Origin of the sequence: Rhodanobacter soli (assembly GCF_039523495.1) — a bacterium.
GTDB lineage: Bacteria > Pseudomonadota > Gammaproteobacteria > Xanthomonadales > Rhodanobacteraceae > Rhodanobacter > Rhodanobacter soli.
On the sequence record NZ_BAAAFK010000001.1, the window covers coordinates 1,896,711 to 1,954,381 of the forward strand.

Annotated in this window: 46 protein-coding genes, 1 tRNA gene and 1 pseudogene (1 of these 48 only partly in view); 27 read left to right on the forward strand and 21 right to left on the reverse strand. The window is 65.0% G+C overall.

The window, feature by feature from the left end:
- The 4 genes in view from brxC to ABD024_RS08620 are tightly spaced (at most 21 nt apart) and all read right to left on the reverse strand, a layout consistent with a single transcriptional unit that may run on beyond the window.
- Window positions 1-3,382, reverse strand: partial view of a BREX system P-loop protein BrxC gene (gene brxC, locus ABD024_RS08605; RefSeq protein ID WP_343851623.1) — the 5' portion only. 266 nt of this gene lie to the left of the window's left edge; 3,382 of the gene's 3,648 nt are visible here — the first part of the coding sequence; its start codon is at window positions 3,380-3,382; its stop codon lies off the left edge, out of view.
- Window positions 3,383-3,403: 21 nt separating this feature from the next.
- Window positions 3,404-3,982, reverse strand: a complete 579-nt coding sequence (locus ABD024_RS08610; protein WP_343851625.1) for a DUF1788 domain-containing protein — start codon at window positions 3,980-3,982, stop codon at window positions 3,404-3,406.
- The gene (locus ABD024_RS08615; RefSeq protein WP_343851627.1) at window positions 3,979-4,632 is read right to left on the reverse strand and encodes a DUF1819 family protein; all 654 of its coding nucleotides are present in this window, start codon (window positions 4,630-4,632) and stop codon (window positions 3,979-3,981) included. The genes ABD024_RS08610 and ABD024_RS08615 overlap by 4 nt, the downstream gene beginning before the upstream one ends.
- Window positions 4,633-4,636: 4 nt before the next feature.
- Window positions 4,637-5,479, reverse strand: a complete 843-nt coding sequence (locus ABD024_RS08620; RefSeq protein ID WP_343851629.1) for a WYL domain-containing transcriptional regulator — start codon at window positions 5,477-5,479, stop codon at window positions 4,637-4,639.
- 567 nt (window positions 5,480-6,046) lie between these two features.
- Here ABD024_RS08620 and ABD024_RS08625 point away from each other — a divergent pair.
- The 11 genes and pseudogenes from ABD024_RS08625 to ABD024_RS08675 all read left to right on the forward strand — a co-directional run bounded on the left by ABD024_RS08625 (window position 6,047) and on the right by ABD024_RS08675 (window position 19,198).
- On the forward strand, window positions 6,047-7,282 hold the full coding sequence (locus tag ABD024_RS08625) for an exonuclease SbcCD subunit D C-terminal domain-containing protein (protein WP_343851631.1): 1,236 nt from the start codon (window positions 6,047-6,049) through the stop codon (window positions 7,280-7,282).
- Entirely contained in the window at window positions 7,282-11,013 is a 3,732-nt protein-coding gene (locus ABD024_RS08630; protein WP_343851633.1) for an AAA family ATPase, read from the forward strand. Before ABD024_RS08625 ends, ABD024_RS08630 begins: the two co-directional genes overlap by 1 nt.
- A gap of 123 nt (window positions 11,014-11,136) precedes the next feature.
- The gene (locus tag ABD024_RS08635) at window positions 11,137-11,955 is read left to right on the forward strand and encodes an HNH endonuclease (RefSeq protein ID WP_343851635.1); all 819 of its coding nucleotides are present in this window, start codon (window positions 11,137-11,139) and stop codon (window positions 11,953-11,955) included.
- A gap of 932 nt (window positions 11,956-12,887) precedes the next feature.
- Window positions 12,888-13,373 carry a JAB domain-containing protein gene (locus ABD024_RS08640; protein WP_343851637.1) on the forward strand — a complete coding sequence of 162 codons (486 nt, stop codon included), beginning with the start codon at window positions 12,888-12,890 and terminating at the stop codon, window positions 13,371-13,373.
- Window positions 13,373-13,999, forward strand: a complete 627-nt coding sequence (locus tag ABD024_RS08645) for a hypothetical protein (protein WP_343851639.1) — start codon at window positions 13,373-13,375, stop codon at window positions 13,997-13,999. Before ABD024_RS08640 ends, ABD024_RS08645 begins: the two co-directional genes overlap by 1 nt.
- The gene (locus ABD024_RS08650; protein WP_343851641.1) at window positions 13,996-14,460 is read left to right on the forward strand and encodes a hypothetical protein; all 465 of its coding nucleotides are present in this window, start codon (window positions 13,996-13,998) and stop codon (window positions 14,458-14,460) included. The genes ABD024_RS08645 and ABD024_RS08650 overlap by 4 nt, the downstream gene beginning before the upstream one ends.
- 177 nt (window positions 14,461-14,637) lie before the next feature.
- Window positions 14,638-15,603, forward strand: a complete 966-nt coding sequence (locus ABD024_RS08655; protein ID WP_343851643.1) for a DUF932 domain-containing protein — start codon at window positions 14,638-14,640, stop codon at window positions 15,601-15,603.
- 349 nt (window positions 15,604-15,952) lie between these two features.
- Entirely contained in the window at window positions 15,953-17,752 is a 1,800-nt protein-coding gene (locus ABD024_RS08660) for a hypothetical protein (RefSeq protein ID WP_343851645.1), read from the forward strand.
- Window positions 17,753-17,759: 7 nt separating this feature from the next.
- Window positions 17,760-18,022, forward strand: a pseudogene (locus ABD024_RS08665) (IS5/IS1182 family transposase); the annotation flags it as partial.
- 254 nt (window positions 18,023-18,276) lie between these two features.
- The gene (locus tag ABD024_RS08670; protein ID WP_343851647.1) at window positions 18,277-18,624 is read left to right on the forward strand and encodes a DUF805 domain-containing protein; all 348 of its coding nucleotides are present in this window, start codon (window positions 18,277-18,279) and stop codon (window positions 18,622-18,624) included.
- Between the two features lie 253 nt (window positions 18,625-18,877).
- Window positions 18,878-19,198: a hypothetical protein gene (locus tag ABD024_RS08675; RefSeq protein WP_343851649.1), complete on the forward strand. Its 321-nt coding sequence runs from the start codon at window positions 18,878-18,880 to the stop codon at window positions 19,196-19,198.
- Window positions 19,199-19,560: 362 nt separating this feature from the next.
- Here the strand turns inward: ABD024_RS08675 and ABD024_RS08680 are convergent.
- The 6 genes from ABD024_RS08680 to ABD024_RS08705 all read right to left on the reverse strand — a co-directional run bounded on the left by ABD024_RS08680 (window position 19,561) and on the right by ABD024_RS08705 (window position 23,778).
- Window positions 19,561-19,650 (reverse strand) — tRNA-Ser (locus ABD024_RS08680).
- Window positions 19,651-19,697: 47 nt separating this feature from the next.
- Window positions 19,698-20,081 carry an LrgA gene (locus ABD024_RS08685; protein ID WP_343851651.1) on the reverse strand — a complete coding sequence of 128 codons (384 nt, stop codon included), beginning with the start codon at window positions 20,079-20,081 and terminating at the stop codon, window positions 19,698-19,700.
- The gene (gene serS / locus ABD024_RS08690; RefSeq protein ID WP_343851653.1) at window positions 20,078-21,358 is read right to left on the reverse strand and encodes a serine--tRNA ligase; all 1,281 of its coding nucleotides are present in this window, start codon (window positions 21,356-21,358) and stop codon (window positions 20,078-20,080) included. Before serS ends, ABD024_RS08685 begins: the two co-directional genes overlap by 4 nt.
- Before the next feature lie 226 nt (window positions 21,359-21,584).
- Entirely contained in the window at window positions 21,585-22,163 is a 579-nt protein-coding gene (locus ABD024_RS08695; protein WP_343851655.1) for a hypothetical protein, read from the reverse strand.
- A gap of 78 nt (window positions 22,164-22,241) precedes the next feature.
- Complete coding sequence (locus tag ABD024_RS08700) at window positions 22,242-23,579, reverse strand: replication-associated recombination protein A (protein ID WP_343851657.1); 1,338 nt, start codon at window positions 23,577-23,579, stop codon at window positions 22,242-22,244.
- A gap of 28 nt (window positions 23,580-23,607) precedes the next feature.
- Entirely contained in the window at window positions 23,608-23,778 is a 171-nt protein-coding gene (locus ABD024_RS08705) for a hypothetical protein (RefSeq protein ID WP_343851659.1), read from the reverse strand.
- On the opposite strand from ABD024_RS08705, the gene ABD024_RS08710 reads away from it, so the two are divergent.
- Window positions 23,777-26,818, forward strand: a complete 3,042-nt coding sequence (locus ABD024_RS08710; protein ID WP_343851661.1) for a diguanylate cyclase — start codon at window positions 23,777-23,779, stop codon at window positions 26,816-26,818. The two genes, ABD024_RS08705 and ABD024_RS08710, sit on opposite strands and share 2 nt — an antisense overlap.
- Before the next feature lie 13 nt (window positions 26,819-26,831).
- On the opposite strand, the gene ABD024_RS08715 is transcribed toward ABD024_RS08710, so the two are convergent.
- From ABD024_RS08715 to ald, 4 genes are all read right to left on the reverse strand, one after another.
- On the reverse strand, window positions 26,832-27,521 hold the full coding sequence (locus ABD024_RS08715; protein WP_343851663.1) for a YoaK family protein: 690 nt from the start codon (window positions 27,519-27,521) through the stop codon (window positions 26,832-26,834).
- Window positions 27,522-27,528: 7 nt separating this feature from the next.
- Window positions 27,529-28,194, reverse strand: a complete 666-nt coding sequence (gene lolA / locus ABD024_RS08720; RefSeq protein WP_343851665.1) for an outer membrane lipoprotein periplasmic chaperone LolA — start codon at window positions 28,192-28,194, stop codon at window positions 27,529-27,531.
- A gap of 121 nt (window positions 28,195-28,315) precedes the next feature.
- Window positions 28,316-30,640 (reverse strand): DNA translocase FtsK, encoded by a 2,325-nt coding sequence (locus tag ABD024_RS08725; RefSeq protein ID WP_425543136.1) that lies wholly within the window; start codon window positions 30,638-30,640, stop codon window positions 28,316-28,318.
- A 26-nt stretch (window positions 30,641-30,666) separates the two neighbouring features.
- Entirely contained in the window at window positions 30,667-31,731 is a 1,065-nt protein-coding gene (ald, locus tag ABD024_RS08730; RefSeq protein ID WP_343851667.1) for an alanine dehydrogenase, read from the reverse strand.
- 212 nt (window positions 31,732-31,943) lie between these two features.
- On the opposite strand from ald, the gene trxB reads away from it, so the two are divergent.
- The 3 genes from trxB to aat are packed head-to-tail and all read left to right on the forward strand — an operon-like array spanning window position 31,944 to window position 34,851.
- Entirely contained in the window at window positions 31,944-32,909 is a 966-nt protein-coding gene (gene trxB, locus ABD024_RS08735; RefSeq protein WP_343851668.1) for a thioredoxin-disulfide reductase, read from the forward strand.
- Window positions 32,910-32,959: 50 nt separating this feature from the next.
- A complete protein-coding gene (locus tag ABD024_RS08740) occupies window positions 32,960-34,117 on the forward strand; it encodes a GNAT family N-acetyltransferase (RefSeq protein ID WP_343851669.1) in 1,158 nt (385 codons plus the stop codon).
- The gene (gene aat, locus ABD024_RS08745; RefSeq protein ID WP_343851671.1) at window positions 34,114-34,851 is read left to right on the forward strand and encodes a leucyl/phenylalanyl-tRNA--protein transferase; all 738 of its coding nucleotides are present in this window, start codon (window positions 34,114-34,116) and stop codon (window positions 34,849-34,851) included. Before ABD024_RS08740 ends, aat begins: the two co-directional genes overlap by 4 nt.
- Here aat and ABD024_RS08750 read toward each other — a convergent pair.
- Complete coding sequence (locus ABD024_RS08750) at window positions 34,805-35,632, reverse strand: HD-GYP domain-containing protein (RefSeq protein WP_343851673.1); 828 nt, start codon at window positions 35,630-35,632, stop codon at window positions 34,805-34,807. The genes aat and ABD024_RS08750 overlap by 47 nt on opposite strands.
- A 105-nt stretch (window positions 35,633-35,737) precedes the next feature.
- Window positions 35,738-36,997 (reverse strand): flavodoxin-dependent (E)-4-hydroxy-3-methylbut-2-enyl-diphosphate synthase, encoded by a 1,260-nt coding sequence (ispG, locus tag ABD024_RS08755; protein WP_343851675.1) that lies wholly within the window; start codon window positions 36,995-36,997, stop codon window positions 35,738-35,740.
- A gap of 228 nt (window positions 36,998-37,225) precedes the next feature.
- On the opposite strand from ispG, the gene ccoN reads away from it, so the two are divergent.
- From ccoN to ccoS, 7 genes are read left to right on the forward strand one after another with little or no spacing between them, the layout of a single operon-like run.
- Window positions 37,226-38,692, forward strand: a complete 1,467-nt coding sequence (gene ccoN / locus ABD024_RS08760) for a cytochrome-c oxidase, cbb3-type subunit I (protein WP_343851677.1) — start codon at window positions 37,226-37,228, stop codon at window positions 38,690-38,692.
- Between the two features lie 13 nt (window positions 38,693-38,705).
- Entirely contained in the window at window positions 38,706-39,356 is a 651-nt protein-coding gene (gene ccoO / locus ABD024_RS08765; RefSeq protein WP_343851680.1) for a cytochrome-c oxidase, cbb3-type subunit II, read from the forward strand.
- Window positions 39,353-39,544, forward strand: a complete 192-nt coding sequence (locus tag ABD024_RS08770; RefSeq protein ID WP_343851682.1) for a cbb3-type cytochrome oxidase subunit 3 — start codon at window positions 39,353-39,355, stop codon at window positions 39,542-39,544. The genes ccoO and ABD024_RS08770 overlap by 4 nt, the downstream gene beginning before the upstream one ends.
- On the forward strand, window positions 39,541-40,449 hold the full coding sequence (ccoP, locus tag ABD024_RS08775) for a cytochrome-c oxidase, cbb3-type subunit III (RefSeq protein WP_343851684.1): 909 nt from the start codon (window positions 39,541-39,543) through the stop codon (window positions 40,447-40,449). Before ABD024_RS08770 ends, ccoP begins: the two co-directional genes overlap by 4 nt.
- Window positions 40,433-40,672 carry a hypothetical protein gene (locus tag ABD024_RS08780; RefSeq protein ID WP_343851686.1) on the forward strand — a complete coding sequence of 80 codons (240 nt, stop codon included), beginning with the start codon at window positions 40,433-40,435 and terminating at the stop codon, window positions 40,670-40,672. The genes ccoP and ABD024_RS08780 overlap by 17 nt, the downstream gene beginning before the upstream one ends.
- Entirely contained in the window at window positions 40,669-42,930 is a 2,262-nt protein-coding gene (locus ABD024_RS08785; protein ID WP_343851689.1) for a heavy metal translocating P-type ATPase, read from the forward strand. The genes ABD024_RS08780 and ABD024_RS08785 overlap by 4 nt, the downstream gene beginning before the upstream one ends.
- Window positions 42,927-43,172: a cbb3-type cytochrome oxidase assembly protein CcoS gene (gene ccoS, locus ABD024_RS08790; protein ID WP_343851691.1), complete on the forward strand. Its 246-nt coding sequence runs from the start codon at window positions 42,927-42,929 to the stop codon at window positions 43,170-43,172. The genes ABD024_RS08785 and ccoS overlap by 4 nt, the downstream gene beginning before the upstream one ends.
- Here the strand turns inward: ccoS and ABD024_RS08795 are convergent.
- A complete protein-coding gene (locus ABD024_RS08795) occupies window positions 43,066-45,054 on the reverse strand; it encodes an acetyl-CoA hydrolase/transferase C-terminal domain-containing protein (protein WP_343851693.1) in 1,989 nt (662 codons plus the stop codon). The two genes, ccoS and ABD024_RS08795, sit on opposite strands and share 107 nt — an antisense overlap.
- A gap of 66 nt (window positions 45,055-45,120) precedes the next feature.
- On the opposite strand from ABD024_RS08795, the gene ABD024_RS08800 reads away from it, so the two are divergent.
- From ABD024_RS08800 to ABD024_RS08810, 3 genes are all read left to right on the forward strand, one after another.
- Window positions 45,121-46,587: a phospholipase D-like domain-containing protein gene (locus ABD024_RS08800; protein ID WP_425543160.1), complete on the forward strand. Its 1,467-nt coding sequence runs from the start codon at window positions 45,121-45,123 to the stop codon at window positions 46,585-46,587.
- A 109-nt stretch (window positions 46,588-46,696) separates the two neighbouring features.
- Window positions 46,697-48,049 carry an exodeoxyribonuclease VII large subunit gene (gene xseA / locus ABD024_RS08805; protein ID WP_343851697.1) on the forward strand — a complete coding sequence of 451 codons (1,353 nt, stop codon included), beginning with the start codon at window positions 46,697-46,699 and terminating at the stop codon, window positions 48,047-48,049.
- Between the two features lie 65 nt (window positions 48,050-48,114).
- Window positions 48,115-49,545, forward strand: coding sequence for an aldehyde dehydrogenase family protein (locus ABD024_RS08810; RefSeq protein ID WP_343851699.1), 1,431 nt, complete (start codon window positions 48,115-48,117; stop codon window positions 49,543-49,545).
- On the opposite strand, the gene ABD024_RS08815 is transcribed toward ABD024_RS08810, so the two are convergent.
- Window positions 49,546-50,307, reverse strand: a complete 762-nt coding sequence (locus ABD024_RS08815) for a YdcF family protein (protein ID WP_343851700.1) — start codon at window positions 50,305-50,307, stop codon at window positions 49,546-49,548. It abuts the gene before it with no gap.
- 133 nt (window positions 50,308-50,440) lie between these two features.
- On the opposite strand from ABD024_RS08815, the gene ABD024_RS08820 reads away from it, so the two are divergent.
- Together ABD024_RS08820 and ABD024_RS08825 are read left to right on the forward strand one after the other, a co-directional pair.
- The gene (locus ABD024_RS08820; RefSeq protein ID WP_343851702.1) at window positions 50,441-51,880 is read left to right on the forward strand and encodes a lipase family protein; all 1,440 of its coding nucleotides are present in this window, start codon (window positions 50,441-50,443) and stop codon (window positions 51,878-51,880) included.
- Between the two features lie 74 nt (window positions 51,881-51,954).
- The gene (locus tag ABD024_RS08825; RefSeq protein ID WP_343851704.1) at window positions 51,955-55,380 is read left to right on the forward strand and encodes a trifunctional glycoside hydrolase family 18/polysaccharide deacetylase/glycosyltransferase family 2 protein; all 3,426 of its coding nucleotides are present in this window, start codon (window positions 51,955-51,957) and stop codon (window positions 55,378-55,380) included.
- 16 nt (window positions 55,381-55,396) lie between these two features.
- Here ABD024_RS08825 and ABD024_RS08830 read toward each other — a convergent pair whose 3' ends face one another.
- The 3 genes from ABD024_RS08830 to ABD024_RS08840 form a co-directional block, all read right to left on the reverse strand.
- Entirely contained in the window at window positions 55,397-56,281 is an 885-nt protein-coding gene (locus ABD024_RS08830) for an EamA family transporter (protein ID WP_343851706.1), read from the reverse strand.
- Window positions 56,282-56,611: 330 nt separating this feature from the next.
- Window positions 56,612-57,049 carry a hypothetical protein gene (locus ABD024_RS08835; protein ID WP_343851708.1) on the reverse strand — a complete coding sequence of 146 codons (438 nt, stop codon included), beginning with the start codon at window positions 57,047-57,049 and terminating at the stop codon, window positions 56,612-56,614.
- 135 nt (window positions 57,050-57,184) lie between these two features.
- The gene (locus tag ABD024_RS08840) at window positions 57,185-57,658 is read right to left on the reverse strand and encodes a YehS family protein (protein ID WP_343851710.1); all 474 of its coding nucleotides are present in this window, start codon (window positions 57,656-57,658) and stop codon (window positions 57,185-57,187) included.
- Window positions 57,659-57,671 lie beyond the last annotated feature (13 nt).

Below are 57,671 nucleotides of genomic sequence, written 5' to 3' on the forward strand. Positions count from 1 at the left end.
TCTCGCGGATCCGATCCATCGCCTCTTCGAGCTTGTCGCCGGCGCCGTTGGACAGAAACTGGATCTCCGGGATGCTGACCGCAGCGGCAATCTTCAGCTTCAACTGTTGCAGCGGATGCAGAGCCGCATTGCTGAGATCAGCATTCGCGGCTGCCTGCACCAACGCCTTGTTGGCCTCGTCGATGCGCTGTTCGACGATGCGCAGCGCCGCTTCGCGCTGGGCCTGCACCAGGGCCTGGTTGCTGGTTTCCAGGGTGGCCAGCAGCGGCTCGATCTTGCTGATGCTGGCGTACGGGGCCGGCTCTTCGCGGATGCGCTGCAGGTCCTTCAGCGCAACGCTGGCCTTGGGGTCGGTGGCCAGCACGTCCCGGTTGGGCTCGAAGCGATTGAGGGTGGCCAGGAAGCGCTGCCAGGTCGGCAGCTGGTTGGTGTAGAAGCCGCGGACGTCGTTGAGATCCTCACCGGCATCCAGCCATTCGTCGCGTGACTTGTTGAGCGCCTCGATGAACTCGAATGGATCGCGGATGGCAAGCTGCCGCTCGCAGCGTGCCAGCAAGGCGTCGATGATGGCCTTGCCGGGATAGTGCAATTGCCCTGCGGTGAGCTGCCAGCGCTTCAGGTCATCCTTCCACTCGACCAGCTTGCTGCGGAAATCGGCGACCACGCCGTCTTCCTCTTTGCGCGGCAAGGAGGAGAACAGCTGCCGGTACAGATCCGATGCGCGCGCAATGCTGCCGGCATCGGCGGTCTTGCGCTTGAGGATCGAGATCTGCTTGTGCTGCACCGCCTTGGTCAGCGGATCGAACGCGCTGCGCGGATCCAGATCGGAGCCGCCCATGGTGAGCTTGATCTCACCAGCCATGAACAGGCGGGTGATCAGCAGCACCACCTCCCACTCCGGCTTCCAGCCATAGGGGATGTCGGTGAAGCGATCGACCACGTCGGACAGCAGCACGCGATTCTGCGACGCGGCGAGCTGCAGGTATTGGCGCACCTCCTCTATGGCTTGCGGATTGCCATCTTCGCCGCCGAGCGCCAGCTCCTGCTGGCCGACGTTGTCGGCGCTGAGCAGGGCGCGGATCTCGGCAATGGGATCGGGCTTGCGGATCTTCAGGTACGGCAGTTTGTTGTAGGTATTGGTGATCAGGTAATTGATCAGCTCATCCAGCAGCGTGGGCGCCGTGGCAGTTTTGGAGCGCACCTGCTGACCCTTGGCGTAGCAGTCGCCCTGCACGATCAGCTCGCCGATTTGCGCGACCAGGCGCTGCCGGCGTTCGCGATTTTCGTCTTTGCGCTCCAGCAGAATCTTGCGCAGGGACGGCGGTGCCGCGCTGGCCTTGGGGCTGTCGACGTACTTCTCGATCTGCCGATAGAGGGTCAGCTCGATATCCAGACGGGTTCCCTCGCCCATGCGGATCAGCGCTTTGCCGTTGCCTTCGGCACTGAGCATGATGCAGCGATCGGGTTTGAGGGACTCGTAGTCGTCACCGAGCGGCGAGCGGATATCCAGGCTGAGCGCGTGGTTGGCCTGGCGGAAAGGTGCCCCGTCGAGCAATCGGTTGAATTCGTAATCGGCCTTGGTATCGCGATGACGCACTTTGGTTTGTTGGCTGAGGATTTCCTCGAAGACGATCTCGGCCAATAGCTTGGACTTCTCGGCTGCGGAAACCTCGACGTGACCGATCTCGCGGGCGATGTCGCGCTCTTCATTGGTCAAGAAGAACCACAGGTCGCCGTTGCGGTTGACCAGCTTCTGTTGCTCCAGTCGCTCCAGACTCTGCTGGATCTGCCGCTTGAGCTGCAGCTTGTCAGCGTCGATCTGATCGAGGCAAAGCGCGGCCAGGTTGTCGATGGTGGGCTTGATCACCTCGGCGATGTGACGGATCAGGAAGAGTGCCTTCAGCAGGCGAATATCCTGCGTCTCGAGAGCGGGGTTTTGCTCAGCCTGGTCGATCGCCCGCTTCACCGTTGTATCGAGAAAACTCTCGATCGACGGATAGAAGTCGTACAGTGGCACCAGAGACTGGATGCTGCGATCGGCATTGATCTTGGCGGCGGACTGGAAGGCATCCAGCAGGGAGCGTTCGCCGCGCGAAAGATGCTGACCGGTGGCGCCGACCTTGCGGATTGCCTCGAAAATCTTCTGCAGCAGCTCGAACTGATACGGGGCGAACGGATAGTTGGCCACGTAGTCCACGGAATCGCGATAGCCGCGCATGGTCACTGCGTTGCCGTTGAACGAGATCTGATTGTTGATGATGTCGCCCTGCTGCTCAAAGACGTTGCGCAGCGCTTCGTGGGCGGCTTCGGTTTTCGCCAACAGGCGTACGCCGATGACTTCATCGGTATTGGAGCTGGCCAGCGACAAGCGGGTATGGAACCGACCCTGGATCTTGGAGAAGTCTTGGGAACGGGCCTTGTTGGCTTCGCCGATGGCCGCTTCGATGTCTTCCTGGCTCGTGACGATGACCCAGGCGCGGCCGTTGCACTGCGTGCCCAACTGCTCGGCAATGGTCTGTAGGTTGAGCATCAGGTGCGTGTTGTTTCCGATGAATTGACCGACCTCGTCGACCAGGAAGACGATGCGATGATCCCTGCCCTTGGTGTCGAGATACTCACGCAGCAACTTTGCAAAGTTCTCGATGTTGATCTTGTAGTTGTCGCGGGATTCGTCGAACCAGCGCTGGGCAGATTCCACCGACATCTTCAACGCGACAGCCAAAGCCTGGGCGATTTCGTCGCGCAGGAAGTCGAACGCGTCGCGCTCTGCCGTCCACGAGCCGCCAAGGAGGCGCGCGAACTCCTGCTGGAAGGTGTCGTAGGCGCCCTTGCTGACGAGGTAGCGCTCCATCTCGGCGATATGCGGCGCATCGCCGGAGAAGCCGAGCTTTTCGTTGAACACGCGCAGAAACACTTGCAGAACCACATCGCGATCGGATTTGCTGTCCGCCTTGGCGTCGATGTTGAACAGGATGACGTCCGCGCTGCCGCGTGTGGCGCGCTGGATGTCGGCAAGCAGCAAGGGATCCCCGATCTTGGTTTCATCGAAGAACGCGGCGGCACGCTTCGTACGGCCAGAGACTGGGTCGGTCGCCGCCTGGTTTTCGAGCAAATAGGACAGGATCTTGATGAAGTGCGACTTGCCGGACCCGAAGAAGCCCGACACCCACACGCCCATGCGGTCGGTGATGGCCGAGTTGTTTGGATTGTCGCCCGCGGCCAGGTACGCGTCGAAGAAGCGGCGAAAGTAGTCGGCCAATTGCTTGGTGACCACGTATTCGTCGAGCTCCTGCCAGATGCTTTCGGCGTCGCGCTGGTCAGCCTTGATCACGCCATTGATTGGGCGATCAATGGGTTTGCGGAAAAGCTCCCTGATGTTCATTTTTCGGTCATCCCCTGTGAATCATTCCGCCAGCCGGAAGGCGCGGTAATAGTGGTCATCGGCCAATGTGTTGAACAGGCGCAACGAGAAGCCGTCGTAGCGCCCTGGGTAGAACATCACCACGGGTGTGGCCTTCATGGTCGGCTGCAACGCGGTCAACAACGTGTGTGAGCGCAGCATCGGGTAGGCTGCACCCACCCCGGTCAGCAGCAGCATATCCACCTGATCGAAGTCGATCTGGCTGGCGATGCGCTGTGCGAGCTTGTCTTCTTTCAGCACCGGCCGAAGCGCTGCCAGGGCGGCGTCATTGCCCTTATCGGTCTGGATCGACAAGACGCGATCGTAGAGCTTGCGGTCTTCCAGCAACTCGACAATAAGCTCGAAGAGATTGACGACTGCAGGGCGCAATACCGGCTGCTGCCTAGCCAGACCGGGAATCAGGATGTCGGCAATGAAGCCTCGCATCGCCATTTCCTGCGCTGGCAGGTAATCGAAGACCCAGAACCCGATCTCATTGCCCAGCCCTTTGTTGGCGAGGAAGTCTGCCGAGCTGATCTTCGGCAGGATGCGATTGAGGCGCTCGCGAAATTGGTCGCTCATGCGTGCAACTCCATCATCTGCACGAGCCGCCCTTCGCCGGCAGCCAGCAGGGTCTTCCGGACGGCGGGATGGATATGCGGAGGCAACAGCCGAAGCGAGCGGGTGCTTTCCAGATACCGGGCCTCGGCCAGGATGCGAATGATCACCTGCAACAACTTCTTTCTTGTCGAGGTACTCCACGTGCCAACGGCGGGATCGCGTGCCGCGCAATCGTGCAGGAAAGGCTCCCACGCGTTGACTGAAAGGGAATGCTCCAACCGCCGGACGTGATCCGCCACGACCTCGCGCAGGAAGTCCTTGAGCAGCTCGCTGTGCTTGACTGCGGCAGCAAACAACAGCTGGGTGGCGGTTTCCTTTTCGCCATCTTTGATCGACTTCCACACTGACGAGTCGATGGACTCCAGCCGGAAACGGATCAATCGTGCCTGTCGTATCGCAGTGGCCGGCGATGACTTCTGCAGCACGTTATCCACGCGCAGCGCTTGCTCCCAGGCGGAATCGTCGGGATGTTGGAGCAACAGCCCAGCGATGACCCTGCTCTCAGGGAGCATCAATGAACCGGCGGACAAATCGGCTTGGTACTGCTTCAAAACATGCATCCAGTGGGAATCGGTTGGGGGCGTTTGTGGATGGAATGAGTCGATCAACATGGTTTCAGCAGGCCTGCTCGACGGGCAACAACCATTGGGCCAAAGCCGATGGATCGGCTACGGCCAGCTGAAATGATGGTGGCTGCTCTTTGGAGACATCCAAGGACGCGCGCAAATCGTGAATCAGGTAAGGCAGCAAGGCTCCACGTTCGGTAATACCGCGCGTGGAAGCTCCCTTGAAATACTCATCCTGCACGAGGCGTTGCTGCTCTCTGGATAGCTCAGGATGCGCGACAAGTCGAAGATCCACGAAGGTTTGCCAGGCGATATCTAGCGCCGGATCGGCTTGCGCTGGCCTCTCCGCATTCAGCGGGCGCACGTCATGAATGCGACCGAGACTGAAATCCCGAAACGCCATAGCTTGTGTGCACCAGGCGCGCACGTGCCAGCGGCGACCGGCTTGTACCAATGCATGTGGCCAAATTTCGCGACTGCTTCGACCGGGGCTTCGCATGGAGCCATGGGTGATGTGCACGCCACTGTTGTCCTTACAGGCTCGGTGCAGCAGCGAGAACAGCGCCGACTCGATGTCACCGAGATCCATATGCACACGGACGACAGGGTCGGTGCCGGCACGGGTGCGGTCAACGAGGGCGAGATACTCCTCGACCGTGCCATCTGTGAGCACGGCCTTGATGGAAGGCGTGGCCAAATAGCTCTTGGTGGACGCCCCATACTCGGTCGCCGCGGGGTTGAGTTCCCGATAGGCTGCGACCAGCCGGCTGGCCGTGGTGAAGTGAATGCCCAACATGGCGCGAAGCCGGGCATTGCGCACCCGCCCCTCCCAGAGCAGCAACAGCTCCACGACGCGCAAACCCGCATCGGTATTGAGTCGGGACTCCCCCAAGGCATTCCTCCTGTCGATCATTAGATCATAGCGTATAAGCTATGACCGACAAGTCGATGAATTGAGCTGCGCCGCGAGGCGGCGGCCTCCTACTGGGGTGGTGCCAGCGGCAGCTGGCAGCCCATCGCCGTGCGGTATTAGCGCCTAGACGCACTACAAGGGGCATCACCCGCAGAAGGCGCTTGGTCACACTAGACCCCGCCGCGAGTCATCCGCGTATGGCGCAATAAGCGAACGACACCGCTTGCCACCCGGCCCATCTTCGCTTTTGCTACTTCGCCACGGAGGTCGACCGACCTCACTCAACGGATTGCTGCCAGCTCAGAAAGCAATATGACAGCAGGGATCTCGTCCTGACCATCCGGTTGCCAACGACGCTCAGGCCAAACGTCCCACGATGTGAGACGCGATCGGCGCAACCTGTGGGAAAGTCACGATGAGAGCTGATGCAACGATAGGTTGGTCCAGCAGGCCTGTACCCGACCCCGCCCCTTTCCGGCAGTAAGGCACGGGAGCTTCATTAATTGTGCTGTTGGCTAAACTGGCCGACGACATTAGGGGAATTCCATGCGTTTGCTGCACACATCGGATTGGCACCTGGGGCAGAATTTCAAGGGCTACGACCGGCACGCCGAGCACCGCGCTTTCATGGATTGGCTGCTCGACCTGCTGGCGCAACGCCAGATCGACGCGCTGCTGATCTCAGGGGATATCTTCGATCAGGCCAATCCCAGCGCCGAGGCCCAGCGCCTGTTTTATGGGTTTCTTGCCCAAGCGCGGGCGCGCTGCACGGCGCTGGATATCGTGGTCATCGCAGGCAATCACGATTCGGCCGCGCGCATCGAGGCACCGCATCCAATCCTGCTGGGATTAGGGGTGCATGTCGTGGGACAGTTCAACGCGCGCTTGCCGCTTGACGAAGAAATGCTGCAGCGCCTGTGCATTCCGCTACATCGCGCCGATGGTGGGGTGGGCGCGTGGGCGCTGGCAGTGCCATTTCTGCGTGCCGGCGATCTGGCGAGCGCACAAGGTGATAGCTACGGTGCGGGTATTGCCGAAACCTATCGGCGCATAGTCGACGCCGCGGCCGAGCGACGCCAACCGGACCAGGCGCTGGTTGGCATGGGCCATCTGCACGTGCAAGGCGCCAGCGTATCAAGCGACTCCGAACGGCGGCTGGTGATTGGCGGGGAGGAGGCGCTGGATGCCGGCATTTTCCCGGCGGAGCTCACCTATGTCGCACTGGGCCACCTGCACAAGCCGCAAACGCTGGGCGAGGGGCGCCTGCGCTACTGCGGCAGTCCGTTGCCGCTGTCGTATTCCGAAATCGATTACCTGCATCAAGTGGTTGAAATTGAACTGGGCGGTGCCACGGTGATTTCCACCAAGGCGCACCTCATTCCGCGGCCTGCGTTGATCCTGCGCGTGCCGGCGAAGCCGCTTCCGCTGGATGAAGCGCTGGCGGAATTACGTGAGCTGACGGTTGACGATGCACCTGAGGGCCTGGAACCCTTGATCGAGGTGCAGATTTTGGCTTCGCTTGCACCAACCGACATGCGCGCACGAGTGGATGAGGCGCTGGCCGGCAAGAAGATCCGGCTGACAGGCATCACCCGCACCTCGCCGCAGCCCGCGACCGCGTCGGCGGACGAAACCACCAGCCCGCGACTAGCGATGGAGGACTTGCAACCCGAGCGCCTTTTCCAGCGCCTGCTGGACGAGCACCCCGGCATCGACAATCCCGACGAGTTGCATGCCGCGTTCGCCGAGTTGTTGCAGGGCGCCTATGAGGAGGACGCCTGATGCGCATTCTCGCCATCCGCGGCAAAAACCTCGCATCACTGGCCGGCGAATTCGCCGTCGATTTCCAGCAGCCACCGCTCGAAAGCGCGGGCGTGTTCGCCATCAGTGGCCCTACCGGTGCGGGCAAGAGTACGTTGCTCGATGCGTTGTGCCTGGCGCTGTACCACGACACACCACGCCTGCTCGGCGCGCGCGAGAACAACGTCAGCGTTCCCGACGTCGGCGATCACACGCTGCCACCACAGGATCCACGCAACCTGTTGCGTCGTGGCTGCGTCGAAGGATATGCCGAGGTCGATTTCATTGGCCATGACGGCCACCCACGGCGCGCCACGTGGCAGGTACGCCGCGCCCGCGGCAAGCCCGATGGTAGGACGCAGAACGCCTGTGCCAGTCTGCGCCGGATCGATATTGACGTCGCTGAGAGCACTAGCACACGTGAGACCCGCGAGAAGATCGAAGCGTGCATAGGACTCAGCTTCGAACAGTTCCGCCGCGCCGTGCTGCTCGCCCAGAACGACTTTGCGACCCTGCTCAAGGCGAGAAACAACGAGCGCGCCGACCTGTTGGAGGCGTTGACCAATACCAGCATTTTTTCGCGCCTTTCGAAGCTCGCCTACACCCGCCACCAAAGCGAACAGCAAGCCGTGGATCAGCTGCGGCAGCAACTGAGCGTGCTGTCCACGCTGCCTGCTGATGAGCGCGAACAACTCGACGCGGAGGTCGTCGCCAGCAATACATTGTGCCAACAGCTTGCACTCGCATCGGAAGCTTTGCTCAACGAACAGCATTGGCACGAGCGCGGCAAACAACTGCAAGAGCGGTGCGCGAACGCCGAACAAGAGCGAGAACGACAACAACAAGCAATCGACGCCGATCGCCCACAATACAACCAACTGCAGGGCTGGAACGCAATCGCCCCGCTACGCCCTTTGTGGGACAACCGCCTCGGCCTCATCCTCAAGCTGCAGGCTTTGCAAACCAGCCTGCCCGGTCTCGACGAAACCATCGGCCAAAGACTGCAAGCCGAAGAGATCGCGGCTGCCGCGCTTGTCGCCGCACGGCAGCTATTCACCGAGGCGCAGCAACGCCACCGCGATGCCCAGCCAATCGTGCTGGCCGCCCGGCAGATGGATGAGGCGATCCGCCAGCAGCAGGTGCAGTGGGAGAGCCAGCAGCAGTTGCTGACGAACACCAGGGGCGAGCATCGCGCACTGGGGACGGTGATCGACGATACGCGCCGGCAGCAAGGCAAATTCCAGGTCGCCGTCGACGCATGGCCGCAGTGGCGAGCAGCCCATCCGCCCCTAGGTACGGACGACGCCACGTGGCCTGCCATTGGCGAGGGCCTGCGCAAGGCACACGAACAGCAACAACAAGCCGCGCAGGCCCACGCCGATATCGCCGAACTGGAAGCACGGCAGGACTCCAGCCAAGTCGAACTGGGCGTCACCACGGAAACTTTGGACAACGCCTCGGCCGCGTTGATCGCTGCGCAAGCCACTCTCCAAACGTGCGTTGATGCCCTCCGTGCGCTTGATCCGGCATCGCTGGCCACCCGCCAGAAAATCCTGCACAGCCGAACGCAGCAAGTCGATAAATGGGTCGCCGCGTTAGCCGCGCTCAACGCCGCACAAGCACAGCATGTCGCAGCGTCAACCCATCTGACGGAACAGCAGGAGAAACTCGCCAACGACGAACTGGCCATGCTACGTACACGCGATGACGTCAAGGCTGCCGACGCGACGGCATCCGAAACACACACGGCATTCGAGCACGCCAGTCTCGCTGCCGATCAGGTCACCGAGCGCCTGCGCGACGAGCTGAAACCCGGTGAGCCCTGCCTGGTCTGCGGTGCGCTGGAGCACCCGCTGGCCGCCGCGCCACATACCGGCATGGACGACCTGCTGGCTAGGCTCAGGCAGCAGCGCGATGAAACCCAGCTGGCACGCGACCATGCGCGTGCGCTTCACGAGCGTGCTGCCACCGAGTTCGCCGCCACCCAACGGGCTGTCAGCGCGGCAGTCAAGGCACTAGAAACCGGCACTACACGATTGCAGCAGGCACACAGCGCGTGTCATCAGGCTGCCACAGCGGTCGATGGCATCGACCCGGCGCTTGCGATATCCGACGACACCACCCAGGCAGATCTGCTGCGCACCACGCAGGAGGATCTGGAGCGACAGGCGACGCAACTGGATCAGGCTGGCGCGCAAATCCAGAGTGCACAGCGTGCACTCGAAGATGCCCGCACGGCGGTCGAACAACAGCGCGGTTACATCGACCGGTGCCGCCTGCAAAAGCAGGCTGCGCAGGATCAACTGGCCCCGATTGCAGCCACACTGCTTGCCCAGAAGTCCCTGCTCAGCAAGAGCGGAGAGGCGCTGCAACAAACCATGCAACGTCTACAGCAGCATGCCGGCAATCCGACACTCGGCCAGTCGCATATCGATCAGCTGCTCGCCGACTGGGCTGCCGGCGACGTCAGACGCGCCGCTGCCGAGCGTGCGCGTGCACCTCTTGCCGCCAGCACCAGCACGTTGCAGGCGCAGGAAAGTCGGCTGCAGGTGCTTGCTGGGCAAATCGCCGACCTCGAACAGACAGTTACAGCGTTTGATACCGATCTCGTCCAGGCTAGGACGCTGCGTCAGCAAACATTGGCCGAACCGGATGTGGAGGTCTACGCACAGCACATGCAGCAAGCCGAAGCCACGGCCGTCGTTGCCGCTAACAAGCAGCGTGAAGCGCACGCCCAAACGGTCGAACGTCACCGCGAGGCCGTCGCCGCTCGCCAAACCGCCACCGAAAACCACGACCTATGGCGGGCGGATCTCGAACGCGCCGAGAAGCAATTGCGCGATCAACTAGCCAAGTCAGCCCAAACCTCGCAGGAAAGTCCACTTAGCCTCGACGGCCTTGCCGCCCTCATCAGCTCATTGCCGGACGACCTGGATCAACGCAACGCGACTTGGCAACAGCGCGAGCAAACCCTACGCGATGCCAAGGCCACCTCGCACGCCCTAACCCGACAGCTCGACGAGTGGACAGCCGAAGCCCGCTCCACACGCAGTGCTGACGAAGTGGCCGTCGATCAAACGAACACTTTGCAGCAGCATGCTGCCGCTACCGAAGCACAGGCGGATCTGCGCGCGCGACAACGCGAGGATCAGCGCCGGCACGAACAGGCCGCCGAACACCTGACCCGCATCGAGACTCTCGCCGCCCAAGTACGCCGGTGGCAACAGCTCAGTGCGCTGATCGGTTCGGCCGGTGGCGACAAGTTCAAGACCTACGCCCAGCAATTCACCCTGGATGTGCTACTCGACTACGCCAATCAGCACTTGGCCAGGCTGGCCCCGCGCTACCAGCTGCGTCGTGGCAATGAACTGCTGACCTTGCTCATCGTCGACGGCGACTTCGCCGACGAAGTACGCAGCGTGCACTCGCTCTCCGGCGGCGAAAGCTTTCTCGTCTCCCTCGCCCTCGCGCTCGGCTTGGCTTCGCTGTCCTCCGAACGCGTGCGGGTCGAGTCCCTCTTCATCGACGAAGGCTTCGGCAGCCTCGATGCCGACACCCTTAACATGGCGATGGAAGCTCTCGACCGGCTGCAATCCGAAGGTCGGCGCGTCGGCGTGATCTCGCACGTGCACGACATGGCCGAACGCATCGGCGTGCAGATCAAGGTGCGTCCGGTCGCACCGGGCCGAAGCGTGGTCGAGACTGTCGGATAACATCCGTGCGCGTCGGACTTGTCGCGACCATGGCAGGTATTGAGCATTCAGCGTTCGGTTGACAACTATCACCCAATGGCCCGCGCGAAACGTCGCGCGTCTCCCAATCAACAGTCAGACATCATGAACACATTTCAAACCCTCTCGATTCGAACAATCCGTGATATGGCCGCGGAACTGCAGCTGGACGCCTACGCCATTGTTTCTTCCGGCAACGGGACTGAATACAAAAACTTCCTAAATAGAACCGTATTCACGGTCTACCACGACCGCTTGGATAGCGCGAACTTCGGTTTCGTCGAAGTTGCTCTGGGTAGCGAAAACATTGCTAACGAGCTCGGCGTTAGTGAATCCTGGACGCAGCAATGGGTGAAAAGTATTCAAACTCGGCACGCGAAGGCTGCTCGCAAACCAATACCTAATTGGGAACGCGTCGCTCTTAAATCACCGACGGAAGTGAAGTCATTCTGTGATGAGTTCAGACATCTTTACAAAGAACACCCAGCAGAAGCCGTCGGCATCCCTTCAACGCCTGCACAGAAAGCAGCATCGCCACCCATCGACGAGCGGATTATCCGCGAAATATCTGCACGAAGAGGCCAGCCAGCGTTTCGTGACGCGCTTATCGCAGCTTATGGAGTGTGCGCAATTTCCGGATGCGAAGACATACAAGCGCTTGAGGCCGCCCACATCCGGCCTCACTCCGAGGGGTCCGATTACCGTACAAATAATGGCATCCTTCTCAGAGCCGACATTCATACGTTGTTCGACTTGCGGCTAGTTTCAATTGAGCCACAAAGCGGAATCGTCGTCGTCGCCGCTGGACTTGGAGCAACCTACCAGAAGTACTCGGGCAACCCCACCCGCCTTCCATTGAGCCCGGCCGACCACCCCGATCCGAGCGCGCTTAAGGAACACTATAGAGCCTGGATTGACGCCTAACATGACTCCGCAACTTCCTGTAAAAACACGACGCACGTTCGGTAGAAACACAGCGATGCACACTAGCACCGCCGACAGATAAATCATGCCTCCGCCAATCCGTCGTGAGTTACGAATTCCCGAGTAGGCAACGTGTGACTGGTCGGCCATCACGTGGACGGAATATCACTTGGCATCGGATCCGTATCCAGAAGGGATGGCGACTAATTTGAGCCCTTACTGATGCGCACGGTATCGAAACGAGCTGTCAAACGATCGAAAATATTTTCAGATCTATATCACCCCATGGAGAGCCGGGAAGGCGTTTCGAAATAGCCTTTTTTCAAGCTCTCAACAATCTCATGGGAGAATCGTGATGTACAGTTATCCAGTATTCGAGTGTCTTGTGGCCTTCGTCATCGTGTTTCTGATCGGTTTTATGGTCGCCAAGAACAAGCACAGCGGTAGCGCTGGCGCCCCGAAGCAAGACGAGGCACTCGCATGACCGTATCGTGCCCACGCTGCCATACCGCGTTTGTCGTCACCCGACGTCGCGCTCAAACCGCAGCTGCTGCCCTCGGTGGTGTTGCTGGTGCGATCAAGGGAGCCTCAACCGCCGTGGCCAAGGCCGGAGAGCGTCCCAGCCACCCGCTAGGGGTCATTGCAGGCGCCATCCTCGGCGGCTTGCTCGGTGGCGCTGCCGGTTGTACGGCTGGTTCGGCCATTGGTGCACCGATCGACAAGGCCCTGCCTGGCAACTTCAGTTGCCAGGCTTGCGGTCATATTTTCGACGTCGACCAAACCGATCCACCTGTGACGTAAAGCCGTTCGGACCAACTGCGCTTAACCACTGGTTCGGATTCGCTCGTTTCTCTCATCTTTCCACGCGACTACGCATAGAGCCCGGCGAACGCCGGGCTCTATGCGTTTGTGCCGCTCATTTGGAGTTCGTCATGCATCTCGTTCAAACATTGGCTTACACGCGCTACAAGGTCACTGGCGACACAACGGAGCAAGACGTGCTCGCCGCAGCCGAAGGTATCTTGAGGAATAGGCTCGAACGGCAGGGCATCATCGGCAGTCCGACCGATGCCACCGACTTCCTGCGGATGCGGTTGGGTGCGCTGTTGCACGAAGAGTTTCACGTTCTGTGGCTCGATAACCGCCATCGTATTCTCGACTGTCAGAAACTCTTCACCGGCACCGTCGATGGCGCCAGCGTCTATCCCAGGGAAGTGGTGCGCGCCGCGTTGAGCATCAATGCCAGCGCGGCCATTCTCGCGCACAACCATCCCAGCGGGGTCGCAGAACCCAGTGCGGCAGACCGGGCCATCACCAACGAGCTCCGCGACGCACTGCGGCTGATTGGGGTGCGGATTCTGGACCACATCGTGGTGGGCGATGAATGCGTCAGCATGGCAGGCATAGGGTTGATGTGATGCACATGCTCCTTGCTGCCCTACCCTTCACGGGGTTCTACGGGTCCCAGCATGACGCCGAACTGGACTACGCCATGGAGGCGATGTTCTCCAATGACCGAGGTGAGCCGAATCCGGGCTTGACCGATCGGGTGAGCAGCACCTGCCAGTGGTCAGCAGTGCGCCGCGCCTACGCCAGGGAGTTCGTGGAAACCTTCTGCGAGGAGGTCGGGATCCACCACGCGCGATTCGAGTCGATGGATTCCCCGAAGTTCTATAACTTCGAGACCGACCGCGTGTTCATCGAACTGCCGCTGGAGGAGGTACAGCGGATCATGCGCGAGACATCGACTGACTCACTCGATCAGGTAGCCGGTGAGCGTCACACGTCCCGCAGCGGCTTTATCTCCTTCTACTCACCCGACTGGGGAACCTGGGGCGACGTGACGACCTGGGACCACAACCAGCTCCAGACCTTGGTGGAAGCGCATGTGCGCGACACACAAGGCGAGCTGGAAGAAGCCCGCCTCATGGAGAACGCCCGCGGCAACGGACGGCTGGAGGATTGGATCGCTGACAACACACCGGGAATTGATCGTCTCTGCCGCATTCAGGACTATCTACGCGCACGGGAGGCACGCGCATGAAGGACACACAGAAAACCTACCGCGTCACCTGGTCCATCGACGTTGACGCGACGTCGCCCGAAACAGCGGTGGAGGTCGCATTGAAAATTCGCCTCAACAGAGGGACCCAGGTCACCGTACCTGATGAAGTGATCGGTACCGAAAGAAAGATCCAGACCTACAGTGAGCGGCTGGCGGAGAACACCGCCAAGCTCTCGACGAACGGCAAGCTCATCGAGACGGTTGTAGAGATTGCGTGGAACATGGCCTTAGCTCGCTTCCGGCCTAATGACAGTTACGAGTTCCACAATCTCGCGAAGGATTGGGCGGCTGAGTTCGAGGCGCTCTATGACGATCGCGTCGCGTCGTATGAGTGGGACGAAGACGCCTGGCGCGAACGCTGCGAGCATTTCACACGGGAGAAGGTTGATGAAGTGGTGCTCGCCGGGCTCGGCCGAATCGTGGCTGAGGGCAAGTCATGAGCACCGCTGTTATCTCCGCATGTGCTGCGCACTGACACCCATCATTCGCTGAAGGGCTATTCCTGAGCTGGCCGACACATCGGCCCCGCTCTCTTCTCTCCATGTTCTTCCTGATCACGCATAGAGCCCGGCTTTGGCCGGGCTCTATGCGTTCACCTATCCGAAAGGAGTTTTGTCATGCATCTCGTTCAAACCATGGCGTACGTCAACGAGGTCCCTTGGCACGGCCTGGGTCAACAGCTTGCTCACGATCAGCCTCTGGAAGTTTGGGCTGAGCAGGCAGGCATGAACTGGCGTATTGAAACGGCGGATGTACGCTTCGCCGCGTGCAGTACTGATGTCGATGTCAACCGCGCATTTTCTGAGAAAAAGGTGCTCTACCGTTCTGATACGAAGGCACCGCTGGCGGTTGTGTCCAACAGGTTCCAGGTAGTGCAACCGTCCGAGATTCTGGAGTTCTACCGAGACCTCACCGATGTCGGTGGCTTCGAACTGGAAACCGCCGGCGTCCTGAAGGAGGGCCGAAAGTTCTGGGCGCTCGCGCGCACGGGCCAAACCGTATCACTCAAAGGCCGTGATCAGGTCAATGGCTACCTCCTCCTCGCCACGGCCTGCGACGGGACCTTGGCAACGACCGCCCAATTCACTTCGGTAAGAGTGGTGTGTAACAACACCCTGGCCATCGCATTGTCCAAAGGCGCGGGTGTCGTGAAGGTGTCCCATCGTAGTCAGTTCGATGCTCAAGCGATCAAGGGTCAGCTCGGCATCGCGGTTTCGTCGTGGGACGATTTCATTCAACGCATGAAGGCGCTGTCCGAGTGCAGGGTCAACGCACAAACTACTGAAGCTTTCCTGCAGCGCGTGCTGACCTACCCGATAGCAGGCGCCACAGAGGGTCGTGCGACGGTGTTCAATGACCGGGCGGCGAAGTCGGTGCACGAGCTTCTCGCGGGACGTGGAAAAGGCTCGACCCTAGTCTCCGCCAACGGCACGGCGTGGGGGCTGGTAAACGGCGTCACGGAGTTCGTCGATCACCATCGCCGAGCACGAAGCAACGATCACCGCCTCGACGCGGCATGGTTCGGCCAAGGCGCTACCCTCAAGCAAAGGGCATGGGAAGAGGCATTGAGACTGGTCGTCTGAGAGGAGGGTCGACCCAGCTGGTCGCCGTGACTTGGCGCGAAACGTTGGCCAAGTCGCGGGAGATGGGGAGGTGCAGGAGGCGATGTGTACTTGGAATTGGTACTTGGGACATTCAGGCCAGAGGTTGCGATGAATTCAAACGTGTTGTGGCGAGTGTTGTGCCGAGCTTTGGCGACCGCTGGTGGCAGAAATGGACCTTCAAGGTCAGCAACTTTCGAACACAAAGCGCACGAGCCATACACCGCAAAGATTGTCAAAAATGGCACCGTTCGTGCTTGCGGAGACTCAGGCTCACGCAATGCGGTCGAGTGTGGGGAAACAGCATGGAATCAACAAATCAAGGAACGCCGTGAACGCATTTACAGCTTTTGCAGGTCATAACTCGGCCCAGAAGAAGGGCTTCTTCATCACTGCTGCGATCGCAGCGGCCGTGGCAGCAATAGGTTCCATCATCGTCAGCAATGTGGCCGACATGGAATCGACCATTGCGATGGCCATCTTAGTATTTACTGGTCTGGCCACCGGCATCACGGCTCGTCGCTGCGCAATTGCGGCATGGGGCTACGCCACCACCAACGCTCTCACCTGGACCGGTGCCCGCAAATGGGGTATCGCTTGGCGAGCCATGGGGGCCTTCTTCGCTGGTCGATTGATCATCTCCGTCCTGTTGGGCATGGCCACCTCCGACAATGCGGCGGTAGTCATGCTGATCGTTGGCATAGCCGTAACCACGGGCTTCGGCATGCTCATGGGCGTGCTGTACGGCCACGACCAAGCCAAGGCTGAGGCCACCAGCGGCATCGCGGTCGATACTCAGGCGGGTATCCAAGCCACAGCCAACGCCCCAGTCGACACCCACGCAAGTAGCCAAACCGCAGCCAACCTTTCAGTCGGCACTCAGGCAAATGGTCAAGTCGTAGCCAACACCCAGACAAGCAGCCCCGCCGCAGCCACCGTTGCAATGGGTGCTCAGACAAATACCCGGATTTCGATCAGCCCTAGCGCAGGCGCTCAAGTGAGTGACGGCAACACGAAAGGCGGCAACATCGCAATAGGTAAGTGGGGTTTGTGGGTCGGCGCAGGGCTCATCGTTATCTTCCTAGGCTTTCTCGGCATCAACTATGCCAAACATTCCGCGCCGAATGATGCGGCAGACATCGCAGCAGAGAAAGGTGTTCACGATGCACTGTATGGCGATAGCAATGCTCAATCCGCCACGCCTTCTCCAGCACCAGTCGCTGCTCCCGCAGCTCCTGTAGCGCTGGACATGATGCTCTACAAGGATATGCAAGTTGTTGACCTGCTGAAAGATCCAGTCTTTGGGAAACGGGCCATCTCCATCGTGCCGCGAACAAGCATGGAATGCGTAAATCACACTTTCAGCTCCATGCAGGCATTGGCCTTGGACAGCAGCCAAAACGCCAGCAGTGAAGCGTTCGGGTCACATGCGGACAATTGGATCGAGGGATACGTTCAGGCAAGCCCGACCGGGGACTTGGATGTAGTGGTGGATTGTGACGAGTCCTCCGATGCGAGTACCAAACACTTCACCTACTTCACCACACGAGGGATCAACGCAGCCCCACCTGCTGGCCTGAAGTTTTGGCTCAACGGCGTGAGTCAAGGCGAAGGCACCGTAACCGTATTCGACGGCAAGCAGCAGAAGGATGTGCCTGTTAGCAGCTTGGTGAACGACTTGCGGCAGGACGTGGCAGTGGAGCTCAAGCCGACCGTTTCTGAGGTGACGATTTCAGGTGACAGTTTTAGTAGCGTCGGCGGTGCGCTCACGATCAACGAGTCGGGCGGAGGTTACGCCCACGTTCTGAAGTTCAACGGCAGCGATCTCGCGGGTATAGCTGATGACTATATGTCGCTGAAAAAGGCGTATCGCTATGGCGACCATGATCTGGTTTTAGTGACTTCATCGTGTGCTGGTTCATCATGCTCCTATACGTCAATCTATCTGATTGAAGTGGCTGCATCCGGCAAAGCGACATCCCTGGGTCCAGAAACGATGTCCACTACTGACGGCGGGCAGTTGCCAGATATTCAAATTCAGACCGATGGGAGCTTGCAGATAGCGTTCACCAGCTTCCAGGGCAAGGAGCGCTGGTCATATGCGAACGGCAAGTTGACAAAGGAGGGTTAGCGACCATCACGCGCTAGGCGACCCGGCAGTGGAAGACGCGTCGTACGAGATCTAGTCGATGCGTCGATTAGACGTAGAACGAGGACGCGATACCGGACGAGGCGACAATCATGAAGTTCCGGCGTTTCCTTGAACGGCACGGTCTGGCGTTGAACATCCTCGATGCGGCCAACACCCACCTTTGTCCGGCAAGGTCTGTCACTACGGCAAGACACGATCGTAGCCGCAACGATCATCTTGGTGCCTTCGCAACGCGACAAGCAGCGTGACAGACCCACATTTGAGGTGGGCTCAGACGGTATGTCCCGCATAACCACTGGAACACAACCAATTCGGACCAGCCGGAGACGTTTTTTCAATGAACTCATCGCGGCGTACGCCTACAGAGACATAAGTGTTTCGTTGCTAGTATTCAAACCGGAGTTTCGGATGGGGTCCAACCTACCCCATGTTTGCCGCACACTCCAAGAGACCTATTCATCGGAAACGCTGGAAGGCTATCAACTAACAGGGGGAGTCGCTTAATGAACTGGTATCTCGCCGTACTCAAGCAGTACGCCGTTTTCAACGGCCGTGCGCGTCGTAAAGAATATTGGATGTTCGTTCTGTTCAATGTGATCATCGCCTTTGTCCTTGGCTTCGTGCTTGGCCTTGCAGGTGCGGGCGATGGCGGTCAAGTGATCATCAACATCTATTCGTTGGCGGTTCTCATTCCCAGCATTGCGGTCGGTGTTCGGCGCATGCACGACACCGACCATAGTGGATGGTGGATTTTGCTGCCGATCGTCAACCTCATTTTCGCTTGTACAGAGGGTACGCCGGGGCCAAACCGCTTCGGCCCCAATCCGAAGCTCGTCGTGCAGCCAGCCTGACTAATCGGCCGCAGTTCATCGCAGCATCGTTTATTGCTATCAAGCGCCCATGGTCAATGCTGACCATGGGCGCTTGAACTGACACATAAGTTAAATCTCAAATGGGTCTGGCGTCCGTACTCGCTGAGTACAAGCAGGGTGCCGTGACTTCGGTGGACTAGCACAATCTTGAGGATGCCAAGACCTACAGATTTAAGCCGGCCGCAGTCGGGGCAATCGCTGCCGCCTATTCACCCGACAATGGTAAAAACGAATGATAAAAATCAACGCCGCTTCTGGCATCCTTGCAATCACGCTATTGCTTTCCGGCTGCAGTGACGACGGCTTGCCGTCGTGCAGCAGTGATGAAGGGATACAGTTCCTTACAGACACTTTCAATGAGGCGCAATTCGCGCGCCAAGATAGTCTTTCGGTAGTCGAGGTCACCGACATAAAAGAAATTTCTTCGAGCGATCATCGAGTGCAGTGTTCGGCAAAGGTTTCCACGAATAGCGCGGAGACCCTCCTAGTCAACTACCACATGGATCTCAGAGACGACGGCACTTCCGTACTAGAACTTAAGGTCGTTGAATAGACAGGTTTACCCCGAGCTCTACCAGCGCGCTCATCGGCCACAATGTCCGCGCTCTATGCTCGGCATCGTCACATCAAGCAGGCTTCGACAAGAAGCGCGGCAAGCTAGCGTGGCGGATTCGACTACGAAGCGCACATCACGCTTGGTTCATTCGCTGGTGGGCTGTGACGTGTTTCAAGCATCGCGACCTCCTCCGCTTATGGTCCCTAGCGACGCCGCACAACACATCAATCGCGAAAGTCTGCTCAACAAAGCTCAATGAGCCAGAACCAAAAACAACAACGGCTGGCATACCCAATGGCATACCAGCCGTCCTGCCTCACAGATAAGTTGAGCAACATCAACAACTTACGTTATATCATTGGCGGAGAGAGTGGGATTCGAACCCACGGTAGTGTTACCACTACGGCAGTTTTCAAGACTGCTGCCTTAAACCGCTCGGCCATCTCTCCATAAATTTTAGCAAGCAGGTTGCTCTGCCAGCAGGCGTGGAAGTCTATCAGGAACCCTGCGGTGGACGAGCGCTGGGGCCCTTCTTCGACAACGCCACCAGGCACCCCACCAGGATTCCCACCGGGACCAATGCGCCCAACAACGGCAGCAGCAGCACCGGTTCGCGCACGACCATCGGCACCAGTTGGGTAGCGCTGGCGAAGGCGATGATGGCGAGGCGCCAGCGGCGGCTGTGGCGGGCGAGCCAGAAGCTGGCGAGGACCAGTACCAGCGCGACCACGGACAGGTCGAGGTCGAGTGTGGGCAGGCGCCACACGCTCTCGAAACCGAGCCGCATGCCGATCACCGTGGCCAGTACCGCCAGCAGGAAGAAGCTGGTGTAGAACTCCACCCTGCCCCAGGTGCCGCGCGTTGGCGCCGGCGTGTTCATGCGATGCGGTCCAGGCCGGCCATGTACGGGCGCAGCGCTTCGGGTATGTCGATCGAGCCGTCGGCGTTCTGGTTGTTTTCCATCACCGCGATCAGGGTGCGGCCGATGGCGAGGCCGGAGCCGTTCAAGGTGTGCGCGAGTTCGGGCTTGCCGGTGTCGGCGTTGCGCACGCGGGCCTGCAGGCGGCGCGCCTGGAAGTCCTCGCAGTTGGAGCAGCTGGAGATTTCGCGGTAGGTCTGCTGGCTGGGCAGCCACACTTCGAGGTCGTAGGTCTTGACCGCGGTGAAGCCCATGTCACCACTGCACAACAGCATTTTGCGATAAGGCAAACCGAGTTTCTGCAGCACCTTCTCGGCGTGACCGACCATTTCCTCCAGCTGCGCTTGGGAGTCGGCGGCGCGGGCGATCTGCACCATCTCGACTTTCTCGAACTGGTGTTGGCGGATCATGCCGCGGGTGTCGCGGCCGTAGCTGCCGGCCTCGGCGCGGAAGCACAGCGTGTGCGCGGTCATGCGCAGCGGCAGCGCGTCGGCGTCCTGGATGGTGTCGCGCACCAGGTTGGTCAGCGAGACTTCGGCGGTGGGAATCAGGTAGCGCTTCGTCTCGCCGACTTCGGTGGCGAACAGGTCTTCCTCGAACTTCGGCAGCTGGCCGGTGCCCTGCATGCTGTCGGCGTTGACGATCACCGGCACGTTGCATTCGAGGTAGCCGTGCTCGCCGGTGTGCAGGTCGAGCATGAACTGGCCGAGCGCGCGATGCAGGTGCGCGAGCTGGCCGCGCAGCACGGTGAAGCGCGCGCCGGACAGCTTGGCGCCGGCGTCGCCGTCGAGCCAGCCGTGGCGTTCGCCCAGTTCGACGTGATCCTTCACCGCGAACGCGAACTCGCGCGGCGTGCCCCAGCGACTGACTTCGACGTTGTCGTGCTCGTCCTTGCCGATCGGCACGGACTCGTGCGGGATATTGGGAATGCCCAGCGCGATCTCGGCCAGCTTCGCCTGTGCATCGGCCAGCGCCTGCTCGTTGGCCTTGAGCTTGTCGCCGATGCCGGCGACCTCGGCCATCAGCGGCGCCACATCCTCGCCCTTGGCCTTGGCCTGGCCGATCGCCTTGGAACGCGTGTTGCGCAGGTTCTGCAGTTCCTGCGTTTCCATCGCCAGCTGCTTGCGGCGGCTCTCCAGCGACTCGACCAGGGACACGTCGAGCGTGTAGCCACGGGTTTCGGCGAGGCGCGCGGCGGTTTCGGCGAGGCGCGAACGCAGCAGGGCGGGATCCAGCATGATCAAAGTCCAGGTGAAGGCTTGAACCGTGAATTATCGCTGCCGGGTGGCGGTGGCCGCAATGCAAGCAAGGAACGCGAACCGTGTCACCAACATCTCCGTTCGCCCCCGGATCGAGTCCGGGGCAGGCTCTGAGCGCAGGCCCGCAGGGCCGAAGTCGAAGGGCAGCCCTTCGACTTCGCTGCGCTGCGCTCAGAGCCTGCCCCGGACTTGATCCGGGGGCGAGTCAGCTGGCCAGCTTGCGTTCGCTGCGGCCCAGCCACCAGGCCATCGCGGCGCCGGCGAGCAGCCAGCCGACGAGTTGCTCGACCAGTGCGGCCAGGGTGAAATCGAGCGGGAAGCGATACCAGTTCCAGTACGGCACCATCGTGCACAGCCAGGTGAATACCGCCGCCACGGCTGCCAGTGCCACGCGTCGCCGGAAACCCAGCCCGGCCAGCCCAAGCATGAAGGCCAGTGCCAGCGCAGCGAGCGTGTCGGACGCCCACTGCCGGCCAATCTGCGGCCCCATCTGCATCATGTCCTCGCCTTGCGGCAGGTAGACCACGAAGGCATACGGCGACGTCGCCGCCTTTTCCGAGTACGCCTTGATCACCGCCTCATCGCCCATCTTCTTAGGATCCATCGACGGCAGGATGTAGATGCCGGACTGGTCGCCGAGCCCTTCATGCAAGCTGCTCAAGACGGCGTTTTCGTTGGCCGGCAGATGGATGCCTGTCTCGCCCAACCCCAGCGCCATGTGCGCCGCCACGCCCCACACGAACATCACGATGCCGCCGATCAATCCCGCTATCAGTACACGCATGGTTCACCCTCCCCGGTTGATGCGGCGAATCTATGTCGGGCACCGGGGCAGCGGCAAGGGCGCGCGCAGCAGCCGACGTTACTTGCCGCGGGCCTTGGCGCGGGCGGCGCGCAGGGCCAGCAGCTTTTCGCGCAACTGCAGTTCCAGGCCGCGCTCGACCGGCTCGTAGAACACGCTACCGGCCAATTCGTCAGGCAGGCACTGCTGGTCCAGCGCGATGCCGCCTTCGGCGTCGTGGTCGTACTGGTAGCCCTTGCCGTAGCCGAGGCCCTTCATCAATTTCGTCGGCGCGTTGCGCAGGTGCATCGGCACTTCCAGCGTGCCGCCGCTGCGCACCGCGTCGCGGGCCTTGTTGTAGGCCATGTAGGCGGCGTTGCTCTTGGGCGAGATGGCCAGCCAGATCGCCAGCTGGGCCAGGCCCAGTTCGCCTTCGGGGCTGCCCAGGCGTTCGTAGGTATCCCACGCGTCCAGTGCCATGCGCCACGCGCGCGGCTCGGCCAGGCCGACGTCTTCCACCGCCATGCGCGTCATGCGCCGGGCCAAGTACAGCGGGTCGACGCCGCCGTCGAGCATGCGGCACAGCCAGTACACCGCGGCGTCGGGATCGGACGAGCGCACGGATTTGTGCAGCGCCGAGATCTGGTCGTAGAACTGTTCGCCCTGCTTGTCGAAGCGGCGGGTGCGGTCGGCCAGCACCTGGGTCAGCGTGGTCTCGTCGATGCGCCTGTCTTCGGCCAGCTCGGCAGCGATTTCCAGCAGGGTCAGCCCACGGCGCACGTCGCCGTCGGCGGCCTGGGCGATCGACTCCAGCGACTCGTCGGCGACTTGCAATTGCAGCTCGCCCAGGCCGCGTTCGCCGTCGATCAGCGCGCGCTTCAGCGCGGCGATGATGTCGTCGGTGGAGACCGGCTCCAGCACGTGCACGCGGCAGCGCGACAGCAGCGCAGAGTTCAGTTCGAACGAGGGGTTCTCGGTGGTGGCGCCGATGAAGATGATCACGCCGCGCTCGATGTGCGGCAGGAACGCATCCTGCTGGGTCTTGTTGAAGCGGTGCACCTCGTCGACGAACAGCACGGTGCGCCGCCCTTGCGCGAAATTCACCTCGGCCTCGGCCAGTGCCTTGCGCACGTCCGGCAGGCCGGACAGCACGGCGGAGATCGCGCGGAAATCCGCATCGGCGTAGCGCGCCACCAGCAGGGCCAGCGTGGTCTTGCCGCAGCCGGGCGGCCCCCACAGCACCATCGAGTGGATCTTGCCGGCCTCCAGCGCACGACGGAGTGCCTTGTCCGGACCGACCAGGCGCTGCTGGCCGACGATCTCGTCGAGGCTGCGCGGACGCATGCGCTCGGCCAGCGGCTTGAGCGCGTCGGGTTCGGCGAACAGACCGGGGGCGGATGGCGAGACGGGACGGGGCATGCGGGCATGATAAGCCATGCCCGCCGGTTCATCTGGCCGCCGCCGATTGCCGGTATGATCCCGCCACGCAGCGGTGCTTGGCCCGCAACGCACCGCCGGGGGGCAGCACGTACGTGAAGGCGAGGACGGGGGTTGCTTCCAGATGGATGATCGCGGCCGGCCGCTGGCGCACGCTTGCCCAGCGGATGTCGCGACTCATGACCGCTACGCGCTGCCGCCCTCGGCGTTTCCCCCTGCGCCTTGCCGGTCTGTTCCTGCTGCTGTTCCTGTGCGCCCCGGCCAGCGCCGGCAGCGGCGACCCGTGGGCTCCGTTCGACGTCCCCTGGTTCGACCAGGTCGGCATTTCCGACGGCTTGCCGCATTCGATCACCACCGCGATCGCCCAGGATCGCGATGGCCTGATCTGGATCGGCACCATGGGTGGCCTGGTGCGCTACGACGGTTACCGGCTGCAGATCTTCGGCGCCGGCAACAACAAGACTGCCGGCCTGCCCGACACCTACGTGCGCAGCCTGCTCGCGCTGCCGGACGGCAGCCTGCTGATCGGCACCAATGCCGGCGGCCTGGTCCGCTTCGATCCGGCGGACAACAGCTTCCATGCCTATCCGGTCGGCGCCAACGGCCTGTCCGACCGCAAGATCTACGCGCTCGGCGACGATCATGCCGACGGTGTCTGGATCGCCACCGAGGACGGGCTGAACCACCTCGACCTGCGCACCGGCACGATCCGTCGGCTGGATACCGGGCCCGAGACCACGCCGCGCAACTTCAGCGTGATGCAGGACCGGCACGGCAACCTGTGGCTGGGCAACAACAACGGCTTGTTCGTCCGCCGCGCGGGTACGGATGCCTTCGTGCGACCCGTTGCACCGGACACGCTCGCCGCCACGGTGTTGCACAACCAGATCTGGGCGATCATGCAGGACCGCGAGGGTCGCCTGTGGGCCGGCAGCGTGCAGGCCGGTGCGGCGTACCGCGATACCGATGGCCGCTGGCACGGCGTGCCGGGCTTCAGCGGCTATCCGGACGGCGCGCGTCATTCGACCGTGCGCGATTTCGTACAGACCAGCAGCGGCGAGGTATGGATCGCCACCGACGGCAGCGGCGTGATCGAGTACACCCCCGGCAATCCCGGTGTGCAGCGGATCGACCACGACCCGGCCGTGCCCTCGTCGCTGCCGGGCGACTCGGTGCGCGCGCTGCTGCGGGATCGCGCGGGGAATATCTGGACGGCGACCGACCTCGGCATCGCCCGCAACAACCCGCAGGCACGCACCGCGTTCTCGCTGCTGCCTTCGCCGCTGGAGCAGAGCGCGCTGTCCGATGCCAACGTGCACAGCATCTTCGTCGACACGCGCGGGCGGATCTGGCTCGGCCTCGGCGCGGGCCACATCGACGTGATCGATCTGAAGGCCGGCCACATCCGCCACCTTCATCTGGACGGCAGCCAGACGCAACGCGACGTGCGCAGCGTCGCCGAAGCCGCCGACGGCTCGATCTGGGTCGGCACCCAGGGACTGGCGCGGGTCGACCCGGACACGCTGGCGATCGAGGACTCGGTGTTGCCGGCGCTGCATGACAAGCCGGTGCTGAGCCTGCAAGCGGATGGCTCACGCCTCCTGATCGGCACCTACGACGGCATCTACCGCTACGACATCCGCACCCGCGTGCTGGAGCACGCCGGCCATGTGTCGAACGATCCGGCCAGCCTGGCCAGCGACACCGTGCGGCACATCGCACGGGTAGGCAACGACTGGTGGTACGGCACCGGCCGCGGCCTCAGCATCGCCAGCGGCGACAGCCTCCCGCGCCACTTCACCAACCTGCGCCACCGCGCCGACGATGCCACCAGCCTGCCGCAGGATCTGATCGGCTCGATCAGCCGCGGCCCGCACGGGCAGGTGTGGGTCAGCACGTTCGGCGGGTTGGGCGTGGTCGATCCCCCGGCCGGGAACGAACCGTGGAACTTCCAGACGATCGGCCTGGCACAAGGCTTGTCCAGCGACAAGGTCAACGCCGTACTGGCCGACGACCACGGCCGGCTCTGGGCCAGCCTGTCCAACGGCGTGGCCAGGATCGACGGCGATACGCACGAGGTGGCCAACCTCGGCACCCGCGACGGTCTGCACATCGCCAGCTACGTCAACATCGCCGCGGCACGCGCGCCCGGCGGCGAGCTGCTGTTCGGCGGGCTGGGCGGACTGACCGTGATCCGCCCGCACTGGCAACCCCTGCCGAGCACCGCCGCGCCGCTGGCGATCACCCATGCCGTGGTCAACGGCGTAGCGTTGCCATTCGGCAAGCTGCCTGCCGGCGACGGGAAGATCCGGCTGGAGCAAGGCAACCACAACCTGCGCCTGGACTTCGCCCTGCTCGACTATCAGGCGCCGATGGAGACTGCCTACAGCTATCGCATGGACGGCCTCGATGAAGACTGGACTGTCATCCCCAAGGGCAGCCTGCCCAGCGCCATCTATACCAACCTGCCGCACGGCAATTACCGGCTGCGCCTGCGCGCCACCACTCGCGGCCTGCAGCCGCATACGGTCGAGACCGGCCTCGCGGTCACGGTCAATCCACGCTGGTACGAGACCGCGCTCAGCCGGATCGTTGCCGCCCTGTTGCTGGTGGCGCTGGTGACGGTGCTGGTGCATCTGCGCACGCTCTACCTCAGGCGGCAGGCGGCCCAGCTGCAGCGGCAGATCGATGCGCACACGCGCGACCTGCTGGTCGCGAACCGGCGCCTGGACGAACTGGCCAGCACCGACGGGCTGACCGGTGTCTACAACCGCCGCCGCTTCCTGGAACTGGCACAACGCGAACGCGAACAAGCGCGAGGTGGATCGGTCTGCATTGCGCTGTTCGACCTGGATCGCTTCAAGCTGATCAACGACACCCACGGGCATCTGGCCGGCGACGCGGTGATCCGCGGCGCGATCGAGGTGATCAAACAGCACTGCCGGCAAGGCGACCTGGTGGGCCGCTACGGCGGCGAGGAGTTCGTGCTGTGCCTGCCCGACACCGGCTTGCCGCTGGCACGGGAAATCGCCGAGCGGATCTGCACGGCGCTGGCTGCCACCACGGTGAACCACGACGGGCGGGCGATCCCGGTGACGGTCAGCATCGGCATCGCCGCGCTGCGTCCGGGCGAGTCCATCGAGCAATGGCTGTCGCGTGCCGACAAGGCGCTGTACGAGGCCAAGCGCGCCGGCCGCAATCGCTGCGCCACCGCGAGCTGAGGCCGCACGGCGGTCAACCCGCGGCGTCGCTGCCCCACGTTATCGTGTACTGGCGGTAGATGCCGTAGCTGACGCCGCACAGGCCGGTGAGCACGGCCGGGATCAGCAGGGTACGCTCGCCGAGCACGCGGAACAGCAACGCACCGGCCGCGCTGCCGCAGGTGAAGGTGCTGACCACCAGCAGGCAGACGCGGATGCGCAAGGTATCCACTTCCAGCCCGCGCAGGCGCTGGCCGATGTAGATGCCCAGGTCGGTGAACATGCCCGAGACATGGGTGGTGCGGAACACCATGCCGCTGTAGGTGCTGGCCATGCCGTTCTGCAACCCGGCCGCCATCGCGGCCAGGTCCAGGCCGAACGAGCTGCCGACGTCCAGCAGCGGCACCGCGGCAAACAGCAGCAACGACTCCAGCACCAGCGCCACCCCGTAGCGGCGGCCAAGCTTCAGCGTGTGCTGCTGCACGATCAGGCCACTGAGCAGGGCACCCACCACGAAGGCGCCGATTGACAGCAGCCAGTGCCACGTCTCGCCACCGTCGCCGGTACCCACCGCGATGCCGAGCAGGCTGGTGGATCCGGTCAGGTTGGTGATCGACTGGTGGCGAAAACCCATGTAGCCGGCGGCATTGACCATGCCGGCGATGAAGGCGAGGATGCCGCCGCCGATCCAGGCCCAGCGTGGCAATCGGCGCAGCACGGTCATGACCGCATCAGTCCTTGAGCGGCTGCACGTCGATCACCGGTGCATCGCCGATCACGTCGGCACCCTTCGGCGGCACGAAGTTGAAGGTGGCCGGCGGAACCGGCGCGTTGCGCTGCCAGGCGGAGAAGCGGATGTCGGTGGTGGAACCGAGTTGGTCGCGAAACGTCATGCGGGCCAGACCGTTTGCGTCGAAGCCGAGGTCGGCGTAGTCGAATTGCGGGTCCTTCGCGGTAGAGCTGAGCCGCAGCCAGAGCAGGCCGTCATGGTCGCCCTGCTCGACCACCTTGAAGTCCTTGTCCATCTGCTTGAGATCGGTCAGCACGGTCAGCGGGCTGTGCGCTTCCTCGGTGCTCTGCACGCGCACGGTGACTTGTTCGAGTTCGGGGTCGTACATCCACACCCGGCTGCCGTCGGCGACGATGGTCTGCTGGTACGGCGCCAGCGTGTCCCAGCGGAACTGGCGCGGTGCCTGCAGCGCCAGCGTGCCGGAGCTGTTCTTGCTGGCGTGGCCGTTGATGTCGGTGAGGATCTGGTTGAAGTGGCCGGTGAGCGAATGCAGGCCGGTGGCGAACGCATCCAGTCGGGCGCGCGCAGAGCCGCTGGCAGCCTGCGCCACGGCGCTCAACGACAGCGTCAGCACGACGGCGGACAGGGCAAGCATGAAGCGTTTCATCGGATTTCCCGGAACGTGGCGGTGGCGGTGGATTGTGGACAGTGCCGGCTTAACGGATCGGTAGGAGTCTGCTGGCGGGATGCTCTTCGGGCCTGGCCCGGCGGGCACTGTCAGGCCGGTTTCAATTTTTTGGCGGAGGTGGCGCCAACACTTCGCGGTTGCCGTTGTGCTGCGGGGCGCTGACCACGCCGTCCTGCTCCATCTGTTCGACCAGCCGCGCGGCGCGGTTGTAGCCGATGCGCAGGTGCCGCTGCACGCCGGAGATCGAGGCGCGCCGGGTCTGCGTGACGATCGCCACGGCCTTGTCGTACAGCTGGGTGTCGGCATCGCCGCCCTCTTCGCCTTCCTGCGGCAGGCCCGAGTCGTTGATGAACTTGCCGTCGCTGGTCGGTTGCGCTTCCTCCAGCACGCCCTCGATGTAGTTCGGCGCGCCCTGCGATTTCAGCCAGGCCACCACGTGGTGCACTTCATGGTCGTCGACGAAGGCGCCGTGCACGCGTTCCGGCGTGGCGGTGCCCGGCGGCAGGTACAGCATGTCGCCGTAGCCCAGCAGGGTCTCCGCCCCGGACTGGTCGAGAATCGTGCGCGAGTCGATCTTGCTGGAGACCTGGAACGCGATGCGGGTGGGGATGTTCGCCTTGATCAGGCCGGTGATCACGTCCACCGACGGGCGCTGGGTGGCCAGGATCAGGTGCACGCCGGCGGCGCGCGCCTTCTGCGCCAGGCGGGCGATCAGCTCCTCCACCTTCTTGCCGACGATCATCATCATGTCGGCGAATTCGTCGATGAACACCACGATGTACGGCAGCGGCTCCAGCGGTTCGGCGGCGAGGTTCGGCATATCCGGGTTCGGCCGGAACAGCGGGTCCAGCATCGGCTGGCCGGCGTTCTCGGCGTCCTTCACCTTCTTGTTGAAGCCGGCCAGGTTGCGTACGCCGACGGCGGCCATCAGCTTGTAGCGGCGCTCCATCTCGGCCACGCACCAGCGCAGCGCGTTGGCCGCTTCCTTCATGTCGGTGACCACCGGCGCCAGCAGGTGCGGGATGCCCTCGTACACCGAGAGCTCCAGCATCTTCGGGTCGATCATGATCATCCGCACGTCTTTCGCGCTGGCCTTGTACAGCAGGCTCAGCACCATCGCGTTGACCGCCACCGACTTGCCCGAGCCGGTGGTGCCGGCGACCAGCAGGTGCGGCATCTTGGCCAGGTCGACCACCACCGGCTTGCCGCCGATGTCCTTGCCCAGTGCCAGCGCCAGCGGCGACTTCTGCTGGTCGTACTTGTCCGAACGCAGGATCTCGGACAGATACACGATCTGCTTGTGGGTGTTGGGGATCTCCAGCCCGATCACGTTCTTGCCGGGGATCACGTCGACCACGCGCACGCTGACCACCGACAGGCCGCGCGCGATGTCCTTGTCCAGGCTGGACACCTGCGAGCCGCGGATGCCCGGCGCCGGTTCCATCTCGAAGCGGGTGATCACCGGGCCCGGATAGGCGCCGACCACCTTCACGTCGATCTTGAAGTCCTTCAGCTTGAACTCGACCTGGCGCGAGAGCACTTCGAGGGTTTCCTCGGAATAGCCCGGCCCCTGCGGCGGCGCTTCGTCCAGCAGCGACAGCGGCGGCAGTTCGCCCGGCGCAGCGGCGCCGACGAACAGGGGAATCTGGGTTTCGAGCCGGGCCCGCTCGCTCTTGGTCACCGGCGCGGGCGGCGCCTCGATGCGCACCGGCTCGCGCTTGGCCTGGCGCACCGCATCGGCCTTCTTGACCACCTCGCGCTCGGTGCGCGCCTGCCGCGCGGCCAGCGCCTGCGGCGCCTCGCGCAGCTTGCCCTTGAGCCAGTCGAGCAGCTTCAGCACGCCATGTCCGGTCAGGTCCATCACCTTGAACCAGGACAACCCGGTGGCCAGGGTTACCGCGATCAGGAACACGGCCAGCAGCAGCAGCGGCGCGCCCTTGTCACCGAACGCGCTGAGCAGGGCGTCGCCGACCCACACGCCGATGATGCCGCCCACACCCTGGGGCAGCACCGGCTCGTCATGGAAATTGAGGTACAGCAGCGCCGGGCCGGTGATGAAGAAGAACACGAAGCCGATCAGGCGCAACGCCGGCTCCCACGGATGCACCACCTGCTCGCCGCGCTGGCGCAGCACCTGCACGCCCAGCAGCAGCAGCAGCAGCGGGAAGCAGTAGGCGACCAGGCCGAAGATCCAGCGCAGCAGGTCGGCAATATAGGCACCGACGGTGCCGCCGAAATTGCGCGCGTGTTCGAGCTGGCCAGCATTCGTCCAGCTGGGGTCGTGCGGGTTGTAGCTGAACAGGCACACCAGCAGGTACAGCGCCAGCGGCAGCAGCAGCAGGGCGCCGGCTTCACGCAGCCGGCGCTTCAGCTCCTCGCTGAGGCCTTCCTTCGGTTGTTGCCTGACGTTCGTGCTGCGCGCCACTCTTGGTATTCCTTTCCTGCCCAAGGTCAGAGCATACCTTGCAGCGCGGGATGCACCAGCTTGCCGCCGTCGACATTGATGCCGCTATTCAGCGGGGCGAACCGGCGCCACTCGTCACCCGCGGCCAGACGCTGCACGTAGGGCAGGATCGCGGCGGAAATCGCCAGCGACGACGTCTGCGGCACCGCGCCCGGCATGTTGGTCACGCAGAAGTGGGTGATGCCGTGCACGTCGTAGGTGGGCTTCTCCCAGGTGGTCGGCTTCGAAGTCTCGAAGCAGCCGCCCTGGTCGATCGCGATGTCCACCAGCACGCTGCCCGGCTCCATCGTCCTGACCATCGCCTCGCTGACCACGTGCGGTGCCCGGGCGCTGGGGATCAGCACCGCGCCGACCACGATGTCGGCGTCGCGCACTTCCTCGGCCACCGACGACTCGTAGGCATACAGCGCGGTGACGTTCGGACCCATCGCCATCATTTCGGCCAGGCGATCCTGGCGCTTGTCGAACACCACCACGTTGGCGCCGGCCGCGGCGGCCAGCGCGGCGGCGTTGCCACCGGCGGCACCGGCACCGAGCACCACGACCTTGCCGCGCGGGGTGGAGGCCATGCCGCCGAGCAGCTTGCCCTTGCCGCCCTGCGGGCGGTGCAGCAGGGTGGTGCCGATCTGGATGGCGATGCGGCCGGCGATCACCGACATCGGCAGCAGCAGCGGCAGCACGCCGTTCTCAGTCACCGACTCGAACGCCACACCGGTCAGGCCGATGTCGAGAAGACTCCTGGTCAACTCGGGTTCGGCGGCCAGGTGCAGGTAGCAGAACAGCAGATGGTGTTTCTTCAGCAAGGCGAGATCGCCAGCGACCGGCTCTTTCACCTTGACGATCAACTCGCCGGCCTCGTACAGCGCGGCGGCGTCCGGCACGACCCGGATGCCTTCCCTGACGTAGGCCTCGTCGGTAAAGCCGCTTTTCAGACCCGCACCGGACTGGATGAACACGTCGTGGCCACGGCGCACCAGGTCGGCGGCAGCGGCGGGAATGAGGGCGACGCGACCTTCCAGGGTCTTGGTTTCGGAGGGAATGCCGATGCGCATGGAGAAGGAATCCTGTGAGAGGGTGAATCCATCGTGCAATCGCCGCGGCAGGGTCGCCGATCTGCCGATGCCTTGAATCGGTGCCGCATATTCCCCATTCTTCGGGGGTCGTGCGCTCCGTCGTCATCGCCCGATGCGGCCCCAAGGGAAACCGCCGCAGGGGTTGGAGCGAACAACCACTCAAGTCACCAGAAAACCCAAGGATTATAACCATGAGCGTTGCCCCCAAACACAGCCGTCTGCTGATCCTCGGCTCCGGCCCCGCCGGCTACACCGCAGCGGTGTACGCGGCGCGCGCCAACCTCAAGCCGACCATGATCACCGGCCTGCAACAGGGCGGCCAGCTGATGACCACCACCGACGTGGACAACTGGCCGGGCGACGTCGAGGGCCTGCAGGGTCCGGCGCTGATGCAGCGCATGGCCGAGCACGCCGAGCGCTTCCACACCGAGATGATCTTCGACCACATCCACACGGCGGACCTGAAGCAAAGGCCATTTCGGCTCAAGGGCGATTCCGGCGAATACACCGCCGACGCACTGATCATCACCACCGGCGCCACCGCCAAGTACCTCGGCATCGAGAGCGAGGAGAAGTACAAGGGCAAGGGCGTGTCCGCCTGCGCCACCTGCGACGGCTTCTTCTTCCGTGATCAGGACGTCGTGGTGATCGGCGGCGGCAACACCGCGGTCGAGGAAGCGCTGTACCTGGCCAACATCGGCCGCAAGGTCTACTTGGTGCATCGCCGCGACAAGCTGCGTGCCGAGAAGATCATGCAGGACAAGCTGTTCGAGAAGGCCGCCGCCGGCAAGATCGAACTGGTGTGGAACCACAGCATCGACGAGGTGCTCGGCGACGACACTGGCGTCACCGGCGTACGCGTGAAAGACGTCAACTCCGGCGTCACCCGCGACATCGAGGCCACCGGCTTCTTCGTGGCGATCGGCCACACGCCGAACACCGGCATCTTCGAAGGCCAGCTCGACATGCACGACGGCTACATCAGGATCCGCAGCGGCCAGCATGGCATGGCCACGATGACCTCGGTGCCCGGCGTGTTCGCCGCCGGCGACGTGGCCGACCATATCTACCGCCAGGCCGTCACCTCGGCCGGCTTCGGTTGCATGGCCGCGCTGGATGCCGAACGCTGGCTGGACCAGCAGACGCCCGCGGGTTGACGTTGCAGGAGCCCGCTCGCGGGCTCCTACACAGCCAGACCGCACCCGCGATGCACATCCGCTTCCACGCCGCGATCGCCGAACTGCCTGCCGCGGAATGGGACGCCCTGCGCGCCGACGCGAACCCGTTCGTGTCGCACGCGTTCCTGGATGCGCTGGAGCGCAGCGGCTGCATCCGCCCCGACTGGGGTTGGCAGGCACATCACGTGGGTCTGTACGAAGACGGCCGCCTGCGCGCCGCCGCACCGCTGTACCTGAAAGGCAATTCGCACGGCGAGTTCGTGTTCGACTGGAGCTGGGCCAGCGCGTGGCAACGCGCCGGTGGCGAGTACTACCCGAAGCTGCTCAACGGGGTGCCCTACTCGCCCGTGCCCGGGCCGCGCCTGCTGGCCGGCAATCATGTGCGCACGCCATCGTTGCAGCGCGAACTGGTCGAGGCGATGCGCCGCGAAGCCGAACGGCTGGGCCTGTCGTCGGTGCACGCGAATTTCCTGCAGCCGGCCGAGCTCGCCGCGTTCGACGACGACGTTCCCGATCAAGGCTGGCTGGCGCGCTCGGACGTGCAGTTCCACTGGCACAACCACGGTTACCGCCACTTCCCGGATTTCCTCGCCGCGCTCAATCACAAGAAACGCAAGAACATCCTGCACGAACGCCGCCAGGTAGCAGCGAGCGGACTGGCCATCGAGTGGCGCAGCGGCGACACGCTCGATGACGACGAATGGCAACGCGTGCATGCGCTGTACGAAGCCACCTTCGACATGAAGGGCAACCACGCCGCGCTGACCGCCGCGTTCTTCCGCCGGCTCGGCACGCTGGGATCGACCGCGCAGCTTGCCCTGGCCCGCGACGGCGCGGCCATCGTGGCGATGGCGCTGTTCGTGCAGAGCAGCAACGTACTGTACGGCCGCTACTGGGGCGCGTCGGTGGACGTGCCCGGCCTGCATTTCGAGCTGTGCTACTACCGCGGCATCGAGCACGCGATTGCACACCAGCTCGATCGCTTCGAACCGGGCGCGCAGGGAGAGCACAAGCTGGCGCGCGGGTTCCTGCCGGTACGCACGCATTCGCGCCACTACCTGGTGAACCCGGATTTCCGTGCCGCGGTGGCGAAGGCGCTTGCCAGCGAGGCCGAAGCGGTCGACGCTTACGCCGCCGGGCTGCGAAGCCACAGCCCTTATGCCGCTCACGGCCAGGTCGAACGATGAACAGGCTGCCGCTGCTGGATTCCGAACTCTGGGATCGTTTCCCCGACCCGCGTCAGGCGCTGACCGAGCCGAACGGCCTGCTCGCGTTCGGCGGCGACCTGTCGCCCCGGCGGTTGCTGGCGGCATACAGCCTCGGCATCTTCCCGTGGTTCGGCGAGCATGAGCCGATCCTGTGGTGGTCGCCCGACCCGCGTTGCGTGTTCCGTACCGAAACCCTGCGGATCAACCGCAGCCTGCGCCGCCAGCTCAAGGGCAAGTCGTGGCGGCTGACCGTCGACCAGGCATTCGACCAGGTCATCCGCGCCTGCGCCGCGCCGCGCGCCAACGACGCCGGCACCTGGCTGGTCCCGGCGATGATCGACTCGTATGCCCAACTGCACCGGCTGGGCCATGCGCACAGCGTGGAAGTGTGGGACGGCGAGCGCCTGGTCGGCGGCATCTACGGCGTGGCGATTGGCCGGCTGTTCTGCGGCGAGTCGATGTTCAGCGTGGAAAGCGGCGGCTCGAAACTCGCCCTGGTTGCGCTGGCGCGCCTGCTGCGTGACATGGATTTCCCGCTGATCGACACCCAGGTCAGCAACCCGCATACGCTTGGCCTGGGCGCGATCGAGATGCCTCGCGCGGAATTCCTGCGCCAGGTCACCCGGCTCGGCCAGTTGCCCGGGCTGGTCGGCAGCTGGGCCGCTTTCACGCCACGGCTGATCCAGCCTTGTTCAAGCGACCGAGCGCCTTGAGCCCGTCGTAGTTCTCCAGGAACAGCGCCACCAGGTCGGGATCGAGCTGGCTGCCGGCAACCTCGCGCAGGTAATCCAGCACCTCCGGCTCCGGCCATGCCGGCTTGTACACACGCACCGTGATCAGCGCGTCCCATACGTCGACCACGCTGAAGATGCGTGCCGCCAGCGGAATCTCCTCGCCACGCAGGCCCTGTGGATAACCGCCGCCGTCCCAGCGCTCGTGATGGCTATATGGGATATCGCCGGCATCGCGCAGGAAATCCACCTGCTGCAGCAGCTCGTAGCCGAGCTGCGGGTGGCGGCGCATCACCGCCATCTCCTCGTCGTCCAGCTTGCCCGGCTTGATCAGCACCGCATCGGGCAAGGCCAGCTTGCCGATGTCGTGCAGCAAGGCCCCGAAGGTCAGGTTGCGCAACGCCTCGCCCTGTACGCCGACCAATCGGGCCAGGCCGGCGGCCATCCGCATCACCCGGTCGGAATGGTCGCCGGTTTCCTTGTGCCGAATGTCCATCGCCGACACCAGCACGCGCAGCGCCTGCTTGTGGCCGTGGCGCAAGGTCTGGTTGGCCACCTGCAGGCGGCGCAGGTCGCGGCCGATCATCCAGTACAACAACGCACCCGTGCTGGCCACGAACAGCCAGCCCTTGACGCTCTGCAGGAAGGTCAGCTCGCCCTGACCGTGCACGAGGGCGTCCAGCGCGCGATCGGACAGCCAGATCCACAACGCGGACAGCAGCACGTAGAGCAGGACGGTACGGGACTGAGGGCTGATTCTCACGACGGCTCCCCGGCGGGATCATCCCGCCCACGACATGCACGCCTCGCCTCTTGCGGGCAGGCGGAAGTATGAATCAGCGCCTGCCGTGGCGGTGTGACAGCGGCCTCAGCCCGTTCGCGCTGCATACCTGCGCGCCACGTAGTCATCGAGGATATCCACGAATTCGTTGGCGATGTTGTCGCCGCGCAGGGTCATCGCCTTCTCGCCATCGATGAACACCGGCGCCGCCGGCGCCTCGCCGTTGCCCGGCAACGAGATGCCGATGTTGGCGTGCTTGGACTCGCCCGGCCCGTTGACGATGCAGCCCATCACCGCCAGCGTGAGGTTTTCCACGCCGTCGTATTTCACCCGCCACAGCGGCATCTGCTCGCGCACGTGTTCCTGCACGGTCTTGGCGAGTTCCTGGAAGAACTCGCTGGTGGTACGGCCGCAACCCGGGCAGGCGGTGACCAGCGGCGTGAACGAACGCAAGCCCATGGTCTGCAGCAGCTCCTGCGCCACGATCACCTCGCCGGTGCGCGAGGCGCCCGGCTCGGGGGTGAGCGAGATGCGGATAGTGTCGCCGATGCCTTCCTGCAGCAGCACCGCCAGCGCGGCGCTGGATGCGGTGATGCCCTTGGAACCCATGCCGGCTTCGGTCAGGCCCAGATGCAGCGCGTAATCGCAGCGTGCGGCGAGATCGCGATACACCGCGATCAGTTCCTGTACGCCGGAGACCTTGCACGACAGGATGATGCGGTCGCGTGCCAGCCCGATCTTCTCGGCCAGCGCGGCCGAATCCAGCGCCGAGCGGATCAGCGCCTCGCGCGCCACGTGCGAGGCATCCCACGGTTCGGCGCGGTTCGCGTTCTCATCCATCAGTGCGGTGAGCATGCCCTGGTCCAGCGAGCCCCAGTTCGCGCCGATGCGCACCGGCTTGCCGTAACGCAGCGCCTTTTCGATGATCGCGCCAAACTGGCTTTCATGCTTCTTGCCGAAACCGACGTTGCCAGGGTTGATGCGGTATTTCGCCAGCACCTCGGCACAGGCCGGCTCGCGTTCCAGCAACTGGTGGCCGTTGTAGTGGAAATCGCCGATGATCGGCACGTCCACGCCCATCATCGCCAGCCGCTCGGCGATGCGCGGCACCGCCGCGGCAGCCGCCGGCGTGTTGACCGTGATACGCACCAGTTCGGAGCCGGCGCGGGCCAGTTCGGCGATCTGTTTCGCGGTGCTGGCCGGGTCCTCGGTGTCGGTGTTGGTCATCGACTGCACCACCACCGGCACGCCGCCACCCACCTTCACCTTGCCTATCTGTACGGCCACGCTGGGCCGGCGTGACGCCGGCTCGGCCAGACGCGGTTTCTGTGTAGCCATCTCACTCATGGAATCAACCGGGATACAGGTCGCGATGGTTCGCGGCGATAGTGCCAAGGATACCCGATCAGGCTTGCCGTCCTGTGGCAAATCGGCGCACGCTGGCTGCCGGCCGGCCGCACATGGCTGCCCCTGCGGCATCGGCACAGGGACGGATTGCCGCAGCAGCTTGATCGGAGTCAATGCAGCACCGCATGCTTCGCCTAGAATTGTCCAGTTATCCAGCCGGGAAGCCCCATGCCGAATACCGAGTATTACAACGACAAGGTCGTGCGCCAGTTCCTGCTGGCCGCGGCGGTCTGGGGCATCATCGGCATGTCGGTCGGTGTCTACGCCGCCGCCGAGTTGATGTGGCCGGCGCTCAATTTCGAGATCCCCTGGCTGACCTTCAGCCGGCTCCGCCCCGACCACACCTTCGGCGTGATCTTCGCGTTCGGCGGCTCGGCGCTGATGGGCACCTGCTACTACGTAGTCCAGCGCACCGGCCACGCGCGGCTGGCATTCAAGAAGCTGGCCGCGTTCACGTTCTGGGGCTGGCAACTGGTCTGCGTGCTGGCGATGGTGTCCATGCCGCTGGGCATGACCCAGAGCAAGGAATACGCCGAGCCGGAATGGATCATCGACATCCTGATCGCAGTGGTGTGGGTGAGCTTCGGCGTGGTGTTCTTCGGCAGCCTGGCGCGCCGGCGCATCAAGCACATCTACGTGGCGAACTGGTACTACGGCGCGTTCATCATCGCGGTGGGCCTGCTGCACATCGTCAACAACCTGGCCTTGCCGGTGTCGCTGTTCAAGTCGTACCCGATCTACTCGGGCGTGGTCGATGCCATGGTGCAGTGGTGGTACGGCCACAACGCCGTGGCATTTTTCCTCACCGCCGGCTTCCTCGGCATGATGTATTACTTCGTGCCGCGGCAGGCGCAGCAGCCGCTGTGGAGCTACCGTTTCTCGATCGTCAATTTCTGGGCGCTGATCTCGGTCTACATGTGGGCCGGCGCGCACCACCTGATGTACACCGCCCTGCCCGACTGGGTGCAATCGGTCGGCATGGCGTTCTCGCTGGTGCTGCTGATGCCCAGCCTGGGTTCGGCGGCGAACGGCCTGCTCACCTTCAACGGCTCGTGGTGGCGGCTGAAGACCGACCCCGCCGCGAAGTTCATGGTGATGTCGCTGGTGTTCTATGCCGCCTCGACCTTCGAAGGCTCGATGATGGCGATCAAGACGGTGAACTCGCTGTCGCACTACACCGACTGGACCATCGCCCACGTGCACTCCGGTTCGCTGGGCTGGGTGGCGATGATCACCATCGGCTCGCTCTACGCGATGGCGCCGCGCGCGCTGGGTCGCCCGGAGATGTATTCGCACAAGGGCATGGAAGTGCATTTCTGGCTGCACATCATGGGCACCCTGCTGTACGTGGGTGCGATGTGGACTGCCGGCGTCACCGAGGGCCTGATGTGGCGCGCCACGCAGCCCGACGGTTCGCTCACCTACGCCTTCCTGGACAGCCTGATCGCGATCAAGCCGATGTACGTGATCCGCTGGTTCGGCGGCGTGCTGATCCTGTCGGGCATGGTGGTGATGGCATGGAACCTGTGGCACACCGCGGCGGACGCGCGGGCGCGGCTGATCAAGCCGATCCCGGTGCCGGTCCCCGAGCCGGTACCGCATCAGGTGCCCGCCCCGCTGCCCACCGCCGGTTGAGGACGACACCACCATGGCTTACAAGCACTTCGAAGCAATCGAGAAACACGCCGGCCTGCTCGCGATCGGTATCGCGATCATGGTGTCCTTGGGCGGCCTGGCCGAGATCACCCCGCTGTTCGTCGAGGCACACAAGCTCGAGGCGCCGCCCGGCGTGCACCCGTACGACCCGCTGCGGCTGGCCGGCAAGGACGTCTACGTGCGCGAGGGCTGCTACCTGTGCCACTCGCAGATGATCCGTGCGCTGCGTTTCGAGACCCAGCGCTACGGTCACTTCTCGACCGCCGCCGAATCGGTCTACGACCGGCCGTTCCAGTGGGGCTCCAAGCGCACCGGCCCGGACCTGGCCCGCGTCGGCGGCAAGTACTCCGACGACTGGCAGCGCATGCACCTGCTGGACCCGCGCCAGGTCGTGCCGGAGTCGAACATGCCCGGCTATCCGTGGCTGGCCGGAAAGAAGCTCGACGCCGCCGACATCCAGGCGCGCATGCGCACTTTGCGCAGGCTGGGTGACCCGTACAGCGATGCGGACATCGCCGGCGCGCCGGCCGCGGTGGAAGGCAAGACCGAGATGGATGCGCTGATCGCGTATCTGCAGGGCCTGGGCATCAAGAACGAGCCCGATCCGGCGGCCGTCCCGGCCAGCACCGGAGGTGCGCCATGATCACGCCGACGAACCCGATCTGGGGCCACCTCGCCGGCGTGTTCATTCTGCTGATGATGTTCACCTTCCTGGGCATCTGGTTCTGGGCCTGGCGCAAGTACCACAAGCCCACGTTCAACCGAATGGCACGCCTGCCCATGGAAGACGAGCCTGAAGTCGAATCCGAGACGAAGGAGGATCGCCCATGAGTGCGGGATGGTCGTTGTGGGTGATGTTTCTGGTGGTGCTGAACATGGGCATCACGTTCTTCCTGTACCTGTGGGGGCCGCGCGCGAAGATCCCCACCCTGCCCGACGGCACCAGCGGCCACGTCTGGGCCCACGGCGTGCTGCGCGAAGGCGTGCGCAACCTGCCGCTGTGGTGGGTGCTGTTCTCCGGCGCCATGTTCGTGATCGGCTTCGCCTACCTGGCGCTGTTCCCCGGCTTCGGCAGCTTCAAGGGCGTACTCGGCTGGACCTCGCACAACGAGCTGGCCCAGCACGTGGCTGCCAACGAAGCCACGCTGGCGCCACTGATGGAGCGCTTCAAGCTGTACCCCGTCGAGCAGCTGGCCAGCGACCCCGCCGCGCAGCAGATGGGCAAGGTGCTGTTCGAGGACAACTGCGCCGCCTGCCACCAGCGCAGCGCGAAGGGCAACGTCGCGCTCGGCGCACCCGATCTCAGCGACAGCGACTGGCTCTACGGCAGCAGCGGCAACGACATCACCACCTCGATCCACGACGGACGCAGCGGCGTGATGCCGCCGTGGGCCAGCCTGGGCGCGGACAACGTGAAGAACCTCGCGCAGTACGTGCTTAGCCTGTCCGGCTCGCCGCACGATGCGGCCAAGGCCGCTGCCGGGCAGCCGCTGTTCACCACCTGCGCCGCCTGTCATGGTGCCGAGGGCAAGGGCAACCCGGCGCTGGGCGCACCGAACCTCACCGACAAGGTGTGGTTGCACGGCGGCAGCATGGCCAACATCGAGAAGAGCATCGGCGAGGGCCGCCAGGGCCACATGCCGGCGTGGAGCCCGCGTCTGTCCGACGACCAGATTCGCGTGGTCGCGGCTTACGTCTATCACTTGTCGCATCCGACCGATGAAAGCACGCAATGACATGGCCGCCCGCACGGCATCGGCCTGGTACCGCCAGCCGATGCTGTGGCTTGGCGTCTTCATCTTCGTGGCATCGCTGGCCGGTTGCGTGTGGATGATCATGCTTGGTGCGAGCCACGCCGACACGCCGCTGGGTACCTCGCACACCGTGTTCGGCGTACCGGTAAGTGCGCACAGCAGTGCCGGGCCGCCGCCCCACCCATCGACTGACCCGCCGCGATGAACACCTACGCGGCGTGGGCCCATCCGCAACTCGCCGTGCAGGTATTGCGCCCACGCCGCGACGGTTGCAGCGAAATCGCACTGCGGGTCGAGTCGCTGAACGACGCACGCCAGGTACTGTGGCTGGAACGGCGGATCCGCGCCCTGCCCGGCGTGCGGCGTGTCGCCATTGATCGTCCGGCGCAGCGTGTGCGGGTCGTGTGGGACGCACAACGCACTTCGCTGCCGGGCCTGCTCGACAACTTTGCCGCCGCGAACTGCCCGGCGCAGCCGCTGCAGCACGACAGCATCGACGACGCCCGCTCGCACGAGCAGCATGACGCGCTGAAGCGCCTGCTGGTCGCCGGCATGTGCTCGATGCAGGTGATGACATACGCGTTCGTGATCTACATCGGCGTGGTCGATTTCGTCGACTTCAGCACGCGCAACCTGTTCCGCTGGCTGGGTCTGCTGACTACCCTGCCTGTGGTGTTCTACTCGGCGCAGCCGTTCTTCAGCGGCGCCGTGCGCGAACTGGGCGAGCGCCGGCTCGGCATCAACCTGCCGGTGGCGCTGGCGGTGGCGCTGGTGTTTCTGGCCAGCACGTTCAACACGCTGCGCGGCAGCGGCGAGATCTATTTCGACTCGGTGACCATGTTCGTGTTCCTGCTGCTCGGCGGGCGCTACGTGGAACTGCGTTCGCGCCATCGCAGCGGTGCGCTCGGCGACGCCGCGATCGACGCAACGCCGCTGCTGGCGCAGCGCCGCCGCGCCGATGGCGAGCTGGAAACGGTGGCCGCGATCGCCTTGCTGCCCGGCGATCGCGTGCATGTCGCCGAAGGCGGCACCGTGCCGGCGGATGGCGTGCTGGAAAGCGCCGGCGTGCGGGTGGACGAGGCACTGCTGTCGGGCGAGTCGCATCCGCTGCGGCGTGAGCGTGGCGAGCGGCTGGTTGCCGGCAGCGTGCTGCTGTCCGGACCGGCCGAGTTGCGCGTGGAGCACAGCGGCGCCACCACCACGGTGGCGCGACTGGGCGCCCTGGCCACCCGTGCGCGGCAGGCGCGTTCGCTGATCGCCGCCAGCGATCGCGAGATCGGTCGCTTCGTCGCCCGCGTGCTGGTGCTCACCGTGCTCACCGCCCTGGGCTGGCTGCTGGTCGATCCCACGCGCGCATTCGAGGCCGCGGTGGCCGTGCTGGTGGTGGCCTGCCCCTGCGCGTTCGCGCTGACCGGCCCGGCCACGCTGACCCGCGCGCTCGGCGTGCTGGCCGGCCGCGGCGTACTGGTCACCGACGGTGCGGCATTGAATGCGCTGGCGCGGGTCGACCATGCGCTGTTCGACAAGACCGGCACACTGACCGTGCCGCAGCTGGACCGCCGCGCGGTCGAGCCCCTGCGGGGCGATGCCGTCGAACAGGTGCTGCAGCTGGCCGCCGCGCTGGCCCACGAAAGCTCGCACCCGCTGGCCCGTGCCCTCGCCGACGCGGCCCGCCAGCAAGCGCTGCCGCTGCACGCGCAGTCGGTGCAGGTCCATGCCGGTGCCGGCATCAGCGGCGCGGTCGATGGCCGCGAGCTGCGCCTGGGTCGTGCCGATTTTGCGCTGGCTCCCGCCGGCCAGCCGGTTCCGGCAGGGACAGCCGGCGCACTGCTGCTGGCCGATGCGCAAGGCGCGATCGCCGCGTTCCATCTCGACGAACAACCTCGCGTCGATGCCCGCCGCACGCTCGACGCGCTGCGTACCGACGGCATCGCCGCCACGATCGCCAGCGGCGACAACGAAACCCGCGTGGCCGCGCTCGCCGCCCGCCTCGGCATCGACGACTGGCATGCGCGGCAGTCGCCTGCCGACAAGCTCGAACGGCTGCAGGCGGCACGCGCGCACGGGCACGCCACGCTGGCCGTGGGCGACGGCAGCAACGATGCCCCGGTGCTGGCCGGTGCGGACGTCTCCGCGGCGCTGGCGTCGGGTACCGAACTGGCCCAGGCGCACGCCGACCTGCTGTTGCTGGATGGACGTCTGGACGGCCTGGTCGACGCCCGCGCGATCGCCCGCCAGGTGCAGCGGGTGATGGCGCAGAGTCGCCGCTGGGCCTTGCTGTACAACCTGTGTGCCGTGCCGTTCGCCGCGTTCGGTTTCGTGCCGCCGTGGCTGGCCGGCATCGGCATGTCGCTGAGCTCGCTGGTGGTGGTGCTGAACGCGCTGCGCGTCGGCGGCGACGCGGCGCCCGGCCGCTCCGACGCCTCCGGTCCGGCAGCCCGTCCACGCGAGCTGCGCGCATGAACATCCTGCTGGTGCTGATCCCGGTCACCCTGCTGGTGGTGATCGTCGCGGTGTGGCTGTTCTTCTGGGCGGTCAACCACCAGCAATTCGACGACCTGGACAGCCCGTCGGTGCTGCCGCTGATGGACGATCCGGCTACGGGCCCGGCGGCATCGACGCAGGAGGCATCGGCTGACCTGGCAGTGCCGACCGGCGCAACGCCGCCTGCAACAGGCGACGGTGCAGACGATCGACCGGCTTGAGCGGGTTTGCCAGGCCCATTCGCGCCAACGCCTCGGCCTCGCCCGACACCGCTGCCCCGGGCCGGCAGCATGCGCGCAGCAAGCGCAGCTTGCCGCGCCAGTTGCCGCTACCGGCCTTCAGCCATTCCAGCGCCGGCAGCAGGCGCTGCTCGACCTCGGTGAAATCGCTGCCGAAAGGAAACTTCGGCAGCAGGCCCTCGTGCCGGAGCGGCGCCAGGACCTCGTGCAAGTGGCCTGGATGATGCCGGCGCCAGGCTTCCGGTATCGCGAAATCGGCGGCCAGCTTGCCGTGTGCCTTCGCCTGCGCACATAGCGCGTCGAGGAAACGCGCGTCGGCGATCGCCAGCATCGCCTCGATGCACTCGCTGTCGCTCTTGCCGCGCAGGTCGGCGACGCCGTATTCGGTGACGACGATGTCGCGCAGGTGGCGCGGGATGGTGGTCTGACCGTAATTCCAGCGGATGTTGCTCTCGATCCCGCCACGGCTGTTGCGCGTGGCGCGCAGCAGCAGCACCGAGCGACCGTCCGGCAATTCGTGCGCCATCGCCACGAAGTTGTACTGGCCGCCGACGCCGCTGACCACGGCGCCGTCCTCCAGCGTGTCGGACGCGGCCGCGCCGAGCAGGGTCGCCATCATGCAGGTGTTGAAGAAGCGCGCGCCACGCCGCTGCAGCATCGCCAGCGCCTGATGGTTGCCGTACAGCTGGTTGACGTTGGACACCGCGCACATGTCGATCGCGTCCGGATCGGCCGCCTCGGTGGCGTCCAGCCATTCGTACAATGCGCGCGAACCGAGGAAGAACGCACCGCGCAGGTAATGCCCGCCCGGCGTGGCGGGATTCAACTGGCCGGCGACCGAGGCGCGTTCCAGAGCCAGGTTGTCCCAGCTGCGCCGCTTCAGGATGCCGCCGCGCTGCAGGTGCATGAAGCCGTCCATCACCATCTCGCTGGCGCCGTACAGGCCGGCCTCGAACGGAGCCAGGCCGCCCAGCTGGCCGGCCAGTGCGTGCGTGGCGCCGGCCGGATCCAGCGCCACCAGCGCGCGGCGCCACGGGATGTTGTCCTGCTGGCGCAGCAGCAGTGCCTTGACCAGCGCGTCGGACAGCGCGCCGATGCCGATCTGCAGGCAGCCGCCGTCCTTGACCAGCGCGCTGGCGTGCAGGCCCAGCGCATACTCGGCCGGACCCACCGGCGAGCGCGGCAGCGCGAACAGCGGTGGCGACGTGTCCGGGCGCAATTCCACATCGAAATAGGTTTCCGCCACCTCGGCATCGCCGCCCAGGTACGGCAGGTCCGGGTGCACCACCGCCACGCACATCGGCCGCCGCCGGCCGGCCAGCTGCACCTGACGCAGGAAATCCAGGGTCAGGTCCGGGTTGCACGACAGGCTGTAGTGCACGCCGTCCGCTCCCTCGCGGCGTGCCACCAGTTGCACCAGCAGGTTGATGTCCTGCACCGCCAGGTCGCGTGCGACGTGGGTGTAGTTCTGGCTGATGTAGCTGCGCTGGGCGCTGGCCGAACGCAGCAGCGCACCGGACTGCAGGTAGAACTCGTGCACCTCGACATTTGCCGGCAACGCATCGCGCGCCTGGTCCAGCGCATAGTGCGGGTCGACCGCATCGGCGCCGAAGTGGCGCTCGAGGAACGGCCCGAGGAAGCGCTGCTCCAGCCCTGGTGCAGGCTGCGGGCGGGTCAGCGACAGCGCGGTGTACAGACGCATCGAACGCCCGCTGTCGGCGGCTACCAGCCGGTACAGCGCGTTGAGCAATCCATGCGGCTTGCCCAAGCCCAGCGGCGCGGCGATGCGCAGGTGCGGGCCCAGCTCGTCGGCAAGGTAGCGTGCGCAGGCATCGGTGTCGGCGTAGCGGTGCTCGATCGGCATGCGCTGGATGATGCCAGAAGCGCCGGGATGACGGCGCGCGCACAGGCCATCGCCTACACTCGACCGATGCCCACACCCTTGATCCCGACCACCCCCAGCCGCCTGCTGGCGGAACAGGCGCTGAGCCGCGCGGCCGGCGCCCCGCTGCTCAATGGCAACGCGGTGGAACTGCTGATCGACGCGGCCGCGCACTACGACGCCTGGCTGGCCGCGATCCGTGGCGCGCGGCAGCGGGTGCTGCTGGAGAACTACATCATCCGCGACGACGAAGTGGGTCGCGCGTTTCGCGACGCCCTGGTCGAACGCGCGCAAGCGGGCGTGTTCGTTGCGGTGGTGGCCGACTGGGTCGGTTGCCTCGGGCAGTCGCGCAGCACGTTCTGGGCGCGGTTGCGCGCGGCTGGCGGCGAGGTGCGGGTGTTCAACCCGCCGCAGCTGGGCGAGCCGCTGGGCTGGATCAGCCGCGACCACCGCAAGCTGCTGGTGGTCGACGGCGTCCTCGGCTTCTTGTCCGGTGTGTGCATCAGCGCGAAATGGCTGGGCGACCCGGCGCGCGGCGTACCGCCCTGGCGCGACACCGGCGTGGCGTTGCGCGGTCCGGCAGTGGCCGAGCTGGAGGCCGCGTTCGCGCAAAGCTGGGGCGAGACCGGCACCGCACTGCGGCCGTTTTCGGCCATACCGGAACCGGCCGCGCCAGCTGGCGACGTGGCGCTGCGGCTGATCGCCACCCAGCCGGCCACCGCCGGCATGTATCGGCTCGACCAGCTGATTGCCGCGATGGCGCGCAAGACGCTATGGCTCACCGATGCCTACTTCGTGGGCCTCGCGCCGTACGTGCAGGCGCTGGTGGCGGCCGCGCGCGACGGCGTGGACGTGCGCCTGCTGGTGCCGGGCAGCAGCGATATCCCGGTGGTGGCCGGCTTGTCGCGCTCGGGCTACCGGCCGCTGCTGAAGGCCGGCATCCGCGTGTTCGAGTGGAACGGCTCGATGCTGCATGCCAAGACCGCGGTGGCCGACGGCCAGTGGGCGCGGGTCGGTTCGTCCAACCTCAACATCGCCAGCTGGCTCGGCAATCGCGAACTCGACGTGGCGGTCGAAGACGCCGATTTCGCCGGCCAGCTCGCCGCGCAGTACGAAAAAGACCTGGGCAACGCCACCGAGATCGTGCTGGCCCCGCGCCGACGCCGGCACGGCCATGGCAGCCGCGAAAAGGTGCGCAGCAGCGAGACGCGGCCGCCGCGGGTGCGCCACGCCGGCGGCAGCTCCGGCCGCGCGGCTGCCGGCGCCTTGCGCATCGCCAACAGCGTCGGCGCCGCACTGGCCAATCGCCGCGTGCTCGGCGACACCACCAGCGGCCCGCCGGTGATCGGTACCGTGGTGCTTGCCGCACTGGCGGTAGTCGCGTTCCTGTGGCCGGCGTGGATCGGCTGGCCGTTCGGCGCCATCGCCGCCTGGTTCGCGTTGAACCTGGGCATCCGCAGCTGGCGCGTACGCAAACGCCGCTGGCGCGAACTGCGTGACGCCGGCGACGACTGAAGAAGCTGCCGCACCAGCTCTCGTCACTTGATAACTTTCATGCGCTTCCAGCCTCAAGCGGATGTTTTCTCACAACTTGATACTGCCCGCATGCTAGGCTCGCGCTCCTATGCCCGAGCCATTCGACCACACCACGCCACGCCACATCCTCACCCCCAGTTCGCTCAACCGGCTGGTGCGCGACCTGCTGGGCGACGCGCTGCCGCAGGTGTGGATCGAAGGTGAGCTGTCGAACGTGGCCAAGCCCGCGTCCGGGCATCTGTACTTCACCTTGAAGGACAGCGGTGCCCAGGTGCGTTGCGCGATGTTCAAGCTGAAAGCTTCCGCGCTGCGCTTCCGCCCGGTCGACGGCATGCAGGTGCTGCTGCGCGCCAAGGTCGGTCTGTACGAACCGCGCGGTGAATTTCAGCTGGTCGCCGAATACATGGAGCCGGCCGGCGAAGGCGCGTTGCAGCGCGAGTTCGAGCAGCTCAAGGCCCGGCTCGATGCGGAAGGCCTGTTCGACCCGGCGCGCAAGCGTACCCTGCCCCGTTACGCGCGGCGCATCGGCGTGGTCACCTCGGCCACCGGCGCGGCGATCCGCGACGTGCTGAGCGTGCTGGCACGGCGCTGGCCATTGGCGGATGTGGAGATCTTGCCGGTGCCGGTGCAGGGCCGCGAGGCGCCGCCGGCGATCGTGGCGATGCTGCGCAAGGCATCCGCCAGCGCACGCTACGACGTGCTGCTGCTGACCCGCGGCGGCGGTTCGCTGGAAGACCTGTGGGCGTTCAACGACGAAGCGGTGGCGCGGGCGATCCATGCCAGCGCGGTGCCGGTGGTTTCCGCAGTCGGCCACGAGATCGACTTCAGCATCGCCGACTTCGTCGCCGACCTGCGCGCGCCCACGCCGTCGGCCGCCGCCGAACTGCTGGTGCCCGACGCGGTGGCGGTCGACCGCCACCTGCGCCAGCTGCAACAGCGCCTGGCCACCTTGCAGCAACGCCAGTTGCAGGCGCAGTCGCAACGCATCGACCACTTGCTGGCGCGACTGCAGGCGCAGCGGCCACAAGCTCGATTGCAGCGCGACCGCGAGCGGCTGCAGCACCTGCAGCGCCGCCTCGTCGTCGTACTGCGCGAACAAAGCCAGCGGCGCCACACGTGGATGGAACGGCTGCACGCGCGCCTGCTGGCACAGCATCCGCGCGCGCGCCTGCCGCTGCTGGCACGCCGGCTGGTCGAACAGGATCAGCGCCTGCGCCGCGCGATCACGCACATCCTCGAACGCCGGCAGACGACGCTGCGCCACGCCGGTCACGCGCTGCACGCGGTCAGCCCGCTGGCCACGCTCGAGCGCGGCTACGCGATCCTGTTCGACGCAAATGGCCAGGTGTTGCGCTCGGCCCAGGGTGTCGCCGTGGATACGCGGCTGCGCGCACGCCTCGCCGACGGCGAGCTGCCGCTGCGGGTCAGCGACGACGATTGAATGGCTCACGTTCACTGAACGTGGCGCGCCTTTATGCTGAGGCGATCCGCTCCAGGACAAAAGCCATGCTCAGGAAAACCTACCCCTACTACCTCGCCAACCAGCCGCAGACGTCGAAGCTCATGCTGGACGTTCGCGACAAGTACAGCGGCCAGCTCGCCACCCGCGTCGCCGTGCCGGACACGAAAGCCACCGAGCAGGCGATCGCCGCCGCGGTGAAGGCGGCCAGGCCGATGCGCGAGTTCAAGCCGTGGGCGCGCCAGGCGGTGCTGCAGCATTGCGCGGCGCGTTTCGCCGAGCGCCGCGACGAGCTGGCCGAGGCGCTGTGCATCGAGGCTGGCAAGCCGATCAAGGATGCGGCCGGCGAGGTGACCCGGCTGATCGAGACTTTCCGTATCGCCGCCGAGGAGGCCGTGCGCATCAACGGCGAAACGATCAACCTGGAACTGGCCAGCCGTCTGGACGGCTATCACGGCTACACCAAACGCGTGCCGCTGGGGCCGGTATCGTTCATCACGCCATTCAACTTTCCGCTGAACCTGGTGGCGCACAAGGTGGCGCCGGCGATCGCCGCCGGCTGCCCGTTCGTGCTGAAGCCGTCGGAGAAGACCCCGATCGGCGCGCTGATCATCGGCGAGGTGCTGGCCGAGACCGACCTGCCGAAAGGCGCGTTCTCGATCCTCCCCCTGGACAGCGCGCACGCCGGTCCGCTGGTCGAGGACCCGCGCTTCAAGCTGCTCTCGTTCACCGGCGGCCAGATCGGCTGGGACCTGAAGGCTCGTGCCGGCCACAAGAAGGTGACGCTGGAGCTGGGCGGCAATGCCGCGTGCATCGTCGACGCCGACCAGGATCCGCAGCTCGATCGCGTGGTCGAACGGCTGATCTTCGGCGCGTTCTACCAGTCCGGCCAGAGCTGCATCGGCGTGCAGCGCATCTACGCGCATGCCGACATCTACGATGCGCTGAAGCACAAGCTGGTCGCCGCCACGAAGAAGCTCAAGGCCGGCGATCCGAAAGACAAGAGCGTGTTCCTCGGCCCGATGATCGACGAGGCTGCCGCCGAGCGCCTGCACGGCTGGATCCTGGATGCGAAGAAGGCCGGCGGCAGGATCCTCTGCGGCGGCAAGCGCCATGGCAACATGCTCGACGCCACCCTGATGGAAGACGTGCGCACCGACGCGAAGGCCAATCGACTGGAGGCATTCGGCCCGTTCGCCCTGCTCGCCCCGTTCCGGAAGTTCGACGAGGCGATCGCGCTGGTCAACGATTCCGACTACGGCCTGCAGGCCGGCATCTTCACCGACAGTCTCGACCATGCCATGCGCGCGTGGAACGAACTGGAACAAGGCGGCGTGATCGTCAACGACATCCCCAGCTTCCGCGTGGACAACATGCCGTACGGCGGCGTGAAGCTGTCCGGCCTCGGTCGCGAGGGCGTGCGCTACGCGATCGAGGACATGAGCGAGACCCGCCTGATGGTGATGCGCGAATCGTAGTCAGAGCGCACCGGAGCGCGTCGCCTGCACGTTCCAGCCCATCGCGTTGTACACGTGATAGCGCGCGATGCCGGCGTACTCGTGCAGGGCCAGGTCGGCCATCGCGAAATTGTACGACAGCGGCAGCCAGGACCACACGCCGTCGACGTAGTCGGCGCGCACCGGCACGGCATGGATGCCGAAGTGCGCGAAGTACAGCATGCCGCGGCGCAGGTGATAACCGGACGACACCAGCAGCACGCGATCGGCGCCGTAGGTCTTCAACAACGGTCCGCTGAATTGCGCGTTCTGCCAGGTGTTCATGCTGCGCGGTTCCAGCAGCAGGTCGGCGGCGTCGACGCCAAGCCGTTGCAGGTCGCCGGCGTAGATCGCCGCCTCCGGCTGGCCGAGCCCGCGCACATCGCCGCCGCTCACCTCGACCTTGCACTCGCGTCCGGCGCGCCGACACTCGCGGTACTGCTCCGCGGCCTTGCGGATGCGCCCATAGGCAAACAGGCTCGCCTCGACCTCGCCACTGCCGGCCACGCGCACGCTGCCCGCGCCCAGCAGCACGATCGCATTGCGCTGCCCCCACGCAACCGGGGTATCCACCGCATACGCCGATTGCAGCCGCGCCAGCAGCCAGATCGGCAGCGGTCCACAGCCGACCGCCAGCAACAGGATCAGCGCCGACGCCAGCAGTGCACGGCTGCAGCGGCGCCACTTCAACCGCGCCAGCACGACGGCCAGCACGATCAGGACAAGCAACACGTTCACGGTCATGGGCAAGCCGGTGGAGATGGCAGGACGCTGATGCCATTATGCCGGTGCGCCGCACGGGCAGTACCCTCATGTATCACGACCCCGCTGCCGCGCGGACCCTCGTCGGACCGGGCCACTGCACGGGAGCTGAGCCATGACCACCCTCGTCTTCGTCCACGGCTGGAGCGTCACCAACACCTCGACCTACGGCCAGCTGCCGCAGCAGCTGCAGCAGCAGGCAGCCACGGCCGGCCTCACGCTGACCCTGGCCGACATCTGGCTGTCCGAATACGTGAGCTTCGACGATGCGGTGACCATGCCCGACCTGGTGCGCGCGTTCGACCATGCGTTGCGCGACCTGCACCTGCTCGACGCCAGCTTCGCCTGCATCACCCACTCCACCGGCGGGCCGGTGGCGCGCGAGTGGCTGCGCGCCCAGCGCGACAAGCCGGCCACGCACAGCACGATCAAGCTCAGTCACCTGGTGATGCTGGCGCCGGCGAACTTCGGCTCGGCGCTGGCGCAGCTCGGCAAGGGCATGCTCGGCCGGTTGAAGTCGTGGTTCGCCGGCGTCGAACCCGGCCAGCGCATCCTCGACTGGCTGGAGCTGGGCAGCGCCGAATCGCTGTCGCTCAACCTCGACTACATCCACGGCGACGACCCGGCGCAACGCGGGCAGTTCCTGTTCGTGCTCACCGGCGACCGTCCCGACCGCAAGCTGTACGACCACCTCAACAGCTACACCGGCGAGGACGGCTCCGATGGTGTGGTGCGCATCGCCGCCGCCAACCTCAACGCCCACCATGCCGTGCTGTCGCCGCAGACCAACAGCAGCGGCGGTACCGACACGCTGGCGCTCAACCTCAGCCGCGGCCCGCGTTGCGCGTTCAAGCTGATCGCCGGCGCGGCTCACTCCGGCAGCGAGCACGGCATCATGGCCAGCGCCGCGCCGGCCACCGTGCAGGCGATCCTGCGCTGCCTGCAGGTGCGCAGCATCGACGACTACGAAGGCTTGTGCGACGCCTTCGAGCGCGAGAACGCCGCGCGCGACGCCGACAAGGTGGAGCTGGAGCCGGCCGGACCGTTCGATCCGCGCGTGCACATCCACGACCCGCGCAGCCTGCTGATCGTGCGGCTCGCCGACGAGGCCGGTGAACCGCTGAGCGGTGCCGGCTTCCTGCTCACCGCCGGCGCGCAGGCCAGCCCCGACTTGCTGCCGGGCGGCTTCCTGCTCGACCGCCAGGCCAATTCGAAACAGCGCACTACCATCTCGCTGTTCCTCGACCACAGCCTGCTCGCCGGCGACGCCCGCGTGGCCGACCCGCGCAACAGCCGCAAGACGCTGCGTCCCGCCGTCGACAGCCATCGCCCCTACGGTGCCAGCGTGCAACCGGTCGACCTCAGCGGCCTGGTCCACCACGCACTGGCCAGAAGCGCCACCAATGACGACCTGTTCGTCATGCTCGGCCCGCACCAGAGCACCGTGCTCGACGTGGTGCTGCCACGCAAGATCCACGAGGGCGTGTTCCGGTTGACCCAGACGCTGACGCCGGAGGATTTCCACAAACCGGTGCCGGGCGACCCGATCGGCTGAGCGACCTGCTCTGCCGCCGTTAAGCGACCTCGTGCACACTGTCATCCCTTAGCGTCCGCCGATCCCTCAAGGGCATGCAAAAGAAACCGATTTTCTTCGACCCCACCGGCCGACGGGCCAGCCGTGTCTCGCGACTGGCGCTGGCCGCCGCGGTGATCAGCACGCTGTTCGTGGTGGCGTGCGCGGCCAGCCTGTTCGTGTGGCCCAGCATGGTCGGCCTGCATATCGGCGAACACAGCCGGACCCGACACGCGCTGGCCGGAGTGAAGGCGGCCGCGCCGGAACTGCTGAAGCCGGCCGCCCGACTGGCCGCCGAGGTGCGCGCCCGACAGAAGCTGCTGCACTCGCCGCACACACACGCCAGCAAGGCCGCTTCCACGCACACGCCGCCGCCGTCGCTGGACAAGCCGGCCGGCCGGCCGCTGGCGATCGGCTTCTACGTCAACTGGGACGACAGCAGCTACCCGTCGCTGAAACGTGCGCTGCCCACGCTCGATTGGGTGATCCCGACCTGGATGAGTCTCAGCGGCCCCGACATGGCGCTGCAAACCCATATCGACGCCAAGGCATTCGACCTGATCCGCAAGCAGAAACCGTCCACGCCGATCCTGCCGCTGCTGCAGAACGCGGCGAACGGTACCTGGGACGGCCCCGGCCTGGCGCGCATGCTGGCCGATCCCGCGATGCGGCAGGCACGCATCGCGCAAATCGTGGCGTTTCTCGCTGCCAACCGCTTCCAGGGCGTGACGATCGACTTCGAGGATGTGCCCGACAGCGCCCAGGTGGACCTCAAGGCCTTCCTCAGCGAACTCAACGATGCGTTCGATCCGCACGGTTGGGGCATCGTGCTGTCGGTGCCGTTCGACGATGCCAGCTGGGATTACGCCGGCTACGCCGATATCGTCGACTTCGAGCTGCTGATGGCCTACGACCAGCACTGGGCCGGCAAGGACGCCGGCAGCATCGCAGCCCAGGACTGGTTCGAGAGCACGCTCGACAAGCGCATGAAGGTGCTCGACCCGGACCAGGTCATCGTGGCGATCGGCAGCTACGGCTACGACTGGTCGCATGGGCAGAACGCCGAAGCGCTGACCTTCCAGGACGCGATGGACCGCGCCAGCGACGCGAAAGCCGATATCGCGTTCGACCCGGACACGCAGAACCCGAATTTCTCCTACAGCGAGGACGATGGCAGCACGCACCAGGTCTGGTTCCTCGACGGCGTCACCGCCTACAACCAGATCCACGCCGCCGACGACTACAAACCCTACGGCTACGCGCTGTGGCGGCTGGGCTCGGAAGACCCGTCGGTGTGGTCGGTGCTCGGCCGTGACTATGGCGCCGCGGCACCGGAACAGCTGCGCACGATCGGCCAGGGCGAGGACATCGACATCGAGGGCCAGGGCGAAGTGCTGGAAATCGCCGCGCAGCCGTCGCCCGGCGCACGCAGCATCGAAGTGGACAAGGACGACGGCAGCATCGACGACGAAAGCTACAGCGCCCTGCCCAGCTCCTACGTGATCCGGCGCGCCGGCACGCTGCCGCACAAGATCGCACTGACCTTCGACGATGGCCCGGACCCGGAATGGACGCCGCAGATCCTCGACATCCTCAAGGCCAAGCACGTGCCAGCGACGTTCTTCATCGTCGGCGCAAACGCCGAGATGTCGCCCAAGCTGGTGCAGCGGGAAGTCGCCGAAGGCCACGACGTCGGCAACCACACCTTCACCCATCCCAACCTCGGCGACAGTCCGCCCGGCATCGTGTCGCTGGAGCTCAACGCCACCCAGCGCCTGTTCGAGGCGCTCACCGGCCGCTCGATGCGGCTGTTCCGCGCGCCCTACTTCGGCGACGCCGAGCCGACCACCGCCGACGAGCTGGTACCGATCGGGATCGCGCAGAAGATGGGCTACATCTCGGTCGGTCTGCACATCGACGCGGAAGACTGGCAGCGGCCCGGCGCGGACCGGATCGTCGACAACGTGCTGACCCAGGTCGCCGCCAGCAACCCGGAGCGCACCGGTCAGGTGGTATTGCTGCACGACGCCGGCGGCGAACGCTCGCAGACGATCGCCGCGCTGCCGCGCATCATCGACGGCCTGCGCGCGCGAGGCTACGAGTTCGTCACCGTCTCGACGCTGGCCGGGCTCAGCCGCGAGCAGACCATGCCGCCGCTGACGCCCGGCTCGCTGTCGCAGTGGGCCGACCGCTCGGTCTTCCTCGCGCTGGGCTGGTTCGGCCACTTCATCCGCTGGCTGCTGACCGCGGCCATCACGCTGGGCGTGGCCCGGCTGCTGCTGCTCGGCGGCCTCGCCTTGTTCAACCGGGTGCAGGAACGCCGGCGCACGATGCCGACGCTGCCGGACGATCCGCCCCTGGTCTCGGTGCTGATCCCCGCCTACAACGAGGAGAAGGTGATCGCCAGCTCGATCCGCCACATCCTCAAAAGCCGCTACGCGAACCTCGAAGTCATCGTCGTCGACGATGGCTCGATCGACGCCACCTCGGCGGTGGTGCGCCAGCACTACGCGCATGAGCCGCGCGTGCGGCTGATCACCATCCCCAACGGCGGCAAGGCGCACGCGGTGAATACCGCACTGCGCGAGTCGAACGGCGCGGTGGTGGTCGCGCTGGACGCCGACACCCAGTTCGAACGGGACACCATCCCGCGGCTGGTGCGCTGGTTCGCCGACCCCACGGTCGGTGCCGTGGCCGGCAACGCCAAGGTCGGCAACCGCATCAACCTGATCACCTTGTGGCAGGCGCTGGAATACATCACCGCGCAAAATCTCGAGCGCCGCGCGCTGGCCGCGCTTGGCGCGATCACCGTGGTGCCCGGTGCCGTCGGCGCCTGGCGACGCGAAGCGCTGGAACGGCTCGGCGGCTTCCCGTCCGACACGCTGGCGGAAGACCAGGACCTCACCATCGCGGTGCAAAAAGCCGGCTACCACACCCTGTTCGACGCCGAAGCGATCGCCTGGACCGAAGCACCGGACACCGCCCGCGGCCTCGCCCGCCAGCGTTTCCGCTGGGCCTACGGCACCTTGCAGTGCCTGTGGAAGCACCGCGACGCCACCTTCAACCCACGCCACGGCGCGCTCGGCATGGTGGCGCTGCCGCAGGTGTGGCTGTTCCAGATCCTGTTCTCGGTGGTGTCGCCCCTGGTCGACCTGGTGCTGGTCTGGCAGATCGTCGCCACCAGCCTCGACTACGTGCAGCACCGCGGCCAGTTCGACGACACCAACCTGCTCAGGATGCTGGCGTTCTACGCCGTCTTCATGGCGGTCGACCTCGGCGCCTCGGCACTCGCCTTCGCGATGGAGAAGAAGGAAAAGTGGAGCCTGCTGTGGTGGCTGGTGCTGCAGCGCTTCGGCTACCGCCAGCTGATGTACTACGTGGTGGTGCGCTCGGTATGGACGGCCATCCGCGGCCCGTCGGTGGGCTGGGGCAAGCAGGAGCGCAAGGCAACGGTGAACACCAGCGAGGAATTGAAAGCCTGAGCGACGTCGGTGTCCCTCAGCCCTCCAGCGGCTCGGTCAGCATGGGCCGGCGCACGCTCAACGCGGTACCCGCCGCCGCCACGATGATCGTCACGATGGCCAGCCACTGCAGCAGGCTGAGCCGTTCGCCCAGCAACGCCACGCCGGCCAGCGCCGCGATGGCCGGCTCCAGGCTCAGCAAGGTGCTGAACGTGCGCGCCGGCAACCGGGTCAGCGCGATCATCTCCAGCGAATATGGCAGCGCCGAGCTGAGCACCGCCACGCCCAGCGCATACGGCAACAGCGCGGGCGACAGCAGCGCGCTACCGGCATGCGCGATACCGAACGGGATCGCCAGCAACGCACCGACCGACGTGCCCAGCGTCACCGCGTCCGCGCCGTAGGCGGCCCCCGCCTTCTGCCCCAGCACGATATACAACGCCCAACCCACACCAGCGGCCAGCGCGTACATCACGCCGACCGGGTCCAGCGCCTGCGCCTGCTCGCGCAATGGCAGCAACAAGCCCAGGCCAGCCACCACCAGCGCGATCCAGACGAAGTCGAGCCACCGGCGCGAACCGAACAGCGCCAGTGCCAGCGGCCCGGTGAATTCCAGTGCCACCGCGATGCCCAGCGGGATCGTGCGCAACGACATGTAGAACACCAGGTTCATCGCCCCCATCGAGAGGCCATAGCCCCATAACGTGCGCCAGTCGCGCTGACTGCCCCACCGGCGCCACGGCCGCCGCCACAGCAGCAGGATCAGCGCGCTGAGCCCCAGCCGATAAGCCGTGGCGCCCTGCGCGCCGACCTGCGGGAACAGGTGCTTGGCCAGCGACGCGCCGCACTGGTACGAGACCATGCTGATCAACAGCATGCCGATCGCGAGCACGAGCGGAGCAACGGTGGAACGTGACGACATGAGCGCAGCCACGGCGGGAGACCCTGCCCATGATGCTCGCAGACCCGGGCGAAACCCACCATGCAAGCCGCCTCGCCGTCGTCATTGCTGACAGCATCTGACAGCAATGCGGCACGACCGGTCGCCATCGGGCCGAAGCGTGTGCGCACAAAAAAGCCCTTGCCAGGCAAGGGCCTTTTCAACGCGGTTCAACATGGTCGTCCCCTGTAAAACCCGGCAATCCGTAACCGCTCAAGAACCCAAGTAAAGCATTGCCACGAATGCGCTGTCGGCAGCGCCAAGATCAACGCAGGGTGCGGGCTGCACGCGCGCCCACGCCTCCCGCAAGCGCTATTGCAGGATCAATTCCCGCGTCAGCTGGCTACCCAGCAGTTCGCGCATCGACTCCCGATCCATGCTGGCCTTGTCCCGGCTGTCCATGGGGCCCAGCACCTTGGTCGAGATCGCATCGGCCTCGTCGGTCCGATCGAGCGCAGCCATGTTCGGGAAGGCGATCGTCAGAATCACGTCGGCATCCTGTGGCGTGCGCGGTTGCGAACGGTACACGGCGTAGCCGGTGATCAGGCCCGCCTTCTTCATCGCTTCCATGTTGGCTTTGTAAGGCCCATCCAGGTACTTCATGTAGTTGTTGAACTGCCCGGGCTTGATCTTGATGAAGCTGACTTGCAGGACATGGCCTTCCTTGTAGGGCTTCGTCTCCTGTGCAAACACCACCCCTGCGACTACGCACATCAGCAATGACACGAGAAGCATCGCGATACGTTTCACAGTCCCTCTCCTTGACAATACTGCACGGATATGCAGCGTCGGCCGACGCTACGCTCAGCGTTTGCAAGCGTCAATCAGCCTGCTTGTCCTTGCACGCTTCGCGCCAAGTGAAAGGCGTCCCCGCAACGGAGTGGCTCAGTCGTCGCCGCGCATCCGCATCGTCAGCCCCTTCAGGAAATTCCGCAGCAGCTGGTCGCCGCACAGCCTGAAGTTCTTGTGGTCGGGTTGGCGGAACAGCGCACTGAGCCCCGGCTTGGAGATCGGGAAGCCCGCGGCTTCGAGGATCTCGTGCATGTCGACGTCCTTGAGCTCGAACGCCACCCGCAGCTTCTTCAGCACCACGTTGTTGGTGACGCGCTTCTCCGGCGGGCGCGGCGGGCGGTTTTCGTCCTTGCCGCGGCGGTGGAAGACCAGCCCATCGAGGAACACGGCCAGCACCTTGTTGCTGCACTCGACGTAACCGGGTTCGTCGTCCTTTTTCAGGAACGCCTGCACGTCTTCCTTCCCGATCGAAGCCGACGGGTCCGCCAGATGGATGATGTCGACCACCTTGCCGTCGCTGAGGTCGAGCATGTAGCGGATGGCGCGCAGTACGTCGTTGTTGATCATGTCGTTCCGATGG

Coding starts and splice junctions, on each gene's coding strand:
- ABD024_RS08740 (WP_343851669.1), top strand. CDS start 32,960: ATGCACATCCGCTTCCACGCCGCGATCGCCGAACTGCCTGCCGCGGAA.
- ABD024_RS08685 (WP_343851651.1), bottom strand. CDS start 20,081: ATGAACACGCCGGCGCCAACGCGCGGCACCTGGGGCAGGGTGGAGTTC.
- ccoS (WP_343851691.1), top strand. CDS start 42,927: ATGAACATCCTGCTGGTGCTGATCCCGGTCACCCTGCTGGTGGTGATC.
- ABD024_RS08840 (WP_343851710.1), bottom strand. CDS start 57,658: ATGATCAACAACGACGTACTGCGCGCCATCCGCTACATGCTCGACCTC.
- ABD024_RS08615 (WP_343851627.1), bottom strand. CDS start 4,632: ATGTTGATCGACTCATTCCATCCACAAACGCCCCCAACCGATTCCCAC.
- ABD024_RS08675 (WP_343851649.1), top strand. CDS start 18,878: ATGATAAAAATCAACGCCGCTTCTGGCATCCTTGCAATCACGCTATTG.
- ABD024_RS08625 (WP_343851631.1), top strand. CDS start 6,047: ATGCGTTTGCTGCACACATCGGATTGGCACCTGGGGCAGAATTTCAAG.
- serS (WP_343851653.1), bottom strand. CDS start 21,358: ATGCTGGATCCCGCCCTGCTGCGTTCGCGCCTCGCCGAAACCGCCGCG.
- ald (WP_343851667.1), bottom strand. CDS start 31,731: ATGCGCATCGGCATTCCCTCCGAAACCAAGACCCTGGAAGGTCGCGTC.
- ABD024_RS08795 (WP_343851693.1), bottom strand. CDS start 45,054: ATGCCGATCGAGCACCGCTACGCCGACACCGATGCCTGCGCACGCTAC.
- xseA (WP_343851697.1), top strand. CDS start 46,697: ATGCCCGAGCCATTCGACCACACCACGCCACGCCACATCCTCACCCCC.
- ABD024_RS08785 (WP_343851689.1), top strand. CDS start 40,669: ATGAACACCTACGCGGCGTGGGCCCATCCGCAACTCGCCGTGCAGGTA.
- ccoP (WP_343851684.1), top strand. CDS start 39,541: ATGAGTGCGGGATGGTCGTTGTGGGTGATGTTTCTGGTGGTGCTGAAC.
- ABD024_RS08715 (WP_343851663.1), bottom strand. CDS start 27,521: ATGACCGTGCTGCGCCGATTGCCACGCTGGGCCTGGATCGGCGGCGGC.
- ABD024_RS08645 (WP_343851639.1), top strand. CDS start 13,373: ATGCACATGCTCCTTGCTGCCCTACCCTTCACGGGGTTCTACGGGTCC.
- ABD024_RS08700 (WP_343851657.1), bottom strand. CDS start 23,579: ATGCCCCGTCCCGTCTCGCCATCCGCCCCCGGTCTGTTCGCCGAACCC.
- ccoN (WP_343851677.1), top strand. CDS start 37,226: ATGCCGAATACCGAGTATTACAACGACAAGGTCGTGCGCCAGTTCCTG.
- ABD024_RS08635 (WP_343851635.1), top strand. CDS start 11,137: ATGAACACATTTCAAACCCTCTCGATTCGAACAATCCGTGATATGGCC.
- ABD024_RS08820 (WP_343851702.1), top strand. CDS start 50,441: ATGACCACCCTCGTCTTCGTCCACGGCTGGAGCGTCACCAACACCTCG.
- ABD024_RS08810 (WP_343851699.1), top strand. CDS start 48,115: ATGCTCAGGAAAACCTACCCCTACTACCTCGCCAACCAGCCGCAGACG.
- ABD024_RS08800 (WP_425543160.1), top strand. CDS start 45,121: ATGCCCACACCCTTGATCCCGACCACCCCCAGCCGCCTGCTGGCGGAA.
- ABD024_RS08780 (WP_343851686.1), top strand. CDS start 40,433: ATGAAAGCACGCAATGACATGGCCGCCCGCACGGCATCGGCCTGGTAC.
- ispG (WP_343851675.1), bottom strand. CDS start 36,997: ATGAGTGAGATGGCTACACAGAAACCGCGTCTGGCCGAGCCGGCGTCA.
- ABD024_RS08830 (WP_343851706.1), bottom strand. CDS start 56,281: ATGTCGTCACGTTCCACCGTTGCTCCGCTCGTGCTCGCGATCGGCATG.
- aat (WP_343851671.1), top strand. CDS start 34,114: ATGAACAGGCTGCCGCTGCTGGATTCCGAACTCTGGGATCGTTTCCCC.
- ABD024_RS08655 (WP_343851643.1), top strand. CDS start 14,638: ATGCATCTCGTTCAAACCATGGCGTACGTCAACGAGGTCCCTTGGCAC.
- ABD024_RS08650 (WP_343851641.1), top strand. CDS start 13,996: ATGAAGGACACACAGAAAACCTACCGCGTCACCTGGTCCATCGACGTT.
- ABD024_RS08710 (WP_343851661.1), top strand. CDS start 23,777: ATGACCGCTACGCGCTGCCGCCCTCGGCGTTTCCCCCTGCGCCTTGCC.
- ABD024_RS08695 (WP_343851655.1), bottom strand. CDS start 22,163: ATGCGTGTACTGATAGCGGGATTGATCGGCGGCATCGTGATGTTCGTG.
- ABD024_RS08610 (WP_343851625.1), bottom strand. CDS start 3,982: ATGAGCGACCAATTTCGCGAGCGCCTCAATCGCATCCTGCCGAAGATC.
- ABD024_RS08670 (WP_343851647.1), top strand. CDS start 18,277: ATGAACTGGTATCTCGCCGTACTCAAGCAGTACGCCGTTTTCAACGGC.
- trxB (WP_343851668.1), top strand. CDS start 31,944: ATGAGCGTTGCCCCCAAACACAGCCGTCTGCTGATCCTCGGCTCCGGC.
- ABD024_RS08640 (WP_343851637.1), top strand. CDS start 12,888: ATGCATCTCGTTCAAACATTGGCTTACACGCGCTACAAGGTCACTGGC.
- ABD024_RS08825 (WP_343851704.1), top strand. CDS start 51,955: ATGCAAAAGAAACCGATTTTCTTCGACCCCACCGGCCGACGGGCCAGC.
- ABD024_RS08705 (WP_343851659.1), bottom strand. CDS start 23,778: ATGAGTCGCGACATCCGCTGGGCAAGCGTGCGCCAGCGGCCGGCCGCG.
- ABD024_RS08630 (WP_343851633.1), top strand. CDS start 7,282: ATGCGCATTCTCGCCATCCGCGGCAAAAACCTCGCATCACTGGCCGGC.
- ABD024_RS08815 (WP_343851700.1), bottom strand. CDS start 50,307: ATGACCGTGAACGTGTTGCTTGTCCTGATCGTGCTGGCCGTCGTGCTG.
- lolA (WP_343851665.1), bottom strand. CDS start 28,194: ATGAAACGCTTCATGCTTGCCCTGTCCGCCGTCGTGCTGACGCTGTCG.
- ABD024_RS08770 (WP_343851682.1), top strand. CDS start 39,353: ATGATCACGCCGACGAACCCGATCTGGGGCCACCTCGCCGGCGTGTTC.
- ccoO (WP_343851680.1), top strand. CDS start 38,706: ATGGCTTACAAGCACTTCGAAGCAATCGAGAAACACGCCGGCCTGCTC.